This window comes from Amycolatopsis sp. NPDC057786, from assembly GCF_042797905.1.
In the GTDB taxonomy this organism is placed as follows: domain Bacteria; phylum Actinomycetota; class Actinomycetes; order Mycobacteriales; family Pseudonocardiaceae; genus Amycolatopsis.
On record NZ_JBHVKW010000065.1, the window covers coordinates 1 to 50,930 of the forward strand.

General features: G+C 68.9%; 51 protein-coding genes. 30 read left to right on the forward strand and 21 right to left on the reverse strand.

The window, feature by feature from the left end; all coding sequences use genetic code 11:
- Nucleotides 1-237: 237 nt before the first annotated feature.
- Nucleotides 238-1,248, reverse strand: coding sequence for a helix-turn-helix domain-containing protein (locus ACFVM3_RS27595; protein WP_378442887.1), 1,011 nt, complete (start codon nucleotides 1,246-1,248; stop codon nucleotides 238-240).
- Nucleotides 1,249-1,815: 567 nt separating this feature from the next.
- Between ACFVM3_RS27595 and ACFVM3_RS27600 the strand changes: the two genes are divergently transcribed.
- The 8 genes from ACFVM3_RS27600 (at nucleotide 1,816) to ACFVM3_RS27635 (ending at nucleotide 11,378) form a co-directional block, all read left to right on the forward strand.
- The gene (locus tag ACFVM3_RS27600) at nucleotides 1,816-3,240 is read left to right on the forward strand and encodes an FAD-dependent oxidoreductase (RefSeq protein WP_378442888.1); all 1,425 of its coding nucleotides are present in this window, start codon (nucleotides 1,816-1,818) and stop codon (nucleotides 3,238-3,240) included.
- Nucleotides 3,227-4,318, forward strand: a complete 1,092-nt coding sequence (locus ACFVM3_RS27605) for a Gfo/Idh/MocA family oxidoreductase (protein ID WP_378442889.1) — start codon at nucleotides 3,227-3,229, stop codon at nucleotides 4,316-4,318. Before ACFVM3_RS27600 ends, ACFVM3_RS27605 begins: the two co-directional genes overlap by 14 nt.
- Entirely contained in the window at nucleotides 4,315-5,505 is a 1,191-nt protein-coding gene (locus ACFVM3_RS27610; RefSeq protein WP_378442890.1) for a hypothetical protein, read from the forward strand. The genes ACFVM3_RS27605 and ACFVM3_RS27610 overlap by 4 nt, the downstream gene beginning before the upstream one ends.
- 108 nt (nucleotides 5,506-5,613) lie before the next feature.
- Nucleotides 5,614-6,960, forward strand: coding sequence for a UDP-glucose dehydrogenase family protein (locus ACFVM3_RS27615; RefSeq protein ID WP_378442891.1), 1,347 nt, complete (start codon nucleotides 5,614-5,616; stop codon nucleotides 6,958-6,960).
- A gap of 64 nt (nucleotides 6,961-7,024) precedes the next feature.
- The gene (locus ACFVM3_RS27620; protein WP_378442892.1) at nucleotides 7,025-8,614 is read left to right on the forward strand and encodes a DHA2 family efflux MFS transporter permease subunit; all 1,590 of its coding nucleotides are present in this window, start codon (nucleotides 7,025-7,027) and stop codon (nucleotides 8,612-8,614) included.
- Nucleotides 8,615-8,645: 31 nt separating this feature from the next.
- Nucleotides 8,646-9,638: an isopenicillin N synthase family dioxygenase gene (locus ACFVM3_RS27625; protein ID WP_378442893.1), complete on the forward strand. Its 993-nt coding sequence runs from the start codon at nucleotides 8,646-8,648 to the stop codon at nucleotides 9,636-9,638.
- A 105-nt stretch (nucleotides 9,639-9,743) separates the two neighbouring features.
- Complete coding sequence (locus ACFVM3_RS27630) at nucleotides 9,744-10,151, forward strand: YciI family protein (RefSeq protein WP_378442932.1); 408 nt, start codon at nucleotides 9,744-9,746, stop codon at nucleotides 10,149-10,151.
- Complete coding sequence (locus ACFVM3_RS27635; protein WP_378442894.1) at nucleotides 10,152-11,378, forward strand: RNA polymerase sigma factor; 1,227 nt, start codon at nucleotides 10,152-10,154, stop codon at nucleotides 11,376-11,378.
- A gap of 227 nt (nucleotides 11,379-11,605) precedes the next feature.
- On the opposite strand, the gene ACFVM3_RS27640 is transcribed toward ACFVM3_RS27635, so the two are convergent.
- Nucleotides 11,606-12,463: a DUF11 domain-containing protein gene (locus ACFVM3_RS27640; protein WP_378442895.1), complete on the reverse strand. Its 858-nt coding sequence runs from the start codon at nucleotides 12,461-12,463 to the stop codon at nucleotides 11,606-11,608.
- A 132-nt stretch (nucleotides 12,464-12,595) separates the two neighbouring features.
- Nucleotides 12,596-13,261 (reverse strand): nitroreductase/quinone reductase family protein, encoded by a 666-nt coding sequence (locus ACFVM3_RS27645; RefSeq protein ID WP_378442933.1) that lies wholly within the window; start codon nucleotides 13,259-13,261, stop codon nucleotides 12,596-12,598.
- 110 nt (nucleotides 13,262-13,371) lie between these two features.
- Here ACFVM3_RS27645 and ACFVM3_RS27650 point away from each other — a divergent pair, with 110 nt between their 5' ends.
- Entirely contained in the window at nucleotides 13,372-13,806 is a 435-nt protein-coding gene (locus ACFVM3_RS27650) for a MarR family transcriptional regulator (protein WP_378442934.1), read from the forward strand.
- Between the two features lie 8 nt (nucleotides 13,807-13,814).
- Nucleotides 13,815-14,141, forward strand: a complete 327-nt coding sequence (locus tag ACFVM3_RS27655; protein WP_378442896.1) for a YciI family protein — start codon at nucleotides 13,815-13,817, stop codon at nucleotides 14,139-14,141.
- Between the two features lie 412 nt (nucleotides 14,142-14,553).
- On the opposite strand, the gene ACFVM3_RS27660 is transcribed toward ACFVM3_RS27655, so the two are convergent.
- The gene (locus tag ACFVM3_RS27660) at nucleotides 14,554-15,378 is read right to left on the reverse strand and encodes a class I SAM-dependent methyltransferase (protein ID WP_378442897.1); all 825 of its coding nucleotides are present in this window, start codon (nucleotides 15,376-15,378) and stop codon (nucleotides 14,554-14,556) included.
- A gap of 140 nt (nucleotides 15,379-15,518) precedes the next feature.
- Between ACFVM3_RS27660 and ACFVM3_RS27665 the strand changes: the two genes are divergently transcribed.
- A complete protein-coding gene (locus ACFVM3_RS27665) occupies nucleotides 15,519-16,172 on the forward strand; it encodes an NAD(P)-dependent oxidoreductase (protein ID WP_378442898.1) in 654 nt (217 codons plus the stop codon).
- Between the two features lie 62 nt (nucleotides 16,173-16,234).
- Here ACFVM3_RS27665 and ACFVM3_RS27670 read toward each other — a convergent pair whose 3' ends face one another.
- The gene (locus tag ACFVM3_RS27670) at nucleotides 16,235-17,155 is read right to left on the reverse strand and encodes a proteasome assembly chaperone family protein (RefSeq protein ID WP_378442899.1); all 921 of its coding nucleotides are present in this window, start codon (nucleotides 17,153-17,155) and stop codon (nucleotides 16,235-16,237) included.
- Between the two features lie 147 nt (nucleotides 17,156-17,302).
- Here ACFVM3_RS27670 and ACFVM3_RS27675 point away from each other — a divergent pair, with 147 nt between their 5' ends.
- The 7 genes from ACFVM3_RS27675 (at nucleotide 17,303) to ACFVM3_RS27705 (ending at nucleotide 22,255) form a co-directional block, all read left to right on the forward strand.
- Nucleotides 17,303-17,800 (forward strand): PH domain-containing protein, encoded by a 498-nt coding sequence (locus ACFVM3_RS27675; protein WP_378442900.1) that lies wholly within the window; start codon nucleotides 17,303-17,305, stop codon nucleotides 17,798-17,800.
- A complete protein-coding gene (locus ACFVM3_RS27680) occupies nucleotides 17,797-19,314 on the forward strand; it encodes a PH domain-containing protein (RefSeq protein ID WP_378442901.1) in 1,518 nt (505 codons plus the stop codon). The genes ACFVM3_RS27675 and ACFVM3_RS27680 overlap by 4 nt, the downstream gene beginning before the upstream one ends.
- A 208-nt stretch (nucleotides 19,315-19,522) precedes the next feature.
- The gene (locus ACFVM3_RS27685) at nucleotides 19,523-20,302 is read left to right on the forward strand and encodes an IclR family transcriptional regulator (protein ID WP_378442935.1); all 780 of its coding nucleotides are present in this window, start codon (nucleotides 19,523-19,525) and stop codon (nucleotides 20,300-20,302) included.
- 122 nt (nucleotides 20,303-20,424) lie between these two features.
- A complete protein-coding gene (locus ACFVM3_RS27690) occupies nucleotides 20,425-20,919 on the forward strand; it encodes a GNAT family N-acetyltransferase (RefSeq protein WP_378442902.1) in 495 nt (164 codons plus the stop codon).
- A gap of 111 nt (nucleotides 20,920-21,030) precedes the next feature.
- Nucleotides 21,031-21,225 (forward strand): hypothetical protein, encoded by a 195-nt coding sequence (locus ACFVM3_RS27695; protein WP_378442903.1) that lies wholly within the window; start codon nucleotides 21,031-21,033, stop codon nucleotides 21,223-21,225.
- Nucleotides 21,204-21,626 carry a VOC family protein gene (locus ACFVM3_RS27700; protein ID WP_378442904.1) on the forward strand — a complete coding sequence of 141 codons (423 nt, stop codon included), beginning with the start codon at nucleotides 21,204-21,206 and terminating at the stop codon, nucleotides 21,624-21,626. The genes ACFVM3_RS27695 and ACFVM3_RS27700 overlap by 22 nt, the downstream gene beginning before the upstream one ends.
- Before the next feature lie 200 nt (nucleotides 21,627-21,826).
- Nucleotides 21,827-22,255: an MmcQ/YjbR family DNA-binding protein gene (locus tag ACFVM3_RS27705; protein ID WP_378442905.1), complete on the forward strand. Its 429-nt coding sequence runs from the start codon at nucleotides 21,827-21,829 to the stop codon at nucleotides 22,253-22,255.
- Nucleotides 22,256-22,307: 52 nt separating this feature from the next.
- Here the strand turns inward: ACFVM3_RS27705 and ACFVM3_RS27710 are convergent, their stop codons facing one another.
- Nucleotides 22,308-22,793 (reverse strand): pyridoxamine 5'-phosphate oxidase family protein, encoded by a 486-nt coding sequence (locus ACFVM3_RS27710; RefSeq protein WP_378442906.1) that lies wholly within the window; start codon nucleotides 22,791-22,793, stop codon nucleotides 22,308-22,310.
- On the reverse strand, nucleotides 22,790-23,665 hold the full coding sequence (locus tag ACFVM3_RS27715) for an NAD(P)-dependent oxidoreductase (RefSeq protein ID WP_378442907.1): 876 nt from the start codon (nucleotides 23,663-23,665) through the stop codon (nucleotides 22,790-22,792). Before ACFVM3_RS27715 ends, ACFVM3_RS27710 begins: the two co-directional genes overlap by 4 nt.
- An 83-nt stretch (nucleotides 23,666-23,748) precedes the next feature.
- Here ACFVM3_RS27715 and ACFVM3_RS27720 point away from each other — a divergent pair, with 83 nt between their 5' ends.
- Complete coding sequence (locus tag ACFVM3_RS27720; RefSeq protein WP_378442908.1) at nucleotides 23,749-24,753, forward strand: GlxA family transcriptional regulator; 1,005 nt, start codon at nucleotides 23,749-23,751, stop codon at nucleotides 24,751-24,753.
- A 7-nt stretch (nucleotides 24,754-24,760) separates the two neighbouring features.
- Here ACFVM3_RS27720 and ACFVM3_RS27725 read toward each other — a convergent pair whose 3' ends face one another.
- The 9 genes from ACFVM3_RS27725 to ACFVM3_RS27765 all read right to left on the reverse strand — a co-directional run bounded on the left by ACFVM3_RS27725 (nucleotide 24,761) and on the right by ACFVM3_RS27765 (nucleotide 36,339).
- Nucleotides 24,761-26,032, reverse strand: coding sequence for an aspartate aminotransferase family protein (locus tag ACFVM3_RS27725; protein ID WP_378442909.1), 1,272 nt, complete (start codon nucleotides 26,030-26,032; stop codon nucleotides 24,761-24,763).
- Between the two features lie 306 nt (nucleotides 26,033-26,338).
- Nucleotides 26,339-27,034 (reverse strand): GntR family transcriptional regulator, encoded by a 696-nt coding sequence (locus ACFVM3_RS27730; protein WP_378442910.1) that lies wholly within the window; start codon nucleotides 27,032-27,034, stop codon nucleotides 26,339-26,341.
- A gap of 4 nt (nucleotides 27,035-27,038) precedes the next feature.
- The gene (locus tag ACFVM3_RS27735) at nucleotides 27,039-27,824 is read right to left on the reverse strand and encodes an SDR family NAD(P)-dependent oxidoreductase (protein WP_378442911.1); all 786 of its coding nucleotides are present in this window, start codon (nucleotides 27,822-27,824) and stop codon (nucleotides 27,039-27,041) included.
- 2 nt (nucleotides 27,825-27,826) lie between these two features.
- Nucleotides 27,827-29,524 carry a hydantoinase B/oxoprolinase family protein gene (locus ACFVM3_RS27740; protein WP_378442912.1) on the reverse strand — a complete coding sequence of 566 codons (1,698 nt, stop codon included), beginning with the start codon at nucleotides 29,522-29,524 and terminating at the stop codon, nucleotides 27,827-27,829.
- Nucleotides 29,521-31,581 carry a hydantoinase/oxoprolinase family protein gene (locus ACFVM3_RS27745; RefSeq protein WP_378442913.1) on the reverse strand — a complete coding sequence of 687 codons (2,061 nt, stop codon included), beginning with the start codon at nucleotides 31,579-31,581 and terminating at the stop codon, nucleotides 29,521-29,523. Before ACFVM3_RS27745 ends, ACFVM3_RS27740 begins: the two co-directional genes overlap by 4 nt.
- Nucleotides 31,578-33,209 (reverse strand): thiamine pyrophosphate-binding protein, encoded by a 1,632-nt coding sequence (locus tag ACFVM3_RS27750; RefSeq protein ID WP_378442914.1) that lies wholly within the window; start codon nucleotides 33,207-33,209, stop codon nucleotides 31,578-31,580. Before ACFVM3_RS27750 ends, ACFVM3_RS27745 begins: the two co-directional genes overlap by 4 nt.
- A gap of 359 nt (nucleotides 33,210-33,568) precedes the next feature.
- Complete coding sequence (locus ACFVM3_RS27755) at nucleotides 33,569-34,192, reverse strand: MSMEG_1061 family FMN-dependent PPOX-type flavoprotein (protein ID WP_378442915.1); 624 nt, start codon at nucleotides 34,190-34,192, stop codon at nucleotides 33,569-33,571.
- A complete protein-coding gene (locus ACFVM3_RS27760) occupies nucleotides 34,185-35,342 on the reverse strand; it encodes an NAD(P)/FAD-dependent oxidoreductase (protein WP_378442916.1) in 1,158 nt (385 codons plus the stop codon). The genes ACFVM3_RS27755 and ACFVM3_RS27760 overlap by 8 nt, the downstream gene beginning before the upstream one ends.
- Nucleotides 35,326-36,339 (reverse strand): glutathione S-transferase family protein, encoded by a 1,014-nt coding sequence (locus ACFVM3_RS27765; protein ID WP_378442917.1) that lies wholly within the window; start codon nucleotides 36,337-36,339, stop codon nucleotides 35,326-35,328. The genes ACFVM3_RS27760 and ACFVM3_RS27765 overlap by 17 nt, the downstream gene beginning before the upstream one ends.
- Nucleotides 36,340-36,434: 95 nt before the next feature.
- Here ACFVM3_RS27765 and ACFVM3_RS27770 point away from each other — a divergent pair, with 95 nt between their 5' ends.
- Entirely contained in the window at nucleotides 36,435-37,811 is a 1,377-nt protein-coding gene (locus ACFVM3_RS27770) for a wax ester/triacylglycerol synthase family O-acyltransferase (protein ID WP_378442918.1), read from the forward strand.
- 49 nt (nucleotides 37,812-37,860) lie between these two features.
- On the opposite strand, the gene ACFVM3_RS27775 is transcribed toward ACFVM3_RS27770, so the two are convergent.
- A complete protein-coding gene (locus ACFVM3_RS27775; RefSeq protein WP_378442919.1) occupies nucleotides 37,861-38,847 on the reverse strand; it encodes a PQQ-dependent sugar dehydrogenase in 987 nt (328 codons plus the stop codon).
- Nucleotides 38,848-39,128: 281 nt separating this feature from the next.
- On the opposite strand from ACFVM3_RS27775, the gene pqqA reads away from it, so the two are divergent.
- The 5 genes from pqqA (at nucleotide 39,129) to pqqB (ending at nucleotide 42,183) form a co-directional block, all read left to right on the forward strand.
- Entirely contained in the window at nucleotides 39,129-39,215 is an 87-nt protein-coding gene (pqqA, locus tag ACFVM3_RS27780) for a pyrroloquinoline quinone precursor peptide PqqA (RefSeq protein ID WP_378442936.1), read from the forward strand.
- 85 nt (nucleotides 39,216-39,300) lie between these two features.
- Nucleotides 39,301-39,984, forward strand: a complete 684-nt coding sequence (gene pqqC / locus ACFVM3_RS27785) for a pyrroloquinoline-quinone synthase PqqC (RefSeq protein WP_378442920.1) — start codon at nucleotides 39,301-39,303, stop codon at nucleotides 39,982-39,984.
- Nucleotides 39,984-40,256, forward strand: a complete 273-nt coding sequence (gene pqqD, locus ACFVM3_RS27790; RefSeq protein ID WP_378442921.1) for a pyrroloquinoline quinone biosynthesis peptide chaperone PqqD — start codon at nucleotides 39,984-39,986, stop codon at nucleotides 40,254-40,256. Before pqqC ends, pqqD begins: the two co-directional genes overlap by 1 nt.
- On the forward strand, nucleotides 40,247-41,329 hold the full coding sequence (gene pqqE, locus ACFVM3_RS27795; protein ID WP_378442922.1) for a pyrroloquinoline quinone biosynthesis protein PqqE: 1,083 nt from the start codon (nucleotides 40,247-40,249) through the stop codon (nucleotides 41,327-41,329). The genes pqqD and pqqE overlap by 10 nt, the downstream gene beginning before the upstream one ends.
- Nucleotides 41,326-42,183, forward strand: coding sequence for a pyrroloquinoline quinone biosynthesis protein PqqB (gene pqqB, locus ACFVM3_RS27800; RefSeq protein WP_378442923.1), 858 nt, complete (start codon nucleotides 41,326-41,328; stop codon nucleotides 42,181-42,183). The genes pqqE and pqqB overlap by 4 nt, the downstream gene beginning before the upstream one ends.
- On the opposite strand, the gene ACFVM3_RS27805 is transcribed toward pqqB, so the two are convergent.
- Nucleotides 42,180-43,118, reverse strand: coding sequence for an aldo/keto reductase (locus ACFVM3_RS27805; protein WP_378442924.1), 939 nt, complete (start codon nucleotides 43,116-43,118; stop codon nucleotides 42,180-42,182). The two genes, pqqB and ACFVM3_RS27805, sit on opposite strands and share 4 nt — an antisense overlap.
- 144 nt (nucleotides 43,119-43,262) lie before the next feature.
- On the opposite strand from ACFVM3_RS27805, the gene ACFVM3_RS27810 reads away from it, so the two are divergent.
- Nucleotides 43,263-43,781: a helix-turn-helix domain-containing protein gene (locus ACFVM3_RS27810; protein WP_378442925.1), complete on the forward strand. Its 519-nt coding sequence runs from the start codon at nucleotides 43,263-43,265 to the stop codon at nucleotides 43,779-43,781.
- A complete protein-coding gene (locus ACFVM3_RS27815; RefSeq protein ID WP_378442926.1) occupies nucleotides 43,778-44,998 on the forward strand; it encodes an MFS transporter in 1,221 nt (406 codons plus the stop codon). Before ACFVM3_RS27810 ends, ACFVM3_RS27815 begins: the two co-directional genes overlap by 4 nt.
- Before the next feature lie 51 nt (nucleotides 44,999-45,049).
- Here ACFVM3_RS27815 and ACFVM3_RS27820 read toward each other — a convergent pair whose 3' ends face one another.
- Together ACFVM3_RS27820 and ACFVM3_RS27825 are read right to left on the reverse strand one after the other, a co-directional pair.
- Nucleotides 45,050-46,426 (reverse strand): amidase, encoded by a 1,377-nt coding sequence (locus tag ACFVM3_RS27820; RefSeq protein WP_378442927.1) that lies wholly within the window; start codon nucleotides 46,424-46,426, stop codon nucleotides 45,050-45,052.
- 8 nt (nucleotides 46,427-46,434) lie between these two features.
- On the reverse strand, nucleotides 46,435-47,424 hold the full coding sequence (locus tag ACFVM3_RS27825; protein WP_378442928.1) for a D-2-hydroxyacid dehydrogenase: 990 nt from the start codon (nucleotides 47,422-47,424) through the stop codon (nucleotides 46,435-46,437).
- 98 nt (nucleotides 47,425-47,522) lie between these two features.
- Between ACFVM3_RS27825 and ACFVM3_RS27830 the strand changes: the two genes are divergently transcribed.
- The 3 genes from ACFVM3_RS27830 to ACFVM3_RS27840 are packed head-to-tail and all read left to right on the forward strand — an operon-like array spanning nucleotide 47,523 to nucleotide 49,774.
- Complete coding sequence (locus ACFVM3_RS27830) at nucleotides 47,523-48,263, forward strand: Asp/Glu/hydantoin racemase (RefSeq protein ID WP_378442929.1); 741 nt, start codon at nucleotides 47,523-47,525, stop codon at nucleotides 48,261-48,263.
- A gap of 44 nt (nucleotides 48,264-48,307) precedes the next feature.
- A complete protein-coding gene (locus ACFVM3_RS27835) occupies nucleotides 48,308-49,078 on the forward strand; it encodes a maleate cis-trans isomerase (protein ID WP_378442930.1) in 771 nt (256 codons plus the stop codon).
- Between the two features lie 3 nt (nucleotides 49,079-49,081).
- Nucleotides 49,082-49,774, forward strand: coding sequence for a GntR family transcriptional regulator (locus ACFVM3_RS27840; RefSeq protein WP_034309152.1), 693 nt, complete (start codon nucleotides 49,082-49,084; stop codon nucleotides 49,772-49,774).
- A 4-nt stretch (nucleotides 49,775-49,778) separates the two neighbouring features.
- On the opposite strand, the gene ACFVM3_RS27845 is transcribed toward ACFVM3_RS27840, so the two are convergent.
- Nucleotides 49,779-50,255, reverse strand: a complete 477-nt coding sequence (locus ACFVM3_RS27845) for a DUF4262 domain-containing protein (protein WP_378442931.1) — start codon at nucleotides 50,253-50,255, stop codon at nucleotides 49,779-49,781.
- Nucleotides 50,256-50,930: the final 675 nt, after the last annotated feature.

Below are 50,930 nucleotides of genomic sequence, written 5' to 3' on the forward strand. Positions count from 1 at the left end.
TCCTTGCGCCTGGCGCAAGGAAGGGGGCCTTCATGTACTTCGGCGAGGTGTGAAGGTCGGGCTTCCGAGGGAAGGTCCTTCACGCGCGGCCGCTGTGCCTGCTGTGATCGCTGGTGTACCTGAGACAAAACGGCGACCCTGAGGGTAGTGAAGGCCTCCTTCACTACCCTCAGGGTAGGCAAGGAGGCCTTCACTACCTGACCCGAGACGCCACTCAAGATCCACCCGGCCCGGCGCTCACGGCGGCGGGATCAGATCGATGAGGAACGTCTGGTCGGGTGCTCCGGAACACCGCTCCCGGACCACCTCCGTACCCGCGACGGTGTCCAGGTCACGCAGGCCCAGACACTGGCTGGTGCCGACGGGCCGGATGACGAACCGTCCCGGCTCCGCCGGATCCGCCGGGGCGATGGTGAACAACTGGTCCATACCATCGTCGTCGCAGTCGTCGCGGGACTCGATCAGGTCGTGCCCGAGCCCTTCGTTCACGACCGTGAGGCAGCCGACGCCGGTCTCCGGATGGTGCCACTGGAACTGCACGGCGTTCTCTTCCCCGACGGGGTCGATGAACAGGCGCGGCGCCGCGTCACCACCGCAGATCTGCTGGGCGACGACGGCACCGGAATACAGCCTGGTCCGATCCCGCCCTTCGGCGAGACAGAACTCGGGCGACCGGGCGGGCCGGATCTGCGCCCAGCTGCCCACTTCCCGCACGTCCAGCCCCGGCACCACGGCCGCGGTTTCCCTGGCCTTCGAGGACGCGCCGAAGGACCGCGTCAGATACCCCAAGGTCCCGACGAGGACGAGGCTCACGATCGCGGCCACGAGCATCGGCGCGCGCCAGCGCCGACGGGGTCGCGGTTCCGGCTCCGGGTCGGGTTCCGGCGGCGGTGTGACGGCTTCCGCCTTCGTCTCGTCGGCGGGCCGCGGCGGAGTCCCCATCGCGATCCGGGTCCGGGCGTCGAGCCACCGCCGTACCTCTTCGTCGTTCAGTCCGCACGCGCGCGTGAACGTCTCGACGAACGATTCGCGGGGAAGGGTGGTGCGGCCGAGAGTGGTCGCGACCGTACTCGCCGGAAGTGTTCCCCCGAGTTCTTTCGCCCGTCCGGCCAACTGTCGGTAAGTCAATCCGGACCACGTTCTCAATACACGCAGTGCTGCTGTGAACTCAGCCGGTGAAGCCGTCGAGTCCGGCGGGTGAACCGTCGCCGGCGACTCCCCGTCGTCGCCCCCCTCATCAACGATCATCGCTCTAGATTGACTGAGCCGATCTCAGCCGCGATACCGCCATTCAGCGGCGCCGGAAACCGCTGTTCGGGCCACTCGAACGATTTCGAACAAGGCCGAACTAGCCGAAGGTTGCCCCTGCGCTGGTCAGGAAGTCAGGCTGGCCCCAGTCGGCCTCACCGCCGACCGAACCTGGGGAGGCCCGGGAAAGCCGGGCCGAAGAAAATGAGCAAACCAGAGACATCCGCACGATCATCGTCAAGGGCGACGGTGAACCCGGCGGAAACTCCTGGTTCATCTCGGAAGGCATCCACTGAAATCTCCGCACTGAAGACCGGATGACGCCGGCATCGCCCGTATGGGGCGGTCGATCCGCTGATTCCGAGGAAAGACCCTCGTGCGCCGCACATCTGAGCACACGCGAGGAATGAACGCTGCGTTTTCCGCAGCGGACCAGCGGTTCGCGGACCGGTTCACCGCGCCGTTCGAGGGCATATCCCTTCGCCATGCCCTCCGGCGGTTTGGCCCGGTCTCGTTCGAACTCGGTCGTCCCTGAATGGCGAACACCGGATTTGTGGAGCGTTGTTGATGGATAACGGGCAAAATGAGCGGCAAGTAGTCGTCGTCGGCGCCGGTAATGCGGGCCTCTGCGCGGGAATAGCCGCACTACAGGCGGGTGCGACGGCGGTCAGCGTCCTCGAAGCCGCGCCGGAACGCTTACGCGGCGGGAACAGTTCACTGACCAGGACCATGCGGTTCTCGTGGCCGGGAAGCCCCTTCATCGCCTCCCTGTTACGGGAGGCGGACAAGGGCCGGGTCGACGAAATCCTGGCCGGCCGGACCGGGTACGGCGACGAGCAGTACCTCGCCGATTGGCTGGCGGTGTCCGGCGACCAGGTGGACGTCGCCCTCATCGAATCGATCATCCGCCGTTCGACGGACACGATCACCTGGATGCGCGACTTCGGCCAGCGCTGGGCCCCGAGACCGACACCGCTGCCCGGTGACGTGCCGATCGTCCTCGACGGGGGCGGTCAGAGCCTGCAGGACCGCAACTTCGCCCGGTTCGAACAACTCGGCGGAACGGTCTTCTACGACAGCGCGGTCACCGGATTCGAGAAGACGGACGGCGGCCGGTATCTGCTCCACGGTTCCGGCCCCGCGTTCCCGATGCTCGCCGACGCGCTGGTGCTGGCATCGGCCGGCTTCGAGGCGAACACCCGGCTGCGTGAACGCCACCTCGGCGAGGAGTGGCGGGACGTGAAGCTTCGCGGTGTTCCGTTCAACGAAGGCGCCCCGCTGGCGGCGGCCGTCGACTTCGGCGCCGACACCGCGGGCAACTGGGAAAAGTGCCACACCACGCCGCAGGGCATCAACCTGCCCGACCACATGCTGCCCGGGCAGATGCACAAATCCCACGGCCTCACCCGCTACGCCTTTCCCCTGGGCGTCGTGGTCAACCGGGAAGGGCGCCGGTTCTTCGACGAATCCGGCGGCTACAGCAACCTCACCTACGTCACGCTGGGCCAGAAGATCCAGGAGCAGCCCGGCAGGGTCGCCTTCCAGATCTTCGACGACAAGGTCGTCTCGGCGGGCACGCTCCCGAAGGGCTACGTCGGCGACCCGACGTCGGTGTCCGTCTCCTCGCTCGAAGAAGGCGCCCGGCGGCTCGGCATCGACGCGGCGAACCTGACCGCCGAAATCCAGCGGCTGCACGACGGCCAGGCGGAGAAGCGTCTCGACACGCCTCCGTTCCTGTTCGTCCCGGTGGTCTGCGGACTGACCTTCACCTACGGCGGGCTGTCCGTGACCCCGGACGCCGAGGTGCGCGGAGGCGGCGAACCGATCAGCGGGCTCTACGCGGCGGGCGTGATCGTCGGCGGCCTTTACGACCAGGGCTATCCGGGCGGCACCGGCCTGATGGCGGGCGCCGTGCTGGGCCGGGCGGCGGGCACGTCCGCCGCCCGTCACGCCATCCGGTCACGGGGAGGGGAAGCCCGTGTCGCCGGCTGAGAAGACGATCGTGATCGTCGGGCTCGGCAAGATCGGCTCGCAGTACGCCGCGTGTTACGGACGGGCGGGGCACCGGATCGGCACCGTGGACCTCGGCGGCGGCGCCGACTGGGCGCGAGTGGCGCAGGTTCCGGATCCCTCGGCGGTCGACGCCTGGGTGGTCGCCACCCCGACGGCGACCCATCTCGAGGTCGTCGACGAGATCCTGCGGCGGCAACCCGATGCCCGTGTCCTGCTCGAAAAACCGGCCTGCTACCCGGACGACCTCGCCGGTCTCGGCGGCGCGGTCCGGCGCCACCCCCGCGCCAGGATCATCGTCAACGACGTGTACTCGCACAGCGAAGCCGTGCAGCGCTTCGCGGCGTCGGTGCGGGACCTCGCCATCTCCGATCCGATCAGGAAGATCACCGTCGAATTCACCAAGAACCGGGAACTCGACGTCGCGAACGGCAGGTTCGTCGACACCCAGTACGGCGAAGCCGGCTACGAGGGCTTCCACATGCTGAGCATCCTGCGCGCGATCCTCCCCGCCGCGGCGTACCGGACGTATCTGCGCACGGTGCCGTCGTCGGTGACGCCGGAGATGCGCGTGCGGACCACGGCGCCCGGTATTCCGGAGGTCGAGCTCTACACGTCGTCGACCGGCGCCATCGCCTTCCCCGAACTGGCCGGGTTCGCTTTCCCGGAAAAGGTTTCGAGGGATTTCATCGCCCCAGCGGTGATCCCGTACGGGTCCGAGTTCCGGTACCGGTACGCGGACGCCGAACTCCGCTCCGGGAAGCACGTCACCCTGGTTTTCGAGCCGTTCTTCGGCGCGGATCCCGACCACAAGAACGTCCACGCCGTCCACCTCCGGAACACCGCCGCTCCGGCGCGCCATTTCCTGATCGCCGTCAACCATTTCAAGGAGGCGCTTCTGACCCAGCTCGACCTTTTGCAGCACCTCGACGAGGGCACCACCGTGGTCCGCCCCGCCGAGCACCGGTTCCTCGCCGCGCTGGGTTCGGCGATGTTCACCGGAACCTTCCCGCAGACAACGGAAAACGAGAAGTTCGCACGAATTAGGAGCGAAGCATGACGCGAAGCATCGAGGATCTTTCGACACTGTTGCGGCCCGCCAAGGACATGCTGCCCGAGGTCTCGGACCGCGACGTGGCGCTGGCCGAGGTCACCGGCCAGATCAAGAACGACGACGCCGCCCGCGCGTTGTTCGCGAAGGCGTGCCGGTTCGAGGCACCCTTCACCGCGAGCTGGATCCACGGCCCCGGTGACGAATCCCCTTACCTGTCCTTGGAGCTGGCCGCGTCGTCGCTGGACGACGACCGGTATCGCGCCCTGCTCGCCGACGTCGTGCTGTCGACGTCGACCTCGATCCCCTACGACTACCGGGCTCTGGCCGCGGAAAAGCTCGTACAGATCGGAACGGGTGAGTACGCCGGCGCCATCCAGGAGGTCGTCGACGCCTACGAACCGCTGCCCGCCAGGGGACTGCAGGCGAAGATCGCCGTCCCCACCGACGGCATCGACCACCTCTTCGACATCCCCGAAACGGTGACCGGCAGGCTCAACCTCCTGATCGCGGCCAGCCGGGCGAAAACGCTGGAGAGCAGGCATATGCTCGCCGTGCGGATCCTCGCGAACGGCGTCCTGCCCGCGGAATCGGCCGGCGAGCCGGAGCGGCTCATCCTCGAAGACGTCGGGACGAGCATGGTGGCGGCGTCGGACTACCTCGTGCCGTGGGACCAGGAATTCCCCGGGGAGCACGGCTCCGGACTCACGCTCGCCGAACTGGTGCGCATCACCTTGATGTGCGGGGAATTCTCGCTTCCGGACACGACCGTGCGGCCGATCCTGGTCGACTTCTACCGGTCGGTGCTGCGCACCTGCGGCCGCTCGATCATCGGCCTGTCGGCGGGGGTGTTCCATGTGGAGCACGGCACGCTCGCCACGCCTTCGTACTACTACCAGGGCCGCGACGCGATCCTCGGCAAGGGCTGCGTGATCGACTGCGTCGGCGGGGCGGTGCTGCAGTCCGGTTCGTTCCTCGGCGGCGGCTACATGCCGATCCTGATCCACACCCACAAGCACATCCGCAAGGGCGGTCAGGCCGCCGCCTCGGAGCGGAAGCAGATCCTTCCGTGCGTCTTCGCGGCGGAGGCGGGCGCCCGCTACCCGATGGACGCCATCGGCCTGTTCGAAACGGTGGACTACCTCGGCAAGGAGACCCCGTACGAGGGGATCAGGGCCATCCCCCACGCCGAGTGACTCACGGCTCGTCCTGCTGAAAATCCGTATCTCGCGAGGTCATCGGGCAGCGCGGCTCGTGCTGCCCGATGACCTCGAAAACTGGAGGGTAAGGGAATGGGTGCAACTATGGGGGCTGCGATCGCCGTCATCGGCGCGGGCTACGTCGGGCTGACCACGGCCGCGTGCCTTTCGTCCTTGGGACACCGCGTCGTCTGCGCGGACGTCGACCAGGAGAAGGTCGACGCGCTGCGGCGCGGTGAGGCGACCATCAGGGAACCGGGGATCTGCGAACTCGTGGTGGACGGGCTGGCGTCCGGGCACCTGCGGTTCGTCCTCGGCGCGAGCGCGGCGGCGGCCGGGGCGGATATCGTGATCCTCTGCGTGCCGACGCCGATGGGCGCGAGCGGCGCGGCGGATCTGTCCACTTTGGAATCCGTCGTGGCCGAGGTGCGGGAGCTGCTGCCGCCCGGCTGCGTCGTGGTGAACAAGTCGACGGTCCCCGTCGGCACGGCGGCCCGCGTCGCGGACCTGATCGATCGCCCCGACGTGGCGGTCGTGTCCAATCCCGAGTTCCTTCGCGAAGGGTTCGCGGTCCACGACTTCCTGAACCCCGACCGGATCGTGGTCGGTTCGGCCGATCGTGACCCGGTCCCCGCCCGCCGGGTCGCCGAGTTGTACGACAAGCTCGACACCTCCGTGCTGGTGACCGATTCCGCGAGCGCGGAGATGATCAAGTACGCGTCCAACTGCTACCTCGCGACGCGTCTGTCCTTTGTGAACACCGTCGCGGAGCTGTGCGAGTACCTCGACGCGAGTATCGACGACGTGACGACCGGGATGGGTTACGACGAGCGGATCGGCAAGTCGTTCCTGCGCCCGGGCCCTGGCTGGGGCGGTTCCTGCTTCCCGAAGGACACTTTCGCGCTGCTGCGCACCGCGGAATCGGCGGGCAGCGATTTCGCCCTGCTGCGAGCGGCGATCGAGACCAACGTGAAGCAGCAGGAGCTCGTGGTCGACAAGGTGCGCAAAGCCGTCGGCGGCGACCTCGCCGGCGTCCGGATCGGCCTGCTCGGCTTGACCTTCAAGGCCGGGACGGACGATCTGCGGGATTCCCCGTCGCTGGCGATCGCGGCACTGCTGGCCGCCGAGGGCGCCGTCCTGACCGGTTACGACCCCAGCGTCCACGCTCCGGTGGCGGGCGTGACGGACGACGTGCGGATCGCCGGGACCGCGTACCACGCGGCGAACGGGGCGGCGGCGGTCGTGCTGCTGACCGAGTGGCCGGAGTTCCGCGCCCTCGACTGGGGACGGATCGCCGACCGGCTCCACGGCCGGTCCGTCATCGACACCCGGAACCTGCTCGACCCGCACACCGTGGCGCGGACCGGGCTTTCCTACCAGGGCATCGGCCGTCCGGAAAGCGTCTGGGCCCCCGTGGCGCCGGTCGCCGAGATGGTCACGCAAGCAGGATGACCCCGGGGTGGACGGCGAGCGGCCCGCCCGCCGTCCACCTCCCGGTGCCGGAACAGGAGGACGGATGCCGAAACGAACGCGGCCCTGGCCCGCGCTTTTCGCACTGTGCCTGGGTTTCTTCATGGTCATGCTCGATATCAGCATCGTGAACATCGCGGTGCCGTCGATGGTGCGCGAACTCGGCACCGAGCTGACCGCGGTGATCTGGGTGACCAGCGTGTACCTGCTCGCCTACGCCGTCCCGATCCTGCCCGCCAGCAGGCTGGGCGACCGGTACGGGCCGAAGCGCGTCTTCGTCGCCGGGCTGCTGGTGTTCACCGCGGCGTCGCTCTGGTGCGGGCTTTCCGGTGACGTGGAGACGCTGATCGCCGCCCGCGCGGTGCAGGGTTTCGGTGCCGCGTTGATGACCCCGCAGACCACGGCCTTCATCACGTATCTGTTCCCGCCGGACGAACGCGGTCCGGCGATGGGCGCCTGGGGCAGTGTCGCGGGCCTCGCCATGATCGCCGGTCCGGTGCTGGGCGGGGTGCTCGTCGACCAGCTCGGCTGGGAATGGATCTTCTTCGCGAACGTCCCGGTGGGGTTGATCGCGCTGGCGCTCACCGTCGTCCTCGTCCCCGACTGGCGGCCGGGGAATTCGCACCGCTTCGACGTTCCCGGGATCCTGCTGTTCGGCGCCGGTCTCGTCTGCGTCGTCTTCGGTATCCAAAATGGACAGACCTACGGCTGGGGAAAGGCCTTCGAGGTCATCGGGGCGGGGGTGCTGCTGTTGGCCGGTTTCGTCCTATGGCAACGGGCCAACCGCCGCGAACCGCTGCTGCCGTTGCGGATCTTCCGTCACCGCGACTTCTCGCTGGGCGCCGCGTCCGCGGTGACGGTCGGGTTCACGATGACCAGCATGCTCCTGCTGTTCGTCATCTACGTCCAGTCGGTACTCGGCCTGTCCCCGGCCGACGCCGGGCTGCTCATCGCGCCGCTCGCCGTGGTGTCCGGCGGCGTCGCGCCGTTCGCGGGCAGGCTCTCGGACCGGGTGAATCCCAAGTACCTGCTGGCGTTCGGGATGCTCTCGCTGGGCGGTGGCCTGTGCCTCGTCTCGCTGGTGATCATCCCGGCGAGTTCGCCGCAGGCCCTGCTCCCCGGGTTGCTGCTCTGCGGCCTCGGGGTCGGGTTCACCTTCTCCCCGATGAACAACGTGACCCTCAACTCCGTCGAACGTCCGCTGGTCGGCAGCGCGTCGGGCATCTTCAACACCGCGCGCCAGGTCGGCGGCGTGCTCGGCGGCGCGGCCGTCGGGGTCCTGGTGCAGGCGCGAGCCGGCGCCTCGATGACGGCGCGCGCGAACGAAGCGGCGGTGGCGTTGCCCGCCGAATTCCGGCAGCGTTTCGTCGACGGTTTCACCGGGGAGGCCGGAGCGGCGGCCGCCGCCAGCGAGTTCGGCGGCGTTCCCGAGGTCCCCGCGGGGCTGCCGTCCGAGATCGCCGCCCAGGCACGGGAACTCGCCGCGCAGGTCACCGGCGCCGCGCTCACGGACGCGGTCAAGGCCGCTTTCCTGCTTCCCGTCGGCGCGCTGGTCCTCGGGCTGGTGTGCTCGGCGAACCTGCGCGGGCCGATCGGGCAGCGCAGATCGCCCGAACGGATGACCGCGACCCGGTGATCACCGGCGCGGACCTGGTTACCGTCGCTCCATGACTCTCGTACCGACGGTCGACCTGAGCACCTGGGGCGACGGCGACCGCACTCTGCTCGCGCACGCCGTCGATGAGGCATTGAGGAGCGTCGGATTCCTGCAGGTCGTCGGGCACGGCATCCCGCGGGCGACGATCGACGACATGTGCGAAGCGACCGCTGCCTTCTTCGCGCTCCCTGTCGAGGAGAAGCTCCGATCCGCGCCCGCAGACCGCGCCTCGGATCGCGGGTACGCGGCCGAAGGCACCGAAGGGCTGGCGTACAGCCTCGGCGAGACGACGCCTCCCGACCTGTCGGAATCGTTCGTCATCGGCGCGGAGCACATCGACGGCGAGGACCCCTATGGCTTCTTCGCCCCCAACATCTGGCCCGAGTTGCCGGAGAACCTGCGTCCCGCGCTCACCGCGTACGCCGACGAAGCGCACCGGGTCGCGCGAGTGCTGCTGGAGATCTTCGAGAAGGCGCTCGAGCTGCCCGACGGCTACCTCGGCGCGTACACCCGGCATCCGACACGCACCTTGCGGGTGAATCACTTCGAGCGCCGCGCCGGAGCGCCCGAGCCCCTTCCCGGCCAGATGCGGCTCGGCGCGCACACCGACTACGGCATCGTCACCGTTCTCTACGCCGACCCCGTCCCCGGCCTGCAGATCCACGGCCCCGACGGCGACTGGCACGACGTCGTCCCCGCCGAAGACGCGCTGGTGGTGAACCTCGGCGACCTCACCGCGCAGTGGACAAACGACCGCTGGCGCTCCACCCTGCATCGCGTCGTGCCGCCGTCCGGGCCGGGGCCGTCACGGCGGCGGAGCGTGGCGTTCTTCTTCGACGGCGACCACGACGCGCGGTTCGAATGCCTTCCGACCTGCCATTCCGCCGACAACCCGCCGAAGTATCCGCCGGTACTGGGCGGCGAGCACCTCTACGCCAAGATCACCGGCGGGCGGACCCTCGAACCGGCCGACGCGATGAACACCGCGGCCGACCGCGGCTGAGGGAGAATTCCCGGCGAACCATGTCCGGTCCGGTCCGGCGGCTCCGACGTCCCCGGCGGAAGGCACCGGAGCGGTGCCCGTCGAGAGGAGAGAACCGTGAAGTACATGATCATGATGATGGGCTCGCAGCAGGATCTCGACACGCTGGGCGGCAAGGGCGAGAACGGCTGGAGCGCCGACGAGGTCGCGGCGCTGCACGAGTTCATGACCAAGTGGAACAACGACCTGGTCGAATCCGGCGAGTTCGTCGACGCGCGGGGCCTCACTCCCCCGGCGCACGCGCGCCGGATCTCGCTGCGTGACGGCGCTCCCGTGGTGACCGACGGACCCTACGCCGAGACCCAGGAGGTCCTGGTCGGCTACACGATCGTCGACACCGCGAGCTACGACCGGGCCGTCGAGATCGCGGCGAAACTGGCGGACACCCCGTATCCGAAGGACAAGCCGCTCGACCGCGAGTGGTACGTCGACATCCGCCCGTGTGTCGACAGCGTCGAAGAGCTGGAGCTGTAAGTGCCGGACAGCGGCGTCGAGGATCTGCTGCGCGAGCTTTCGCCGCAGGTCCTCGGCGCCGTCGTCCGCCGCTACGGTCACTTCGACCTGGCGGAGGACGCGACGCAGGAGGCGCTGCTCGCGGCCGCGACGCAATGGCCCGCCGAAGGGCGGCCGGACGATCCGCGCGCATGGCTCATCACGGTCGCCTCACGGCGCCTGACCGACCTTCTCCGTGCCGAGCAGGCGCGACGCCGTCGCGAGGACACCGTCGTCCACCGGACCTTGCCGGAGGAACACCTCGCCCCCGCCGCCGACCGGCGTGCCGCCGACCCCGACGACACGCTCGTCCTGCTCTTCCTGTGCTGCCACCCGTCCCTGTCGCCCGCGTCGCAGATCGCGCTGACCCTCCGCGCGGTCGGCGGTCTCACCACGGCGGAGATCGCCCGCGCGTTCCTGGTCCCCGAAGCGACGATGACCCGGCGGATCAGCCGCGCGAAGGCCATCATCAAGGCGAGCGGCGTCCCGTTCGGCACGCCGCCGGAAGCGGGACGGCTCGACGCGGTGCTCCACGTGCTGTATCTGATCTTCACCGAGGGATACGCCAGCACGTCCGGCCCCGATCTGGTGCGGAGCGACCTGTCCGCCGAAGCCATCCGGCTGACCAGGATCGTCCACCGGCTGCTGCCGGCCGACGGCGAGGTCACCGGGCTGCTCGCGCTGATGCTGCTCACCGACGCGCGCCGTCCGGCGAGGACGGGGCCGGACGGCGCGCCGATCCCGATGTCCGAACAGGACCGGGGCCGGTGGAACACCGAGTACGTCGGCGAGGGCATCGCTCTGCTGTCCGAAGCGCTGCCGCACGGGCCGACCGGGCAGTACCAGATCCAGGCGGCCATCGCCGCGCTCCACGACGAGGCGCCGAGCGCCGAGGAGACCGACTGGCCGCAGATCGAAGCGCTGTACGAACTTCTCCTGCGGCTCTCCGACAATCCGGTGGTGGCGCTGAACCACGCCGTCGTCGTCGGCATGGCCCGTGGACCGCGAGAAGGCTTGGCGGCGTTGGAAGAGCTCGGTGACCGGATCCCCGGCGACCACCGATTCCACGCCGCCCGCGCGCATCTGCTGGAGATGGCCGAAGACACCGCCGGAGCGATCGAGTCCTATGTGGACGCCGCGGGGCGTGCCACGACCCTGCCGCACCGGCGCTATCTCCACGCCCGCGCCGAACGCCTGCGCGGGTCGTGAGTGTCGTTCCAACGACCCGAAACACTCACGCCCCCGGCGCGAACCAGCCGCGCCTTGGCGAAGGGAACCTTCCCCACATCCAATGCAGCGAAAGCCCCCTTCACAACAGAACCCGAAACACCACGACCAGCACGAGCGCCGTCTCCACGCCCGCGCCGAACGCCTGCGCGGGTCGTGAGTGTCGTTCCAACGACCCGAATCACTCACGACCCACCGCTACCGAAGTGTCAGCAGCTGACGAGGAGCCCGGTGATCGCCGTGCAGGTCGCCGACGCGGTGTCGTTGGCCGCGTTCGGGTCGGCGACGGAACTCTGCGTGATCTTCGCGGTCGTCTTGACCGGCCCGAGACTCAGCAGCCCGGTCGCCACCGAGAACTTGGCCGTGGCGCTGGCTCCGGACGCGAGCGACGAGAAGTCGCAGTTGACGACCTTCGTGCCGCCCGGGTTCGAGCAGGACGGGGAGCCGGTGAAACGCAGCCCGTTGCCGAGGGTCGACGCCACCCGGATCCCGGACGCCGCGGCCGGTCCCGCGTTCGTGACCTTGAGCGTGTAGTCGATCGACGACGTCAGGAGCCCGCGCGGGGACGCGGTCAGCGTGACCCCGAGATCGGCGGCGGTGGTGCCGCCGGTGATGGTCAGGACGGGACCGTCGAACGTCTCGAAACTGTAGTTCTCACCGAGGAACTGGTGCCGCAGAGTCACCGGGCCGAGCGGGGCGTCGTCCTTGATCCGCAGGGTGAACGTCACCTTGCGGCTGTCGCCGGGAGCCACGTCCCCGACCCCGCCGCGGATGCTCACGACGTGCGAGCCGCAGCTGAGCGCACCAGGGCACGAGACGACCTCGGCGATCCCCGTGAGCGGGGTCTCGGCGGTGTAGAGCGTCGCCGCCCCGCCCTCGATGGCCGCGTCCGTGAGCGCGTTGTACAGCGAGTGCTCGACGGTGAACGTCTGTCCACGCTGGACAGTGGTCGGGCCGACCACCACCGAACTGGTGGGAGTCTCGGCGAAGGCGGGGGCGGGCGACACGAGCGTGATCGCGGCGGCCGCGGCCACAAGCGACAGAAGTGTGGCTCTTCGGAACTTCATCGGTTCTCACAATCCCGGTCGGGGACGTCGCGCCGATCGGTGCGGACAACGATCAGTCGCCGGGTGACGGGTATTCGTTACCGGTGTTCCACCGGCGAACCCGGCACTCTCACCCGCTCGGAGCAACGCCGGCTAGCTCACGCCCTCGCCGCGGAGCGCGGGAAGCAGATTCGCCTCCTCATAGGCGAAATGCTCTTCGAGACCCGTCACGACGCGCTCGAACTCCTCTCGCAGTGCGGAGCGTTCGATCTCCCCCTTGCCCTGCAGCAGTTCATCGAGATCGCGCAGTGCGCGGGACACGGTTTCGTGCTCCTGACGCAGCCGCTTCAGCGCCGGCGCGAGTCCGGGATGGGCCTTCTCGATCGCGGTGAACGCGCCGTCCTCGCGGAGATGGTGCATGCGCAGGTCGTTGCAGAAGGTCACGCAATGGCCGAGCAGTTCGCGCCGTGGATTCCGCCGGTCCGCGACCGGCGCGCCGTCGAGTTCGGCCCGCGCGGCCGCCAGCGTCTTGCGGAGCTCCCCGTGGTGGACGAGCAGCTGATCGGCGATCGCGCGGCCGCGGGCCGCATCGACCTCCAGGAGATGCAGCGTGAACCCCCGTTCGCCGCCTTCGAGGGGCACGGCACGTGCGGCATGCGGCACGCCGTCGATCTCCAGTGTCGCTTGTGGACTGACCAGAAGGTCGCGATACCAAGGCGCATCGCCGTCGGTTGCGAACACCAGATACCGGCTCCCGAACGGGCGGCAGTCGACACGAGTGGTACGGGGACGCCCCGTTTCGGCGTCCGCGGTGGTCATCAGCACCGGTACTCCCCAGGTAGCATCATCGTGAAAGCTATTTTGCTTTGCATGCAAAGCCTCTTTGCATGCAAAGGTATCCAGGAGGGTGGCCGGTGTCAACCGAGGACATGGAAGTCGACGACGCCGTGCGGGCTTTGCTGCTGCTCATGCCACGGATGGTCGGGCGCGCGAAGCGGATCAAGATCCCGGACGAGCTCCAGTCACTGTCCCTGGCGCCGCGTCATCTTTCGCTGTTGTCGTACCTGCTCTTCGACGGGCCCATGACGGTGAACGAGCTGGCCGAACGACTGGAGGTCGCCCCGACCACGGTGAGCCTGATGGTCGGCGAACTGACCAAGAAGGACGTACTCGACCGGCGCGAGGACGAGACGGACCGGCGGCGGCGGATCGTCGCCATCGCCGAGCCGATGCGGCCCGCGATCGACGACTGGCTCGCGCGGGGCGCCCGCGCCTGGCAGAAGGCGCTCACGCCGCTGACCCCGGCCGAACGGCGCATGTTCATCGATACCCTGCGCGCCTACGAAGACGGACTGACCGATTAGGAGGAACGGTGCGTTACCTGCTCATGCTCTGCGGGACCGACGGCGATCCGGCGGTCACCACCGATATCACCGAGCCCTGCCGCGCCTGGGGCGAAGAGATGACGCGACGCGGCCTGCGCGTCAACGGGATGGGGCTCCACCCGCCGGCGTCGGCGACGACCGTCCGCGTCCGCGACGGCGAAGCGCTGCTCACGGACGGTCCGTTCGCGGAGACGAAGGAACAGATCGGCGGCATCAACATCCTCGAATGCGACAGCCGCGAACAAGCCGTCGAGGCGGCGAAGACCCACCCGTGGGCCGCGATCGGCACGATCGAGGTCCGCGAACTGCTTTAGGCGCCGTCCTGCCAGTGGCCATGTGCGGCCGAGGTGAAGGCTCCTTTCCCTGCATCAGACGCGGTGAAGGGAGCCTTCAGCCCACCGCCGGCCCCACCCTCGGCCCCGAACAGGCCTTGCACGACAGCGCCCACGCCGTCCTGCAAACCCGCACTCCTCCGAGTGTTCACAAGGGACACTTTCAGGCGGTGGAATATCTGATTTATGACTAAATGCGCTGTTTTCGTTGAGGGTCACGAGTGGCAATGGCGGCTAGAACGCTCATTACCACTCACAAACCCGCGCAAAGTGCTCAAAATGGATACTATTACTCGACCGGCACCCCTTTGCAGACAGGAGTCGGCGCCGTCCGGCCAGTGGTCATGTGCGGCCGAAGCGTGTCGCGAAAGCCGCTAGGACCACCGGACACCGCCTAGGCGATCCGGACGGTGACCTGGTTGTCCGCGTAGGTGTAGGCCACGTATTCGAATTCGACACCGGTGCGTTCGACGTACTCCAGCCACGCCTTGTGCTCGTGGCGCTGCCAGCCGGGGTAGTTGAAGAATTCGTCGAAATGCACGATGCTGCCGGACCGCAGACGCGGGCCCACCAGATCGAGCACGGTTTTCGCGGAGCTGTACAGATCGCCGTCCACGTGCAGGAAATCGACGACGCCTTCGTGCCGCTCGAGAAAGCCGGGAAGCGTGTCGGCGAAAAGACCGACGACGAGTTCGGCGCCGGGGACGTCCGGCAGGTCGTCGCGCGCGAACGAGCCGGCGGGCATCCCGTTGAGCCAGTTCTCCGGGAGCCCCTGGAACCAATCGAATCCGTAGGTCTCGACACCACCGCGTGCCTTGGCGATCGCCCGTAGCGTGTTGCCGCTCGCGACACCGAATTCGAGGGCCATTCCCCCGGACGGGGCAAGGGAAAGCGCGTACGCGAGAGTCTCTTGTGGACGCGCGAAATGTTTGGTCCCGGTCAGATGCTCACGGGCGAAACGATTGCTGTCCCTCGCCGCGTCCTGGTCGCCCGCGTAGATGATGTCGCGACGGCTCCGGATTTCGAACTCGACGATCCGGTCGAAACAGCGATCCCCCTGCCGGACGATCTCCGCGCGCAGTTCCGCGGCCACCCGTTCCAGTTCCTCCGTATAAGGATCATGGAATCGGCGGGCGAGCCGGTGCAGGCCCCGGCCGAGCGTGCCGCGAGCCGACCGGCTCAGGGTTTTCAGGGCTGAATGGGGTACCAGGTGACGCATCCCGGGACGATACACCAGCACCATCCGGGTGAACGGGAGCAGAACGCGGGGGCCGGTTTCGTTGCGGTAACCGAGGGGGCCGCTCCTAGCATCGCGATCGCCGCCGGTACTCGGGTGCCGGCACCGGAAAAGGGAGCACGATGAGCAGGATCGTCATCTTCGGGGCGGGCGGACGCGGCGGGCGCCGTGCCGTCGCCGAAGCCGTGAGCCGCGGGCACCAGGTCACCGCCGCCGTACGGGATCCCGGCCGCCACCCGGATCTCGCCGGGGACAACGTCACCGTGATCGCCGCCGACGTCACCATCGCGGATGACGTCGCGAGGGCCGCCGCCGGGCACGACGCCGCGATCAGTTCCATCTACCGCGCGGACCTCCCGTCGCGCGAGTACTACCCGGCCGCCGCGCACGCGCTGATCGACGGCCTCGGCCGGGCCGGTGTCGCGAGGCTGGTCGTCGTCGGCGTCGGGTCGGCGTTGGAGATCGCTCCGGGCGTCGCCGTCCACGACCAGCCGGACTGGCCTGCCGAGCACCGCGAGTTCTCGCTCGGGCACACGGCGGAGCTGGAGGTCTTCCGTGCGTCCGGCGGCGGGCTCGACTGGGTGGTCGTCGCGCCGCCACCGGTGATGCTCGACGAACACGCCGAGCGCACGGGCGAATACCGCAGCGGGGACCACCGGGTGCTGCCGCGTGCGGCGGACGCGGGACCGTTCTCCTACGCGGATCTCGCGGTCGCGCTGGTCGACGAGATCGAGCGGCCGAAGCATTCACGGGTGATGGTCGCCATCGACCACTGAAGTCCACAGCAGTACATGAAGGCCCCCTTCCGGTGAAGGGGGCCTTCATGTACTTGGGACGTCTAGCGCTCCGGGGTCTCCCCGCCGTTCTGCTCGGCCAGGAACCGCTCGAACTGGTTGCCCAGCTCCTCGGCGGTCGGCATGTGCTCGACCGACTCCGCGAGCAGGCTCTCCTTGCCGGACGCCTCCATGAACGTGTCGTACTGCTGCTCCAGCGCGCGCACGACGTCGGCGACCTTCTCCGACCCGGCGACCTGGCGGGCGATCTCGGCCTCCGCCTCGTGCGAGGCCTCCCGCAGGTCCCCGTCCGGCAGGTTCAGCCCGGTCGCCGCGGCGACGGCGCCGAGCAGGTTCAGCGCGGCGCTCGGGTACGTCGAGTCCGCCAGGTAGTGCGGCACGTGCGCCGCGAACCCGGACGCGTCGTGCCCCCACTCGCCGAAACGGAACTCCAGCAGCCCGGCGATACTGCCCGGCACCTGCATCCGGTTGGGCAGCGGACGGTGTTCGCCGACGAGTTCGTTCCGCGTCGCGTGCGCGGTCACGCCGAGCGGCCGGGTATGCGGCGCGCCCATCGGGATGCCGTGGAAACCGGTGGTGAGCCGGACGTCCCAACGTTCGACCAGCCCGCGCACCGCCGCGCAGAACCGCTCCCAGTCGTGGTCCGGTTCCGGCCCGGTGAGCAGCAGGAACGGCACGCCGTCGGCGTCGTGCAGCAGGTGGACGACCAGTTCGGGGGCGTCGTAGGCCTCCCAGTGGTCGATGGCGTAGGTCATCGCCGGGCGGCGCGAGCGGTAGTCGATGAGGCGGTCGACGTCGAACCGCGCGATCACGCGGTGCTCGGACGAGTTCAGCAGCTGCTCGGCGACGAGCTTGCCCGCCGAACCCGCGTCCATGAAGCCGTCGAAGTAGTGCAGGAGCACGGCCCCGCCGAGGTCAGGGACGTCCGAGTCCACCTCGTACAGGTCTTCCGGGTCCAGCGCCACCAGATCCTCCAGGTTTCGTGGGTACGACCGTCTACAGGTGGCAACGCCCCGATAGGGGGTATCCATTCCGCCGACGGTGGCTTGGATCCTATCGGTCCGTGACAGCCGTCGTGGGCGATCCACACGGAGGTGGTGCAGGGTGGAGGGGTGACAGAAGAGACGCTCGGCCTGCGCCCGCCCGCCAATCGGGTGAGCAGGCGCGCCATCGGCTACTGGACGGTGTGGGCCGCGGTCGGCTGGGCGATCCTCATCGGCGCGCAGACGGTGTTCGTGCTCACGAGCGACGACGCGCCGACGTGGCTCACGGTGACCTTGACGATCTCCTGCGTGGTCGCGCCGCTGCATCTGCTGGTCATGCCGCAGTGGCGCTACCGGATCCACCGCTGGGAGGTCACCGGCGAGGCCGTGTACACCCAGGAAGGCTGGCTCAGCCAGGAGTGGCGGATCGCGCCGATCTCGCGGATCCAGACCGTCGACATCGAACGCGACCCGGTCGAGCAGCTGTTCCGGCTGGCGAAGATCACCGTGACGACGGCGTCGGCCGCGGGCCCGGTCAAGATCGCCGGTCTCGACCACGCCGAAGCGCTGAAGCTGGCCGCGGAACTCACGAAGACCACGCAGGCCACTCCCGGTGACGCGACATGAGCACCGAGGCACCACCGGACGCCGCCGGCCAGTGGCGCCGGCTCGACCGCCGGATGCTGCTGGTCCGCCCCGTGCTCGACGTCGTGAAATCGCTGCCCGTGCTGATCGGGACGGTGATCCTCGGGCGGGGCAACGGCTGGGAGTGGTTCGGGCTCGGCGTCACCGCGCTGACCGTGCTCGTCGGTGTGTCGCACGTGCTCACTTCCCGGTACCGCATCGCCGACGGCCAGGTGGAATGGACCACGGGCCTGTTGCTGCGCAAGCATCGCGCGATCCCGCTGGACCGGGTGCGCACGGTCGACGTCACCTCGGAACCCAAGCACCGGTTGTTCTCCCTCAGCGCCGTGCGCATCGGCACCGGACGGCATTCGGCCGCCCAGGGCGCGAACGGCGATCAGCTGGTGCTCGACGCCGTCAGCCAGGCGGAGGCCCACCGGCTGCGCACGGTTCTCTTGCACCGCAAGGAGATCACCACCGAAGCCGAGGCCCCGCCGCCCGAGCAGGTCGTGGCGGAGGTCGACCGCAAGTGGGTGCGGTACGCGCCGTTCACCCTTTCCGGGCTCGCCGTGGTGGGCGCGATCTTCGCCGCGGTCTGGCATTTCGCGCACCAGCTGAACATCGCCCCGGAGAACGTCGGCCCGCTACGGGATCTCATGGACGATCTGGCGAACACGGCGGTGTGGCTGATCGTGGTCGTCGCGGCGGTCACCCTGCTCGTGGCCGTCTCCTTGCTCTCCGTCGGCGGCTACGTGCTGTCGTTCTGGAATTTCAAGCTCACCCGGGAGACGGAAGGCACCCTGCACGTCCGGCGCGGGCTGATCACGACGCGTTCGGTGTCCATCGAAGAAGAACGGCTTCGCGGCGTCGAGGTGAAGGAGCCGCTGCCGCTGCGGATCGCGGGCGGGGCGCGGCTCACCGCGATCGTGGGCGGGCTTCGTGAGGGCAAAGGCGGGGACAAGGGCGGTGGGCTTCTCCTGCCACCCGCGCCCGTCGGCCGGGTCCACGAGGTCGCGGCCGAGGTGCTGCGGGAGAACTTCGACCCGGCCACCGTCCCGTTGAACCGGCATCCGCGGCGGGCGCTGACCAGGCGGCTCACCCGTGCGGTGGGCGGCGTGCTGTTCCTGGCGGCCGCCCTGTTCGGCTTGGCGTGGATCGATTTCCTGCCCTCGTGGATGTGGCAGGTCGCGCTCGCCCTGGTCCCGCTCGCCGCGCTGGTGGGCTGGGACCGCTACCGCAACCTCGGCCACGCGATCGTCGGGCGGTACCTGGTCAGCCGGTCGGGTTCCCTGGCACGGGCGACGGTGGCGATCCGGCGCGAAGGGGTCACCGGCGTCGTCGTCAGCCGTTCGTTCTTCCAGCGCCGGGCCGGATTGATCACCGTGACGGCCCCGATCGCGGCGGGCAAGGGCGGCTATCGGGTGGTCGACGTCGGCGAATCGGCCGGGCTGGCGATGGCGGAACAGGCCGCGCCCGGTCTGCTCACACCTTTCCTGCGCCGGGAGGTTCAGCGGTAGCCGTCGAGGCCGGTGATTCCGAATTCCTTGGCCGATTCGCCACTGGACACCGATTTCCCCGTTCCGGCGGGCGGCTTCCAGGAATGGCGAAAAGCGGCCGCGCCCTGCCGAAGAAAGTCCGCTTGCTCGTGGACCAAAGACCCTGGTCCGCAATTCACACAATGTGCTAGTTTCTTGACTCTTCGTGATTCTCCGGCGAGAGGTCGAGATGACGCCTGCCGCACGATCCCTGGACACCCCCGCCCCGCCGAAACGCACCCCCGGCGCCAGCAGTTCGCGCAAAGTACTGCAGCTGCTGCTCTCCTTTTCCGAACGCCGCTGGGACGCGAGCGTCGCCGAACTCGCGGCGAGGATCGGCACCCCGGTAGCCACGACCTATCGCTATGTCGCACTACTGAAGGAACTTCAGCTCTTGGAGGAGGGAAGGACGGGGCGCTACCACGTGACGAGCCAGGTGATGCCGCTCGCGCGGGCCGCGCAACTGGCCAACGACCTCGCCCGGCTGGCTCGTCCGGCGATGGAGGAGGCGGCCCGCGACCTCGGCGAGACGGTGCTGCTGTTCCAGCATTTCGGCGAATCCGCGGTCTGCGCGGACCGGGTCGAATGCGAACGCGCGATGCGCTTCACCTTCCAGCCGGGGCATTCCGTCCCGCTCGGCACCGGCGCGTCGGGCAAGATGCTGCTCGCCATGCTGCCGGAGGGCGAACGCGAAAGGCGCCTTTCGTCGATCGTCCAGCGCCGCGGCCCGAGCGTGCGGGAAGAGGTCAAACGCGCCGGGGCGAATCGATTCGCGGTCAGCTGGGGCGAACTGGACGACGGCGTCTGGTCGTGTTCCGTGCCGATCCCGAACGCCGGACACCGGCCCGCGGTGCTGACACTGGCCGCCCCCGCCACCCGGATCGGCGACGACGCGAAACGAGCCGCCATCGTCGCGCTCCAGTCCTACGCGAGCAGGATCCACCGCGCCGTCTCGTCGTTCGCCCTCTGATCACGCGTGTTCGCCCCCCAATCACGCGTGTTCGCCCCCTGATCACGCGAGTTCGCCCTCCAATCACGCGTGTCCCCTAATTCACGAGCCTCCACGCGCCGCCGCGGGGTAGAACTCGATCCGTGATCCGACTCGCCACCCTCGAAGACCTTCCCGTACTCCAGGACATCGAACGCGCCGCCGGCGAACCGTTCCGCGCGCTCGGCATGGCCGCGATCGCCGACGACGACCCGCCGTCGATCGCGGACCTCACGGCCTTCCAGCGCGCGGGCCGGGCCTGGGTGTGGGAGACGGGCGACGGGCCGGTGGCGTACCTGCTCGCCGAGATCGTCGACGGCCACGGCCATATCGAGCAGGTGTCCGTCCATCCGGATCACGCGCGCCGAGGTCTCGGGCGGCGGCTGATCGAGCACGCCGCGGAGTGGGCTTCGCGCGAAGGGCTCGCCGGACTGACGCTGACGACGTACGCCGAGGTTCCGTGGAACGCGCCGTACTATGCCCGGCTCGGCTTCGCGACGCTCGACGAGGAGAGCCTCACAGACGGCCTGCGAACCGTCCGGGACCACGAAATCGCCCGCGGCCTGGACGCGTGGCCACGGGTGACCATGCGTCGATGACCCGCCCGGGGGGTTGGGTTGGCGACCGGCGTCGAACATGTGTTCTACTGTCGGCGCCGGCCCCGGAGGGGGAAGCTCCGCGGGCCGGCACCGGACTTCAGGGAGGCACGGATGGCGGTCAAGATCACCCATCTCACCAACGGGCAGCAGGTGCGCTTCGCCAACGCGGACGGCGCCCGGCGCTACGCCGAGATCATCGGCGGCGGGGTCGACAAATGGCGGTTCACCGTGGTCAGCGGGTATGACCGCCCGGAATTGTCGGGGCGGGTCGTTAATGTGCCGGTATGGCGTATGACTTCCAGGTGACCGTGGACTCAGCCCATCCACACGCCCTCGCGGGCTGGTGGGCGGAGATGCTCGGGTGGCGGGTCGAGGAGAGCAACGAGGAGTTCATCCGCGAGATGATCGCCAAGGGGTATGCCTCCGAGGAAGCGACGACCACACACAACGGGGTCCTGGTGTGGAAGGACGGCGCGGCGATCGTCCACCCGGAGACCGGGCAGCGGTTCCTCTTCCAGCTGGTGCCCGAAGGGAAAACGGTGAAGAACCGGCTGCACCTCGACATCCGGATGGGGGCGGGCAAGATCGAGGCCGAGCTCGAGCGGCTGATCGCGCGCGGTGCGACGTTCCTGCACCGCGGCAAGCAAGGGCCCGCGGAGTGGATCACCATCGCGGACCCTGAGGGCAACGAACTCTGCCTCTCCTGAGGCGGGCCTGCGAGGGCCCGCCACTGGGGGTGTCATGAAGGGACCTGGTCCCGTCGGCTGTGCCCTTCATGACCGAGCGCGCGGCCCTCGTGCGCGTGAAGGCCCCTTCCCTCGGCTGAGCCGAGGGAAGGGGGCCTTCACGCGCTTCAAGTGGCGTCAGCTCGGCTGATTCTCACGCGAACCCCAGATAAGCTGAATCCGTGTCGGACGAAGGTCGGCGACCAGCCAAGGTCGAAGACGTGCACGCCCTCGCGCTTGGCATGCCGCACGTGACGGTGGAGCGAGGGACCGCGGGAAACCCGGTCTACCAGGTGGGCCGGAAGTCGTTCGTCTTCTTCCGTACCCCGCGGCCCGACGCCTTCGACCCCGAGACCGGTGAACGCTACGACGACGTGATCGTGTTCTGGACCCCGTCGGAAGCGGACAAGCAGGCGATGGTGCAGGACGAAGCATCACCGTTCTTCACCACTTCCCACTTCGACGGACATCCATCGGTGCTGGTGCGCGCCTGCCGCATCGGCGAGCTGACCCACGACGAGCTGTCCGAGGTCGTCCAGGACGCCTGGCTCGCCCAAGCCTCCGCCCGGCGCGCGTCCACGTGGCTCCGAAACCACGAAGGGCGTCAGTAGAGCAAGCCTCGTGAGTGGTAAGGACGGTTAGGGCCAAGGGTGTCTTAGGTACCTACGTGGGTTCCGGCTTCCGCCAGATCCGGCTGCGCAGGTCGGCGCCGCGGATCACCTGGATCCGCCACGGCGTCAGGCGCAGCACATGCAGCCGCGGGTCGGACGGTGCCTGCCAGAAGTTGCCGAGTGGGTAGCCGGCACCGCGCGGGCTGGTCTTGCGGTACAGGTCCCACACATGCTCCTTGACCGAGAGCTCGTTGTCCCAGACGGCCACCGCGTCGACCGCCACCGAGTTGTTCCCCGGTGCCCAGTAAGAGAAATTGGTGTGCGGGTTGCCCTCGAGGTGGGCCGCCTTCACCGGCGTCCGATAGGTGGCCAGCCAGCCGAGCGGAAGACCGTCGACCTTCTCCCACACCGGGATGAGCACCCGGGTTCGCGGGCGGTTCCGGGCGTCGACGGTCACCATCGTGGCGTAGTTGATGGCTCCGACGTAGCTGTTGAACTCGGCTTCCAGCTCACCGAAGTCCCGGGTCGTCGTGCTCATGCGGCGCTCCGGAAGGACTCGACGGCACGCGAGAGGCTGGCCGCGCCGTGTCCGGCCTCGATCTGCCGGTCGATCAGGTCCTTGATCGGGAGCAGGGTGTCCGCCGGAACGTCCAGCGCCCGGCTGGCCCGGATGATCGTGCTCAGCCCCGCCTGGTTCATGACCAGGCTCGACTCGCCGTCGGTGTATCCGCCGCGGTCGATCTCCTCGGCGAAGGTGGTCAGCGCCGGGAACGAATCCGCCAGCCAAGACAGCAGCATCGGCGTCAGTTCGGTGGCGCGCACCCCTGCCGCCGACGCCATCGCCGTGGCGTGCAGGAAGCCGCCGATCATGCCGTACATCCCGGCCAGGATGGCGACGTCGTAGCCCGACGCGAGACCGGCGTCGGCGCCGAGGAAAGCGCCTTTCCCCAACAAATCCAGCTTCGGCTGCCAACGCCGGTGAACGGCCTGGGCACCGCTGTAGCTGATCGACGATCCGGCGGTGCCGATCGTCTGCGGCACCGCGTAGACGGCTCCGTGCAGGTACTGCGCCCCGCGTTCGGCCGCCCAGGTCGCCAGCTCCCGCGCGTCCTCCGGCCCGCCGGAGGTGACGTTGACCAGCGCGCGCCCGGCGACGGCATCGCCTGCCGTCGTCAGGACCTGCCGGGCGACGGTGGCATCGAGCAGCGCGACGAGCACGAGGTCGCTCGCCGCGATCGCCTCCGCGGCGGTCGGCGCCGCCGTCGCGCCCGCCGCGACGAGCGCGTCCGCCTTGGTGGTGTCGCGGTTCCAAACGGTCGTGGGAATCCCTTGGCGCAAAAAGGTTTCAGCCAGCGCGTGGCCCAGATTGCCGAGGCCGATGACGGCGACTCGCTCAGGTGTCGTACTCATGTGACCAGCCTCGTGGCCCGCGCTTCCCGCTGCCAGTGACACTGATGACCGGAACCACCAAATTCGTGCCATAGGATGTGGCCATGAGCGCTGGTTCGGTCGCCCTGGTCGTCCCCGAGGAGATCGGGATCGCCTTCTGGGACCTGTACGAGGTGAGCATCCCCGCCACCGTTTTCGGGATGCCCCAGCCCGATCTCGCCGACCCCTGGTACGACCTGCGGCTGTGCGGAACCGGTGACCGCGCCGCGGAAGCGGCCCCCGGGTTCGCGCTGCGCACCCCGTACCGGCTCGACGACATCGTCGGCGCCGAGACGGTCATCGTGTCGTCGGTGCCGGACGAGGTCCTCAGCGACGGCGCGCCGGTCTCGCCAGAGCTGATCAGCGCGTTACGGCGCGCCCACGACGCGGGTGCGCGGATGGTCTCGCTGTGCTCCGGCGCCTTCGCGCTCGCCGAGGCCGGGCTGCTCGACGGCCGTCGAGCGACCTCGCACTGGATGCACACCGCGCAGCTGGCCGAGCGGTTCCCCGAGGTCGAGGTCGACGACTCCGTGCTCTATGTGGACGACGGCGACGTACTCACCAGCGCCGGGATGACCGCCGGCCTCGACCTGTGCCTGCATCTGGTCCGGCGCGACCTCGGGGCGCACGTGGCCAACCAGCTGGCCCGCCGGATGGTCGTACCCGCGCACCGGCCGGGCGGACAGGCCCAGTTCATCGATCTCTCCGTTCCCGCCACCGACGATCAGGGGCTGGCACCGGTGCTCGACTGGGCGAGGGCGCATCTCGACCGGCCGTTGACGATCGAAGATCTCGCCCGGCGCGCCATGATGAGCCGCCGGACGTTCTACCGGCGTCTCCAGCAGGCGACCGGCACGACACCGCTCCAGTGGCTGCTGACCCAGCGGCTCTCCCGGGCGCAGAGCCTGCTGGAATCGACCGCCCTGCCGGTGGAGAGGATCGCGGAGCTCAGCGGTCTCGGCACCGCGAACAACCTGCGCCACCATTTCCTCAAACAGGTCGGTGTCTCGCCCGCCGCCTACCGGAACGCGTTCCCGCGGCAGCCACCGGTGATCGCCGCCGCGGGATGACAGCGGCCTAGGCGAGCTTGTCCAGCGCACGCGGCAAAGCCGTCGCGAGCAGGTCGAGTTCCGTCTCCCCGGCGATCAACGGCGGCGACACCGCGATCCCCTTGGCCAGGTTCCGCACGAGGACGCCTTCGTCCCGCGCCAGCCGTTGCAGCCGGTTCGCCGCACCGGGGTTCGCCTCGATGACTTCGGCCTTCAGCTCGACCGCGCCGAGGAAGCCCAGCCCGGCCCGGACCTCCGCCACCAACGGATGCGAAGCGAGCCCGGAAAGCGCGTCGGCCAGTGGCTTCTCCAGTTCCCGCCCACGCGGGATGAGCCCGTCGCGCTCGTAGATGTCCAGCGTCGCGTTCCCCGCGGCACACGCGACCGGATGCCCGGCGTACGTCGCGCCGTGCCGCAATACCGGCGCACCCGGCGCGCCGGTGAAGAACGGCTCGGCCACCCTCGGCGCGACGATCAGCGCGCCGAGCGGGATCGTGCCGCCGGTGATGCCCTTCGCGGTCGTGATCATGTCCGGTTTCACGGCCCACCGGTCGATTCCGAACCAGGTACCCAGCCGTCCGAACGCGGCGATCACGCAGTCCGCGACGAACAGCACGTCGTGTTTGCGGCAGATCTCCGCGACCGTCTCGATGTACCCGTCCGGGGGAAGGAGGACGCCGCCCGCGCCGATCACCGGTTCGCAGAAGAACGCCGCGACCCGCTCCGGCCCGACCCGCACGATCTCGGCTTCGAGCGCTTCGGCGCTGTCGTACGGCACGTGCGAGAAGTCGCCCGGCAGCGGCCCGAAGCCCACCGCGTTGGCCGCGATGCCGCCGACGGCCGTACCGAAACCGTGGGTGCCGTGGTAACCCTGCACCCGGCCGATGACGTGCACCTTCTCCGGGCGCCCGGTGTGGGCGAAGTACGAACGGGCGACCTTGACCGCGGTGTCGATGGCGTCACCGCCGCCCGAACCGAAGAACACCTTCGAGCCCGGTTCGGGTGCCAGCGCGGAGACGCGTTCGGCGAGCTTCAGCGCGGGCTCGTTGGCGTGGTAGCCGAACAGGTTGTACGAATCGAGCGTCCGCAACTGGTCCGCGACGGCCCGCGCGATCTCCTCGCGCCCGTGCCCGAAGTTCGCGTACCAGAGCGACGCGGTCGCGTCGAAGTACCGCTTCCCCTCGTCGTCCCAGACGTAGGAACCCTCACCGCGGGTGATGACGAGCCGGTCGCCGTCGACCGCTCCCATGTCCGCGAACGGGTGCCACAGCGGATTGCGCGCGGACGCCGACGAAACCATGATCTTCCTCCTCGTGCTCGTGCCCCCATCCTCACCCGGATCGAGCCGGGGCGCGAACACTCCATCGTGCACAGTTCGCGCTTCGGACCTGTCCGGACTGTAGCCGCGCCCGGGGGACTCGACAGATGTCGTGAAAGCCACTTTCGGGACATCAGGTGTCCCGAAAGTGGCTTTCGCGACACCCCAGGATCGGCGGCGGACACCTACCCGCGGCCCTTCTGGCAGTTGTTGCGAAAGCCACTTTCGCAACCTCCAGCGTTGGGAAAGTGGCTTTCGCAACGCGCTGGAAGCGCCACCCGCCTCCGCTCAAGACTCCCGTCGGTCGTAAGCGGCCAGCAGCTGCTTCTCCGCGTCCCGCAGGTACTTCTCCAGCGCCGTCTCGGCCGGCCCGAACCGCCCCCGCTCCAGATCCCGCAGGATCCGCTCGTGCCGCTCCAGGAACGGTTCGAAGAACGCCCGCGTGTTCTCCGCCAGCACGAAGAAGAGCCGCGTCTCCGCGAGCACCTGGCGCATCGTCGTGCTGACCCGCTCGCTGCCCGCCAGGTCGCCCACCGCCTGGTGGAACGCGATACTCGCGGTCCCGACGCCCTGCCAGTCACCTTCGTCGGCCGCCGCACGGCCCTCCCGGACCGCGGTCGCGACGGCCGAGAGGTCCACAGTGGACAATTCGGCCGCGCGCCGCAGCGCACCGCATTCGGTGACCCGCCTCATCACGTACAGATCCGAGATGTCCTGCGCGGTCAGCTCCCGCACGAACACGCCGCGGTTGAGTTCGTGCACCGCGAGCCGTTCGTGCGCCAGTAGCTGGAAGGATTCGCGCAGCGTGTTGCGCGAGACGCCCAGCGCGGCGCTGATCGACGGTTCCGAAAGCCTCGACCCGGGCGGGAACACACCTTCGGTGATGCGCTGGCGCAGGATCTCGGCGACCCGTTCCGCCGTTCCGCTCCGTTCGAGCAAAGGTCTGTCGCTGGCCAGCGTCTCCTCGGCGGCAGATGTGGACATCGCGCTACCTGACACCGAGTTCGAAGTCCAGGCTGTACCGGTTGCCCGGCATGGCGCCGGCGGCCTTGGCGCCGTCGATCGGGAGGGCGACCCCGTTGACGAACCGGGATTCGTCACTGGCCAGGAAGACCACCGCTTTCGCGACCTCCCACGCCTCGCCGACCCGTGCCGCCGGTGTGCTCGCGGTCAACTGGTGTTGCTTGGCTTCGAAATCCTCCGGAGAGGCGAGTGTGCCGCGCAGCATGTCCGTGTCGATCGCGCCCGGGTTGACCGTGTTCGCGCGGATGCCCTGGTGCGCGTGCGCGACGGCGATCGACTTCGTCAGGCCGACCAACGCGTGCTTGGTGGCGTTGTACACCGGGTCGCCGGGGCGGCCCATCACCCCGCCGTTGGACGACGTCGTGACGATGCTGCCCGCCTTGTTCGCGATCATATGCGGCAGTACCGCACGCGTGCCGAGGAAGGCCGCGCGCACGTTCAGCGCGAAGATGTTGTCGAACTCCGCCAGCGTGGTGTCCACCAGCGGCTTCCCGAGGTGGATGCCGACGTTGTTGAACAGCACGTCGATCCGGCCGGTCTCGGCGACCACACCGCGCACGAATGCGTCGACCTGTCCTTCGTCGGTGGCGTCCACAAGGGACTGACGGGCGCCTTCGACGGCTTCGGCGGGTTCGCGGATGTCACTGGAGAACACGGTCGCGCCCTCGGCGACGAACTCCTTCACGGTGGCGAGACCGATGCCCCTCGCGCCCCCGAAGACCACCGCGACCTTGCCGGCCAGCCGACCCATGCTCATTTCCTCCCTCTCGACGAAACCGCTGTGTAGTCCTCCGGAAGGCGCACCAGCGCCTCGGGATCTCCGTGATAGGTGACCTCGACGCCGTACAGTTCGCGCGCCGCATCCACCGAGACGTACCCGTCGACGACGTCGGCGAGCACGGCCTCCGGATCGCGCTCGTGTGGGTCGCCGTAACCGCCGCCGCCTGGGAGGATCACGTTCACCACGTCGTCCGTACGCAGATTCACCCGGCTCTTCGACGGCAAGGGACCGCGGGTCAGCTCGAAGCGGCCCACCGCGCCGTCGTGTCCCGAGTCCACACCGGACGCCGGCCGGAGCACGCGATCGACGTTCCCGTTGACGCTCCACGAGATTTGACCGCGGGCGGACATGGTGGTGCACTGGCCGAGGCCGCCGCGCCATCGCCCGGCGCCGCCGGAATCCGTGCGCAGTACACGTTCGCGCTGGATCAACGGCGCCATCGTCTCGATGACCTCCGTCGGCGTGGACCGCAGCCCGCTCGGGAACCCCGTGGTGTTCAGTCCGTCCTTTGTGGACCTCGCGCCGACCCCGCCGGTCTGGAAGACGTTGAGCATGAACTCGCGGCCCTCGTCGTCGGCCCCGCGCCAGATCGTCATCCACAACGCGTCAGCGCTGTGCGCCATGGCATCGCAGGGCAGGGCGGTGATCAGCAGCGACGGCAGGAAGTGCCCGATCAGATGCCGGGACGCGACCGGCGCGGGCGGCGTGCAGTTGAGCACCGAACCCTCCGGCGCGGTGACGTGCACCGGCCGGAACGAGCCCGCGTTGTGCGGCACCTCCGGCGAGATCGCCGCCTTGACCGCGAACGACGCGTACGCCCTGGTGTAGTTCAGGACGACGTTGATGCCACGGCGGCTCTGTGGCGACGAGCCGGCGAAATCGAGGTGGATGTCCTCGCCGTCGATGGTCACGGCGACCTTGAGGACGACGTCCTCGTCGTCGAACCCGTCGGTCACCAGCTCGCTCGTGTAGGTGCCGTCCGGCAGTTTCGCCAGCGCGTCCCGCAGTGCCCGCTCGGAGCGGTTCATGATCTCGGCCGCGACGTCGTCCAGCGAATCGAGCCCGAACTCCTCCAGCAGCCGCACCAGGCCGGCGGCACCGACCTCGTTCCCGGTGACCTGCGCGTACAAGTCTCCGATGGTCTCCTCCGGCGTACGGACGTTCGCGCGGATCAGCAGTTCGAGATCCGCGTTGACCTCGCCCGCGCGGAGGAACTTCATGATCGGGAGACGCAGGCCCTCTTCGAAGACCTCGCTGGCCTCGGCGGAGACCAGGCGCCCGCCGATGTCCGGGGCGTGGCAACAGGAAGCGAACCACGCGACCAGCCGTCCCCGCAGGAACACCGGCGTCGCGACGGTGATGTCGTTGATCTGCCCGGCCGTCTGCCACGGATCGTTGGTGAGCAGGACGTCGCCGGGTTCCAGCGTCTCCGGCGGGTACGCGGCGACGAAATGGTGCATCCCGGTCGCCATCGCGTTGATGTGGCCCGGCGTCCCGCCGACGGACTGGCCGATCATCTCGCCGCGGGAGTCGAACACCGCGCAGGCGAGATCCAGCGATTCCCGCACCACGGACGAGAACGCCGTGTTGACAAGCGCGTTCTGTTGTTCGGCCAGGATCGAGTGCAGCCGGTTTCCCAGCACTCCGACCAGAATCGGGTCGACGCTCATACCGTCACCACCAGACCGGCGTCCTCGCCGACGACACAGCGCGCACCCGGCGGAACGACCACAGTGGACTCTCGTTCCTCCACAATGGCCGGACCTTCGACCCGATCGCCCGGGTTGAGCCGGTACCTGTCAAACACCGCAGTGTCGACAAAGCCACCCTCGGCGGGGAAATATGCTGGACGGCTCCCCTTGCGCGCGTCGCCTTCGGCCTCGGCACCCGCGAGTTTCAGCGTGACCTCCGGCGCCGGGCCGCTGGAGACGACGCGCCAGTTCAGCACCTCGATCGCGACGTCCGGCCCGGTCCGCCGGTACAACGTCCGGTAGGTCTCGGTGAACGCGTCGATCAGCGACACCGGCCACTCCCCGCCCTCGACCGGCACCCGGATCTCGTAGCCCTGCCCGGAGTAGCGCATCTCGGCGATCCGGCGGTGCGTCACGTCCGCACCCTCCACACCGGACTTCTCCAGCAGTTCCGTGCCTTCGGCCTCCATCTCGGCGAACAGCGCGTCGACCTGGTCCCAGGAAAGGTCGAGCACCGCGGAGCGCGCCGAACGCACGAAGTCGAAAGCCAGCGGCGCGGTGAGGAATCCCGCCGCGCTGAGCACTCCGGCGGCGGGCGGCGCGACCACCTCGGGCGCGCCGAGCGCCCGTGCCACCCCGACGCCGTGCACCGGACCGGCGCCTCCGAACGTGAACATCGGCAGCTTCGCCGGATCCTTGCCCCGCTCGACGGCGTGGACGCGGGCGGCGTTCGCCATGTCCTCGTTGACGCTGGTGTGGATGCCCCAGGCGGCCTCTTCGACACTGACGCCGAGCGGCCCGGCGATCTTCGAACGGATCGCCTCGCGCGCGCCCGCGAGGTCCAAAGTCATTCCGCCGCCGAGGAAATACCCCGGATCCAGGTAGCCGAGCACGAGGTCGGCGTCGGTCACGGTCGGCTCGGTGCCGCCTCGTCCGTAACAGACCGGGCCGGGCTCGGACCCCGCCGAATCCGGGCCGACGGTCAGCAGGCCGAGCGCGTCGATCCGCGCGATCGAGCCGCCGCCGACCCCGATCTCGATCATATCCGTGACCGGCACCTTGACCGGCAGCCCGGAACCCGGCAGCAGCCGGTACTTCCGGTCCACTTCGAACTCGTGTGTCACCAGCGGCGCGCCGCCGGAGATCATGCACAGTTTCGCCGTCGTGCCACCCATGTCGAAGGCCAGCAGATCCCCGATCCCCGCCGCGGACCCGATCGCGGACGCGGCCAGCGCCCCGCCCGCCGGCCCGGATTCGAGGATGCGGATCGGGTGGCGCACGGCGGTGTCCACCGTCGCGATCCCGCCGTTGGACAGCATGATATGCGGCGACGGCCGCACCCCGACGTCGTGCAGGCGCCTTTCCAGGTCACGCAGATAGCGTTCGGTGAGGTCCTGGACGTAGACGCATCCGACCGTGGTCGACATCCGTTCGAACTCGCGGATCTCGGGGACGACCTCGCTGGAGAGCGCGACCCGCAGCCGGGGCGCGACCTCCCGCAGCACCTCGGCCGCCCGCCTTTCGTGCGCGGGATTCGTGAAGGCGTGCAGGAAACAGATCGCCACCGCGCCGATCCCCCTGGCGTCGAGCTCCCGGCCGAGCCGCGCGACGTACTCCTCGTCCAGTCCTGTGTGGACAGACCCGTCGGCGAGGATCCGCTCGGGGACGTCGAACCGCAGATGACGTGGCACCAGCGGCGTCGGCAGTTCGATGAGCAGGTCGTACAGTTCGTACCGGTGCTCGCGCCGCATCTCCAGTACGTCGCGGAAACCGGCCGTCGCCAGGAGAGCGGTGCGCGCCCCCTTGCGTTCGATCAGCGCGTTCGTCACCAGGGTCGTGCCGTGCACGAACCGCTCGACGTCACCCGCGTCCAGCCCCGCGTCGGCGAGTGTCCTCTTGAGACCTTCCTCGACCGCGCGGGCGGGTTCGTCGTGCGTCGTCAGCACCTTGCCGACGGCCACGACCCCGGTCTCGTCGAGCACGCAGAGATCGGTGAACGTGCCGCCGATGTCCACGCCGACGCGGAGCCCGGTCACGGGGATTCCTTGCGGTACCAGCGCGGCGAGGTGTTGAGCGGGGGCGCCATCTTCGCGCGCACGACCAGCACGTTGGGCTCGTCGGACTCGACGAATTCGCCGAGCAGCCGCCGGAACGCCCGCCCGAACCCGGAGACGCGGTCCGCGTGCACCCCGAAAGCCCTTGCCAGGCCGACGAAATCGGGACTGTCCCAGTCGACACCCCGGCGGGGCAACCCCGCGCGATCCTGGTCGTATCGGAGCATTCCGTAGCCGCCGTCGTCGACGACGATCACCGTGACCGGGAGCTGTTCCTGCGCCAGCGTGTGCAGATCGCCGCAGCCGAACAGGAAACCGCCGTCACCGCTGACGCAGATCGCGCGGCCGACGCCCGCGGCACCCGCGCCGAGCGCGGCGGGGAAGCCATAGCCGAGGGTGCCCCAGCCCATCGGGTACGCGAGCTTGCGCGGCGCGCGGACGCGATGGAACCCGCCGATCCAGTACCCGGCCACGCACATGTCCGCGACCACGACCGCGTCCTGCGGCAACACCTCGTCCAAAGTGGACAGTAGGTCCGCGGCCTGCGGCTCCTCCTCCTTGATCCGCCGCCGGACACGGGCGGAGACCTTGGCGAGCCTGCCGACGAGTGCCGCGATACCGGGCCGTTCCTCGACTTTCAGCGCCTCGACGAGCACCCTGGCGTCCCCGACCAGCGTGATGTCCGGCCGGTAGTTCTTGGCCGCGTCGTCCGGGTCGACGTTGATCGCGATGAGCTTCTTCGGCTGCGGCATCAGCCAGTTCTGCGTCATCAGCCCGTCGAAGTCGGTGCCGATCGCGAGGACGACGTCGGCCTCGTCCCACAGCGCGCCGACCTCGGGCGCGTGCACCGGATTCGGGGCGAGGCAGGGATGATCGACCGGCAGGAGCCCACGGGCGCCGAACGTGGTGAGCACCGGCGCGGCCAGCCGTTCGGCGAGTTTCCCGATCGCCTCACCCGCCTCGGCGCGCAGGGCGCCGCCGCCCGCCCAGATCAGCGGCCGGTCCGCGGTGGCCAGGAGCGCCTCGGCCTCGGTGAGATCCGGGATCTCGGACGGCCGGGCGTGCGACCGCGGCGGGCGGCGCGCCGGCGTCCGCTCCGACAGGAAGTCGGCGGGGATGCCGAGGTAGACCGGACCGCTCTGCGGCTGGAGCGCGAGCCGGGCCGCGCGATGGAGGGTGGCGGCGACCTGGTCGGCACTCGTGACGGTGAACCCCGCCTTGGTGACCGGCGCGAACATCGCCTGCTGGTCCGACGTTTCGTGCAGCACTCCACGGACCACGCCCGGCCGCCGCAGCGTGGACGGGATGTCGGTCGCGATGATCAGCACCGGCGCGGCGGAGGCCATGGCCTCGCCGACGGCCGCGAGCGTGTTCGCCGCGCCGGGTCCCGTGGTCACCAGCGCGACGCCGAGCTTCCCCGTCGCGCGGGCGTAACCGTCGGCCGCGTACCCCGCCGTCTGCTCGTGCCGGACGCCGACGAGCCGGATGTCCGTATCGGCCAGCGCCTCCCATAACGGCAGGTTGTGCACCCCGGGGAGACCGAAGACGACTTCGGTCCCCAGAGCGGTCAGCGCGTCGGCGAGATGCTGGGCTCCGGTGGGTGCAGGCACCTCGCCGATAGTGCCAGATCGTTCAACGATCCAGCAACCGCCGCGGTCGGTCTCGTGAGTGGTAAGGACGGTTGTCCACGGGTGACGCAAAGGTGCCGGGTCGCGGGGGGTCGCTCGCGGCCGTGAGGCGACCGTGTCGCGAAAGCCACTTTCGGGACGTCAGGCGTCGCGAAAGTGGCTTTCGCGACGCATCTCGGCCGTGGGTTCAGCAAGGGCCACGTCCCGGGTGCAGCGAAGCGCCCCCTTCGCTAGCGCACCCTCCCCCTTCGTTGCGAAAGCCACTTTCGCAACGTTGAAGGTTGTGAAAGTGGCTTTCGCAACCTGCCAACCTTGCTTACCCCTCAAGACCACTCACGAGGTCAGTACAACCCGGCCGAGTAGGCGGCCGGGGCGTAATAAGCCTCGAGGTCGTCGATGCTGTCGTCCGGCCGCTCGAAGGTCTTCGAGATCACCGCCCGCGACGGCAGCGAGCCGGGCGCCCAGCTCTCCGGCGACCAGAGGTTCGACCGCATGAACGCCTTCTGGCAGTGGTGGAAGATCTCGTCGATGTCGACTACCAGCGCGAGCTTCGGCCGGTTGCCCTTCACGATCATGTCGTCGAAGAACGGCGCCTCCCGCACGAGCCGCGCGCGGCCGTTGATCCGCAGCGTGTCGCCGCGGCCCGGGATCAGGTAGATGAGCCCGACGTGCGGATTCGACAGGACGTTGCGGAACCCGTCGGCGCGCCGGTTGCCGGGGCGCTCAGGGATGGCGATCCGCGTGTCGTCCAGCACCAGCGTGAACCCGGCCGGGTCGCCCTTCGGCGAGACGTCGCAGGTGCCGTCGGCCGCCGACGTCGCGATCAACACGAACGGCGACTCCGCGAGCCACTGGCGGTCCATCTCGTGCAGCTTCGGTCGCGCCTTGTTCGCGGTCCGCTCCAGCGGCGGCGGCAGGATCTCGCGCAGCTCGGCCTCGGTGGTGACCTCGACGAACTCAGACAATGTTGTGCTCCCTCGTCACGGCCCGGTCGCCGGCGAACCGGCGGACGTCGAGCCCGGTGATGTCGATGGCCGGGACCCTCCCCAGGTAGAGGTCCCGCACGAGCTCCCCCACCGCGGGGCCCATCTGGAACCCGTGTCCCGAAAAGCCGGTCGCGTAGAAGAACCGCGTCAGGTGGACGCTTTCCCCCACGATCTGGTTGCGGTCGGGGGTGACCTCGTACAGTCCGGCCCAGCCGCCGCGGATCCCCGCGTCGAGCACCGCGGGCACCCGGCGCGCGGCGATCTCGGCGAGTTTCGGCAGCCAGTCGCCCGGCCGATAGCGGGTGTCGAAACCGGGGTCGCCGTCACCTTCGCAGAAGGACATCGCCAGGCCGGGGCCTTCGCGGTGGAAGTAGAAGGCGGACGGCATCTCGATGGTCAGCGGCACGGACGCGGGCAGATCCGCGACCGGGCCGGTGAAGACGACCTGCCGCCGGAACGGCCGCACCGGCAGGTCGACGCCGGCGAGTTCGCCGATCCGGCCCGACCACGCGCCCGCCGCGCAGACCACCGCGTCCGTCCGCACGAAACCGGCACCGGTCCGGACGCCGGTGATCTCGTCACCGTCGCGTTCGATCCCGACGACCTCGATGCCGGTCCGGAGCACCGCGCCGTGCCCGCGAGCCGCCCGCGCGTAGCCCTGGACGGCGGAGTCCGGGGTCGCCTTGGCGTCGTCCGGCGACCACAGCGCCGCGACCACGCCCTCGGTGTCGATCAGCGGGGAGAGCCGCCGCGCTTCGGCGGGCTCGACGAGACGGCTGCGGACGCCGTAGGAGTTCTGCAGTTCGGCGCAGCGTTCGAATTCGGGCAGGTCCGCGGGGTCGGTGACCAGGTACAGGTAGCCGTCGCGGCGGAAGTCGATCTCGGTCCCGTACGTCTCGGCGAAGGAGGCGTACTCGGCGAGCCCGCGCAGCCCGATCTCGATGTTGACCCGGGTAGTGAACGACGACCGGATCCCGCCCGCCGCCTTCGCCGTCGAGCCCGCGCCCAGGATGTCGCGTTCGAGCAGCAGCACCGAGACCCCGGCGGCGGCGAGCCGGTACGCGCAGCTGACCCCGATGATGCCGCCGCCGATCACGACGACGTCGGCGCGTTCAGGAAGTGGCTCCATCCGTGTCCCCGATCCGTTCGTCCTCGGGCGGCGGTCCCGGCGGCGTGCCGTCGCCGAACGGGCGCCCGCCCAGCTGCTCCCGGTGGTGCGGCGTCGTCCAGCCGGAGAGGTCCGGTCCCAAAGGGACGATCCGCGTCGGGTTCACCTGCTCGTGCACCGCGTAGTAATGCCGCTTGATGTGGTCGAAGTCGACGGTGTCACCGAAGCCCGGCGTTTGGAAGAGGTCGCGGGCGTAGGCCCACAGCACCGGCATTTCGGTCAGTTTGTTCCGGTTGCACTTGAAGTGCCCGTGGTAGACGGCGTCGAAGCGGACGAGCGTGGTGAACAACCGGATGTCCGCTTCGGTGATCGTGTCACCGACGAGGTAGCGCTGCTTTTCCAGCCGCTCGGAAAGCGCGTCCAGCATGGCGAAGAGCCGGGTGTAGGCGTCCTCGTACGCGGCCTGCTTGGTCGCGAAACCGGCTTGGTACACGGCGGCGTTGACGTCGGCGTAGACCCCCGCGTTGACGGCGTCGATCTCGTCGCGAAGTCGCTCTGGGTAGAGGTCGGGCGCGCCGGGCCGGTGGAGGCTGGTCCATTCGGTGGACAGATCGAGGGTGATCCGCGGATAGTCGTTACTCACCAGCCGTTTGCTCGGAATGTCCACAATGGCCGGAACGCTGATCCCGCCCATGTAGTGCGGATCGGCCGCGTGATAGGCCTCGGCCAGGTACTTGATACCGAGTACGGGATCCCGGTCGCCGGGATCGAGGGTGAACCGCCAGCTCTTCTCGTCCTGGATCGGATCGGCGACGGCCACGCTCAGCGCGGACTCGAGGCCGAGCAGCCGCCGGACCACCAGGCCGCGGCTGGCCCAGGGACAGGCCCGGCTGACCACCAGCCGGTATCTCCCCGCCTCCACCGGCCAGCCGTCGCGGCCGTCGGCGGTGACACGCGCGTCGAAATGGTTGGCGGACCGACGGAACTCACCCGTCTGCGGATCGGTCGGGATCGTCATGTGACCCACCCTAAAGCGTGAGAAGGTGGTTTCGGTGTGCGTAGACTCTGGCACCCGGCGTGCTCGCACGCCGCCGCGCGGAAGGTGGTCCGACGATGCCGTTCATGCCCGTGACCGACTCGATGTTCCTTCTCGTGGAAACGCGCGAACATCCGATGCACGTCGGCGGACTGCAACTGTTCAAGAAACCCGAGGGCGCGGGGCCCGACTATCTGCGTGACGTCCGCAAGAGCCTGCTCGAGTCCGACAACATGCGCTCGGTGTTCCGGCGCCGTCCCGCCCGGCCGGTCAACACCGCCGGGCATATCGCCTGGGCGACCGACACCGATCTCGAACTCGACTACCACTTCCGCCATTCGGCGCTGCCCCAGCCCGGCCGGATCCGCGAACTGCTGGAGCTGACCGGCCGCTGGCACAGCACCCTGCTCGACCGGCACCGTCCCCTGTGGGAGATCCACCTGGTCGAGGGTCTCCAGGACGGCCGGTTCGCGATCTACAGCAAGATCCACCACGCGCTGATGGACGGCGTCTCGGCGCTGCGGCATCTGCAGGGCACGCTGTCGGACGACCCGGCCGACCTCGACTGTCCGCCGCCGTGGGGGCGCCGCGCCGAACCGGACGGCGGCCGCAACGGCAAGGTGTCGCCGTCGGTGTTCAGCACCTTCGGCAAGACGGTCAACCAGCTCGCCGGTATCGCGCCCGCCGCGATGAAGGTGGCGCGGGAGGCGTTCCAGGAGCACACGCTCACGCTGCCGGCGCAGGCGCCGAAGACGATGCTGAACGTGCCGATCGGCGGGGCCCGCCGGTTCGCCGCGCAGTCGTGGTCGCTGGACCGGGTGCGCAAGGTGGCGACCGCCGCCGGGGTGTCGCGCAACGACGTCGTCCTCGCGATGTGCTCGGGCGCGCTGCGGGACTACCTGATGGAGCAGAACGCGCTCCCCGACGCGCCGCTGACCGCGATGGTCCCGGTTTCCTTGCGGCGCAAGGACAGCGGTGACGCGGCGGGGAACAACATCGGCGCGCTGCTGTGCAACCTCGCCACCCATCTGACCGATCCCGCCGCCCGGCTGGCGACGATCAACGCGTCCATGCGGAACGGGAAGAAGCTCTTCTCGGAGCTGACCCCGCTGCAGACGCTGCTGCTGTCGGGTATCAACGTCGCCCAGCTCGGCGTGTCCCCGATCCCCGGCTTCGTGAACAACACGAAACCACCGTTCAACCTGGTGATCTCCAACGTGCCGGGGCCGCGCAAGCAGATGTACTGGAACGGCGCGGCGCTCGACGGCATCTACCCGGCGTCGGTGCTGCTGGACGGGCAGGCGCTGAACATCACGCTGACCAGCAACGGGGACAACCTGGACTTCGGCGTCACCGGTTGCCGCCGGAGCGTGCCGCATCTGCAGCGCATCCTGACCCATCTGGACACCGCGCTCGCCGAACTCGAACACGCCGTGGCCCTCCCCCGCGTTTAGTCCTCTGAACGCGGTGGTCCCCCGCATTCAGAGGACTGAACGCGCTGGGCTAGCTGCCGTCGGAGACGTAGAGGGCGCCCGGGGTGATCGTGTACAGCTGACCGTCCGGGCCGGCGGTCGCGTCACGCGTGCGGCCGAGGTTGGTCCAGAGCTTGCCGCCGTTGCCGTTCAGGTCGAGTTTGTACGTGCCACCCTTCAGCGACGCCATGTACAGCGAGCCCTTGTAGGCCGCGAGCCCGCTCGGCGTCGCCGAGGACGTCGGCCAGGACTTGACCGGGTTGGTCATCCCGGCGGTGTTGCACGGGCCTTCGCAGGTCGGCCAGCCGTAGTTCTTGCCCGGCTCGATCTTGTTCAGCTCGTCGAGCCTGTTCGCACCGATGTCGGAGACGTACAGCTGCCCGTTCGCCCAGGTCAGGCCCTGGACGTTGCGGTGGCCGTAGGAGTAGACGCGGCTGTTGAACGGGTTGCCGGGAGCGGCCGCGCCGTCGGTGGTGACCCGCAGGACCTTGCCGCCGAGGGAGTTCTTGTTCTGCGCGTTGGCGCCGTTCTGTCCGTCGCCGGTACCCGCGTAGAGGTAGCCGTCCGGGCCGAACCGGATCCGTCCGCCATGGTGATACTGCGACCCACGCGGGATGCCGGTGACGATCGGCGTCGGCGTCTGGCCCAGCTTCAGCTTGGCGATCCGGTTGTCGGAGCTGGTCGTGTAGTAGATGAAGACCGTCTGGTCGGTGGCGTAGTTCGGCGAGACGGCGATGCCGAGCAGGCCGGCCTCCGCGGTGACGCTCACCCCGGGAATGGTCTGGACCGTGGTGACCTTGCCCGCCTTGTCGATCTTGCTGATCGTCCTGGCGTCCTTCTGCGTGAAGACGCCGGTGCCGTCGGGCAGGAAGTCGATCGACCAGGCCTGGTTGAGGCCGCTCGCGAGCTGTCTGATCGCCTGGATCGACGGCGGCGCCTCGGCGGCGGCCGGGACGGCCGCGATCGACACGGCCGTCACCGCGGCGAACGTGGCGGCGAGAGTACGACGTAAGGACATGGGACGCCTCCTTCAGTGACAACCCTGGAGCACCCGTCGAGTGGGATAGAAACACACAACATAACGAAACGGACACCACTGGACGGGCTAGCGGACGCGCGGGCTGTTAACCGTTGTGTGCGCCGAGCGTGACGAATCGGGCGCCGCGATCGGCCATAGGTAGGAAACTTTACAAAACGCCGCCGGAAGTCGGACCTTACGTCTGGTCAGAATCGGCGACCCGCTTCTAGGGTGACGGTGGCCCGGCCCTGTTCGATCCGATGTGGACGTTAGGAGCAGAAATGATCGAGGAATGGACCACCCCCGACTTCGTCGAGTACGAAACCCCCATGGAGGTCACCGCTTACGCGGCCCGCATGGAGGACTGAAACCTCCTCCGGTGGTGGGGGCCCGTCCCCCGCCACCGCCGCCGTCCCGATCAGCGAGCACCCGGAGGCCAGCACGGTGTCCCTCATGTCGTCGTCGGAGTTCATCGCGGCGTTGCGCGGGCTTTCGCACCGCTATTGGGGCACCCACCCGTTCCACGTGCGGATGCACGACGGCGGCCTGTCCCGGCACGAGCTGAAGATCTGGGCCGCGAACCGCTGGTACTACCAGTACGTTCTCCCGCAGAAGGACGCGGCGATCATCAGCAACTGCCCGCTGCCGGAGATCCGCCGGGAATGGCTCGACCGCATCGTCTACCACGATGGGACGAAGGCGGGCGACGGCGGAACCGAGCGATGGCTCCGGTTGTGCACCGCGGTCGGGCTCGACCGCGAAGAGGTTCTCGATCAGCGGCACGTCGCCCCCGGCGTGCGGTTCGCCGTCGACGCCTACGTGAATTTCGCCCGCACGAAACCTTGGCTCGAAGCGGTCGCCTCCGGGCTGACCGAGATGTTCGCCGGCCATCTCATGCAGCGGCGGGTCGCCGACATGCTGGCGAACTATTCATGGATCGCGCCGGAGGACCTCGCGTATTTCACCAATCGCATCGACAAGGTCTCCGGCGAGGGCAAGGGGACGCTCGACATCGTCGTGCGGCACGCCGTCACCCGCGAGCAGCAGGACAAGGCGATCGCCGCGTTGTCATTCAAAACCGACGTGCTCTGGTCGATGCTCGACGCCATCGAGCGCGCGGCGGCCGAGGAGCGGTGATGACCACCCTTGAACCGGGCTCGGTGCCGCGTCTGCGGCGCGGGGTCCGGCTGAGCTATGACCAGACCAGGGAAACGCACGTCCTCCTGTTCCCCGAAGGCGTGCTCGTCCCGAATCCGACCGCCGCCGCCGTGCTTTCCCTCTGCGACGGCGTCGCGGATGTCGCTGGAATTGCTTCGTCGTTGCGCGAGCGCTACACCGGTGTGCGCGAGGAAGAGATCTTGGACGTCCTGTCCCGGCTGGGAGAACGGCGGATCGTCGAATGGACCTGACCACCGCGGCGCCACCGCTGGGCATGCTCGCCGAGCTGACCCACCGCTGCCCGCTGCACTGCCCGTATTGCTCGAATCCGGTCGAGCTGATCGCCCGCGACGGCGAGCTGTCCACAGAGGAATGGCTCTCCGTGCTCACCCAGGCGCGCGAACTCGGCGTGCTCCAGGTGCACATGTCCGGCGGCGAACCGCTCGCCAGACCGGATCTGCCCATCCTGGTCGAGCACGCCACGAAACTGGGGTGCTACGTCAACCTGGTGACGTCCGGTCTCGGGCTGACGGAGTCCAGAGTGGACGATCTCGCCGAACGCGGCATCGCGCATGTCCAGCTGTCCGTCCAGGGCGCGACAGCCGAACGCGCGGACCGGCTCGCCGGAGCACGGGCGCACGACCGGAAGCTGGTCGCCGCCGAACTGATCAGGAAGGCCGGGCTGCCGCTTTCGGTGAACGTCGTCCTGCACCGGCAGAACCACGATCAGCTCGCCGGGATCATCGACCTGGCCGAGGAAATGGGCGCGGACCGGCTCGAACTGGCCAACACGCAGTACTACGGCTGGGCCCTGCGCAACCGCGACGCCCTGATGCCGACCCGGCGTCAGCTCGACGAGGCCGAGCCGATCGTGCGCGCGGCCACCAAACGGCTGCGTGGCCGCATGGAGATCATCTACGTCGTCGCCGACTACTACGAGAAGTACCCGAAGCCGTGCATGTACGGCTGGGGCGCACGGCAATTGACCGTGGCGCCCGACGGGAACGTGCTGCCGTGCCCCGCGTCGACGGCGATCGAGACACTGGAATTCGACAACGTGCGCGACAAGACGCTGGCGTGGATCTGGTACGAATCCGGCTCCTTCAACGCCTTCCGCGGCGCGGACTGGATGCCGGACACCTGTGGCACTTGCGATCGGCGTGGGATCGACTTCGGCGGCTGCCGGTGCCAGGCGTTCCAGCTCACCGGCGACGCCTCTGCGACGGACCCGGTGTGCTCGCGTTCCCCGCAGCGGGAGGTCGTCGACCTCATCCTCGCCACGCAGGCGAAAACGGACGAACTCGTGATGCGGTCGGCGCGATGAGGGTGATCCTGCTCGGCACCGCGGCGGGCGGCGGATTCCCGCAGTGGAACTGCGCCTGCGCGCTGTGCGTTTCGGACGCGCCGCCGCGGACGCAGGACTGCGTGGCGGTGAGCGCGGACGGCGAGGGCTGGTACCTGCTCAACGTGTCGCCGGACATCCGCGCGCAGATCCTCGCCACCCCACCGCTGCGCGCCGGGCCAGGACCGAGGGAGATCCCGCTGCGCGGAGTGCTGCTGACCGACGCCGAACTCGACCATTCACTCGGCCTGCTTCTCCTGCGGGAAGCGGGTGGCCTTCCCGTGTGGGCACCCGACGCCGTGTTGAGCGCCTTGTCCGAGCACTTCCCCGCACGTTCGATCATCGACGGGTACGGCGGCTGGGAGTGGCTGCCGTCGTCAAAGGTCGCCATCGACGGACTGCGGGTGAGCATGCTTCCCGTGAGCGACAAGCGTCCCAAGTACGCACGTACGTCCACTGAGGACGGTCCGTGGGTGGTGGCGTATCGGCTCGAAGACGTCGAGACCGGTGGCGTTTTCGTGTACGCGCCTTGTTTGAAGAGCTGGCCGGAAGGATTCGACGACTTCACCCGCGACGCCGATCTGGTACTGCTGGACGGGACCTTCTACGCGCCGGACGAGATGTCGGGCGCCACCGCGGCCGAGGTCGGCGCTCAACTGGCGATGGGTCATTTGCCGATCACCGGCAGCCTCGCGAAGCTCCGGCCCGGCCCGCGGTGGGCGTACACCCACCTGAACAACACGAACCCGGTGATCGATCCCAGGTCGCCCGAACACGCCGCCGTGCTGGACGGCGGCGCCTCGCTTCCCTTGGACGGTACCGAATTCAAGCTTTAGGCGATACCTTCCGGGCTCGCGCCCGACACGGGAACGGCGTCGGCGGTGAGCCGATCGATCTCCGCGAGATCGTCGGCGGTCAGGTCGATGTCCGCGGCGGCGAGACTGGCTTCGATATTGGCCGCCTTGCGCGCGCCCACGATCGCGACGTGCACGCCCGGCTGGGCAAGCGTCCACGCGATCGCCAGCTGGCCGACGGAGATTCCTTTGCCCGCCGCGAAGTCCTTGAGCCGGTCGACGACGGCGAGATTGCGCCGGAAGGTCTCGCCGGTGAACGCCGACGACCGTGAACGCCAGTCGGTCTTCTCGAACGTCGTCTCCGGCGTGAAGGCTCCGGTCAGCAGCCCGCTGCCCAGCGGGCTGTACACGAGCACGCCGATGTCGTTCACACGGGCGTACGGAAGAGGATCGATCTCGATGCCGCGGCGGAACAGGTGATACGGCGGCTGCAGGGTTTCCACGGGCCGTGTCTCGTCGAAGGCGGCCAGCCCGGCGGCGTCGTAGTTCGAGACACCGACGTGCCGGATCTTCCCGGCGTCGACGAACTCCTGGAGGATCCCCGCCGTCTCCTCGGCGGGAGCGCCGGGATCGGGCCAGTGGATCTGGTAAAGGTCGATATGGTCGACGTCGAGAAACCGGAGGCTGTCCTCGATGCCCCGCGTCAGCCACTCGCGCCGCGAGTCGCGCGGCCGTTCGGACCGCGGTTTGATGCCGCCCTTCGTGGCGATGACGAGGTTGTCGCGGTCGCGCTTGAGTTCCTCACGCAGCGCCTTCCCCAGCAGCACTTCGGACTTCCCGAACCCGTAGGCCTGTGCGGTGTCGAAGAAGTTCACCCCGAGCTCGCGGGCGTGGTGGATCGTTGCGATCGCCGCGTCCTCGTCGAACGAACCCCAGTCCCCGCCGAGTTGCCAGGTACCGAAAGCGATCCTCGACACCTCGAGGCCGCTCCTGCCCAATGTCGTCATACGCATATCTCCCAGCAGAGCACAGACCTCGGGTCACCGCACCGGAACTCCCGACCAACGAAACCCCCAAATAACTGTTTGACGGTTCGCGTCCCGGCGGCCGATACTCGTCCCATGTCCGAGTCCCCCGGCCTCGACGGGCTGCGTGTCCTCGCCCATCCCGTACGGCTGCGCATTCTGTCGCTTTTGACCGGTGTCGCGATGAGCGCGGCCGAAGCCGCGCGCGAACTCGGTGAGACACAAGCGAATGTCAGCTATCACCTGCGGCGGCTGCACGAGGCAGGCCTGCTGGACGTCGCCGAGGAGGTCCGGATCCGGGGCGGCCTGGCGAAACGCTACCGGCACGATCCGGAGTCCGGATCGCGGTTCACATCGGCGAATCCGCGGGAGGAACAGCTTCTCCTCGCGACGATGGCCGAAGAACTCAAGCGCCGCAGCGAATTCCGCGTTCCCGGCAAGCAGGGGTCGACGAGCGACGCGGAGATGTGGGTCGACCGCGAGACCTGGGAGAAGGCGCTCGAACACGCTCGCGAACTGAGCGACCTTCTGCACTCGGCCGCCAAGCCGCCCCGCACGCGGGGCACGATCCCGGTCAGCGCGACGGTCTCGTTGTTCGAGATGAGGCGACGGTGACGTCCCTGCGCGAACCATTGCGCCAGCACAACTTCCGCTGGCTGATCGGCGGCCGCACATTCGGGGAGTTCGGCAACGCCGTCGCCCCGCTCGCACTGGCGTTCGCGGTGATCGACCTGACCGGTTCGGCCGTCGACATCGGCATCGTCGTCGGCGCGCGGTCCGTGGCGAGCGTGGTCCTGCTGCTGTTCGGCGGGGTGCTGGCGGACCGGCTACCGCGGTCGGTGATCCTGCAAGGCACCGAAGTCGCCGCCACCGTGACCCAGGCGGTCATCGCCGCGAGTGTCCTTTGTGGATTCGCGTCGATCCCGCTGCTGGTCGGCCTGAGCGTGGTCAACGGCGCGGTGGCCGCGATCTCCGCCCCCGCTTCGGCGTCGCTCACCCCGCTGACGGTGCCCGCCACCCTCCTCGCGCAGGCCAACGCGCTGGCCAGGCTGTTGTCGAACTCCGGCCGGATCGCCGGCGCCGGGCTCGGCGGCATCCTGGTCACCGCGGTCGGCCCCGGCTGGGCGCTCGCCGGGAACGCGTTGCTGTTCCTGGGCTCCGCCCTGTCCTACCGGTGCATCCGCCTCAGCCGCCGGGAACGGATCCCCGGCAGCCGCCCGCTGGCGGAACTCGTCGAAGGCTGGCACGAATTCCGGTCGCGCACCTGGGTGTGGGTCGTGGTCGTGCAATTCATGGTGGTGAACGCCGTCATCGCCGGCGGGATCGCGGTACTCGGCCCCGTCGTCGCCGACAGCACCTTCGGGCGCTCCGGCTGGGGATTCGCCCTCGCCGCGCAGACGATCGGCTCGCTCGTCGGCGGAATCCTCGTGGCCCGATGGCAGCCGCACCGCGCGCTGTTCGTCGGCGTCGCGGTGATCCTCTTCGAAGCGCCGCCGCTGATCCTGCTCGGCCACGCACCCTTGCTGCCGCTGCTGCTGGCGGCCATGTTCATCTCAGGACTGGCGATCGAGCAGTTCGTGGTCGCGTGGGACGTCTCGCTGCAGGAGAACGTGGCCGAGGACAAACTCGCGCGCGTCTACTCCTACGACATGCTCGGTTCCTTCATCGCCCTGCCCCTCGGGCAGATGGCGGCCGGGCCCGCCGCGCAGCACTTCGGGGTCAGCACGACCTTGCTCGCGTGCGCCGCGCTGGTCGTGGCCGCCACCGGTCTCGCGCTGTGCAGCGGCCAGGTACGCGGGCTCGTCCGGAAGTCCCACGTCGCGCAGCCCTGATCCCACCGCCCCGGAAGTGGTAGCAAAGGTCCCTTGCTCCCTTTCCGCAGGTCACGGCCAGGGACGGACCTCCTCCAGGAGCTTCGCGACCGCGAGCACCAGGTCGTCGGAGTGCCGTGGGCCGACGATCTGCAAGCCGACCGGGAGGCCGCTGGAGGTGCGGCCCGCCGGCACGCTGATCGCGGGCTGCTGGGTCATGTTGAACGGGTAGGTGAACGGCGTCCAGTCCGGCCAGCCGCTCAGCCCGCTGCCCGGCGGCACCTCGTGCCCGGCTTCGAAGGCGGGAATCGGGAGGGTCGGCGTGATCAGCACGTCGTAGCGCGTGTGGAACTCGCCCATCAGGATGCCCAGCGCGGCCCGCTCGGCATTGGCTCCGAGGTAGTCGCTCGCCGAGAAGGTCTTGCCGAGTTCCCACACCTTCCGCAGCCCGGGATCGACCTTCGTCTCCGAACCGGCGGGGAAGGTGTCCAGCCACTTGGCCGCCCCCGTCGACCACAGGATGTCGAAGGCCGGCTTGGGGTCGGTGAAACCGGGATCGGTCTCTTCGATGTGCAGTCCGGCGTCACCCAGCGACCGGACCGCCGACTTGACGATCTCCGCGACCTCCGGATCGACGTCGACGTAGCCGAGCGTCGGCGAGTAGGCGGCGATCAGCCCGCGCACGTCCCGGCGGACGGCCTCGCGATAGGTCGAGACCGGCGGCGCGAGCGCGGCCGGGTCTCGATGGTCCGGCAGGGCGAGGACGTCGAGGAGCAGCGCCGTGTCGTCGACCGAACGCGCCATCGGGCCGGCGTGTGAGAGCGGACCGAACGGGCTCGCCGGGAACAGCGGGATCCGCCCGTGTGTCGGTTTGAGCCCGACGATTCCGCAGAACGAAGCCGGGATCCGGATCGAGCCACCGCCATCGGTGCCGACGGAGAGTTCACCCATCCCCGCCGCGACGGCCGCGGCGCTGCCCCCGCTTGACCCACCCGCCGTCGTCGACGGGTCGATCGGGTTGCGGGTGATCCCGGTCAGCGTGTTGTCGGTGACGCCCTTCCACGCCAGTTCCGGCGTCGTGGTCTTTCCCAGCAGTACCAAGCCGTTCTCACGCAGCCGCGCGGTGACCGGGCTGTCGACGTCCCACGGCTGGTCGGGGTCGATGCACCGCGAACCGCGCAGCGTCGGCCAGCCCTGGGTCAGGAACATGTCCTTGATCGAGGCCGGGACGCCGTCGAGCCAGCCGATCGGATTGCCGTCCCGCCAGCGGATCTCGGACGCTTTCGCCTGTTCGAGCGCGCCGTCGGCGTCGACCAGGCAGAAAGCGTTGATCTCGCCGTCGCGTTCTTCGATGGCACGCAAGGCGTTCTGAGTGGCCTCGACCGGCGACAGCTCTCCGGTGGCGTACGCGGCGACGAGCTCGCTCGCGGTCAACTTGGTGTCGTTCAATCCGGCCCCTAACCTTGGCGAAGCGTCTCCGACGGCACGTACCCGAGCCGCTTGTCCACGACGTTGCGCAGTGGCTCCCCCGCGCACCAGCGACGGAAGTTGTCCGCGAACACCTCTACCAGAGTATTACGCCAGCCGACGAAGTCACCCGACATATGCGGCGAGATCAGCACGTTTTCCATAGTCCACAAAGCACTTTCGGGCGGCAGCGGCTCGGTGTCGAAGACGTCGAGTGCCGCGCCGCCGAGCGGCCCGTCCCGCAGTGCGCCGATCAGGTCCGAGGTGACGACCAGTTCGCCGCGACCGACGTTGACGAACCGCGCGCCGGGTTTCATCGCGGCGAAGGTCTCGGCGTCGAACATGCCCTTCGTCTGCTCGGTCAGTGGCGCGACCGCGACGACGTAGTCCGCCCAGGGAAGATGACGGACGAGGTCCGACGACGCGTACACGTCCCCGAAGTCGGGATCACCCTCACGAGGACGGCGTCCGACGCCCGCCACCGACATCCCGGCCGCCCGCAGCATCCGCGCGATCGACCGGCCGATCGGCCCCGTCCCGACCACGAGGACCCGGCGGCCGGAGATCCGTTCACTCTCCCGGTGCTTCCACTGCTTCTGCCGCTGCAGGTCCCACGAGCGGACGAAATCCTTGGCGAACGCGAGGACGACTCCGAGGACGTACTCGGCGATCGCCCCGTCGAACACCCCGCGTGAGTTGGTGAGCACGACGTCGCTCTCCTGCAGTCCCGGGAAGAGGACGGGGTCGACTCCCGCGCTGGCGATATGCAGCCAGCGCAGCTTGTCGGCCGCGTGCCAGGCGCCCGGGACGGCGGTCGAAAGGAAGTCGTAGACGAAGAACGCGTCGGCGCCGGACAACGCGTCGGCCAACCCGGCCTCGCCGGTGTAACGAACCACCGCTCGGTCTTCGATAGCGCGCATGTCCGGTGGGCGCGTGTCTCCGCAGAGCACCGCCAGCACAGGGGTCTCCGAGGCGATCACGTTGACACCGTAAAAGTGGCTCGTATGATTGTCAACAATCCGAGGAACGACCCCCGGAGCACCGGACTGTGACAGCAGACGTTTCCGGAGGCTGAGACTTGGATTTCGACTTACTGGAGTTCGAAGGCCCGTTGGCGCAGCGCGGTATAGGCGTGATCGCCCCCTTCGACCTGGCCCTGGAACGCGAGCTGTGGCGCTGGGTGCCCATGGAGGTCTCCCTTCACCTCGCGCGGACGCCGTACGAGCCCGTGCCCGTCAGCATGGAGATGGCCCAGCTCGTCAGCGACAGCAGGCATCTCGCCGCCGCCACGCGGGATGTACTCCACGTCGAGCCCGAAGTCGTCGCCTATCTGTGCACCTCCGGCAGTTTCGTCAACGGTGTGGACTACGAACGCTCGCTGACCAAGGCGATCTGCGACGCGGGCGCGACGGACGCCGTCACCACGTCCGGAGCACTGGCGGAGGTCCTGCACCAGCTCGACCTCCACCGGGTCTCGGTACTGACGCCCTATGACGGCGACCTGACCGGGAAGCTGCACGACTTCCTGTCCGAGCTCGGCGTCCGCACCGTCTCGAGCGACCATCTCGGCCTCGGTGGCGGCATCTGGAAGGTCAGCTACCGCACCATCGCCGAACGCATCCTCGCCGCCGACCACGCCGACGCCGAAGCCATCTTCGTCAGCTGCACCAACCTCCCCACCTACGATCTGATCGAGCCACTCGAAAGCGCGCTCGGCAAACCGGTCCTCACCGCGAATCAGCTCACCATGTGGGCCTGCCTCCGGCGGATGAACCTGCCGATCGTCGGGCCCGGCAAGTGGCTCCGGGAGGTCGACTGACCTCTTCGCCTACGATTGTCGACAATCTGCCCTCCGGAGGTTCCGTGCCCATCACGCCGTTCGCCCCGCCCGAGCCGCCGTCCGAGACGACCACCATCGGGTTCATCTACCCCGATCACGCGGCCGAAGACGACTACCCGCTCGCGGAACAGCTCCTCGGCGGGGACATGGCCGGGATCAAGCTGCCGGTCGAGCACATCTACGGCACCGATCTGCACGCCGTGGCGGAGCTCTTGGACCTCGGCAGCGCGAGCCGGCTCGCCGACGGCGCCGCGCTCCTGGCCAAACACGAACCCGACGCGGTGGTGTGGGCGTGCACCAGCGGCAGCTTCGTCTACGGCTGGGAGGGTGCCCGCGAACAGGCCGACCGGCTGGCCGCCGTCGCCGGTGTCCCGGCGTCGAGCACCTCCTTCGCCTTCGTCAACGCCGCGAAGGCACTCGGCGTCCGGCGGGTCGCGGTCGCCGCCAGCTACCCGGACGACGTCGCCCGGTTGTTCGTCGAGTTCCTCGGCGCGGGCGGGGTCGAAGTGGTCTCGATGGGCAGCGCGGACATCGACACCGCGGCCGAGGTCGGCCAACTCGGCCCGGAAGCCGTCGTCGAGCTCGCGGTGAGCCGGGACCACCCCGCCGCCGACGCGCTGCTCGTCCCCGACACCGCCATGCGGACGCTCGGCGAGATCAACACGCTCGAAACCAGGCTCGGCAAACCGGTCCTGACCGCCAATCAGGTCACCGTCTGGGAAGGCCTGCGGCTCACCGGGAAGTCCCCGCTCGTCCGCACCTTGGGCGCGCTGTTCGGAAAGAGGGGCAACTGAACCATGTCCTTGCCGGATATCGAGCCGGTCAGCCGGGAGTCGACCGCCGGGATCATCGCGCGGCAGCTGCGGGACGCGATCATGACCGGCGCCCTCCCTCCCGGCACCCAGCTCGGTGAAACGGATCTGGCCTCCCGGTTCCAGGTTTCGCGGGGACCGCTGCGCGAGGCGATGCAGCACCTCGTTTCCGAAGGGCTCTTGCGCAGCGAACGTCACCGCGGCTTGTTCGTGATCGACCTCGAACCCGGCGACGTCTACGACATCTACTCGGCCCGCTCGGCCATCGAGCGCGCCGCGATGCTGCGGGCGCTGCGCGGGGACCGGGAACGGGTCGCCACCGAACTCGAAGAGGCCGTACGCGCCATGGCCACCGCCGCGGACGACGACGACCCGACCGCGCTCTCCTGGGCGGACCTCCGTTTCCACGAGGCGCTGATCGCCGCTTCCGGCAGCAAACGGCTCGTGCGTATGGCCCGGACCCTGCTGATCGAGACCCGGATGTGCCTCACCGCGCTGCAGGCGACCTATCAGCGGGTCGAAGAACGGGTCACCGAGCACACCCGGATCATCGAAGCCCTGCGGGCCGGCGACGAAGAGACCGCGCTGTCGCTGCTGGAAGCCCATATGGAGGACGCCGTCCAACGGCTCGCCCCGGGAACCAGCCTGCGGGAAGGCGAAGCTCCCGCAGTGCCTTAGGGATTCAGCCACGACCCCGCGCCCCCAGCACCGGCTGGCCGCCCGTCCCGCCGCGAAAATCCCTGTCCCACGGCCACCTGCCGTGCTCGTCCTCATAGACCAGTTGCAGCGCACGGAATTCTTCGCCGTACAGGAGAACGGCCGTGAGCAGATGGGCCGACGGCGAACTGAGCGGAACGACCTCGAACGACGGCCATCCCACCGCGGCGGGCAGCACCTCACCCGCCTCCGGCGGCCCCGACCGGACCACCAGCTGGGCGAAATAGTTCAGCAGCTGTCCGGATCTTCGTTCTCTCAAGCCGGTGACGACGAGTTCGGGCAGCCCTGCGTCGGTGAGCCCGACCGTGTACGCGAAGCCCGGGTGGGCACTTCCGCGCTCGACCGTCTGCACCATCCAGCCGTACTTCCGGATCAGCGGACGGACCTCCTCGACGAGGTAGTCGGCGCGGGTCTTCCCGGGGTTGTCGCAATGCCAGCACATCGGTTGGTCCTCCAGTCGTCGAATCCGATGACCGGCACTGTGCACCGGGGCACCGACAAAAAGCTCACGACCCCGGGTGCCGGCAGACGGCGAACGGTCCTTCGATGGCGAATTTCGTGCCCAGATTCCCTTACAGGGCACCATTTTGTCTTGTCTGAAAAAATTCGCCGGGGGTATGGCGCATCCATCGATCGACTCAGTGTCGCGAAAGCCTCTTTGAGGACGTCCGGTGTCCCGAAAGTGGCTTTCGCGACACGGCCGTCAAAAGATCGGAGTGTCTGACAAGGTTCCCAATGTCGCATTGGAGACGCTCAGCGACCCCAATACGACATCGGGGACACCGACCGCACTTATTGAGGAGTAGGTCGAACGTGTCGTGTTAGGGGGTGAGGTCGTTGGTGGAGTGAAGGCTCCCTTCGGGAGCCAAGGGTGTCTTGGGTACCTACTGCGGGTACACGGGTGGCGTTTTCGCGCGCTGGTAGGGATGGCACGCGTGATCGCGGGCGACTCGTGGCGGAGCCCCGGCCGTGGTCGTGTCGTCCGTCCAGTCACGCGTGTCGCCCGAACGGCCACGGTGCCACTTCCTGTCCTGCTGGTGAAGCGTCCCGCCGGACGTGGGGGCAACCACGGTGGGAAACATAAAAATTTGGGAAGATGGGTTTGGGAACTCCGGCC

What these genes read in the sequence shown, in the direction of transcription:
- ACFVM3_RS27595 (WP_378442887.1), bottom strand. Translation starts at nt 1,248, where the DNA reads ATGATCGTTGATGAGGGGGGCGACGACGGGGAGTCGCCGGCGACGGTT.
- ACFVM3_RS27600 (WP_378442888.1), top strand. Translation starts at nt 1,816, where the DNA reads ATGGATAACGGGCAAAATGAGCGGCAAGTAGTCGTCGTCGGCGCCGGT.
- ACFVM3_RS27610 (WP_378442890.1), top strand. Translation starts at nt 4,315, where the DNA reads ATGACGCGAAGCATCGAGGATCTTTCGACACTGTTGCGGCCCGCCAAG.
- ACFVM3_RS27615 (WP_378442891.1), top strand. Translation starts at nt 5,614, where the DNA reads ATGGGGGCTGCGATCGCCGTCATCGGCGCGGGCTACGTCGGGCTGACC.
- ACFVM3_RS27620 (WP_378442892.1), top strand. Translation starts at nt 7,025, where the DNA reads ATGCCGAAACGAACGCGGCCCTGGCCCGCGCTTTTCGCACTGTGCCTG.
- ACFVM3_RS27625 (WP_378442893.1), top strand. Translation starts at nt 8,646, where the DNA reads ATGACTCTCGTACCGACGGTCGACCTGAGCACCTGGGGCGACGGCGAC.
- ACFVM3_RS27630 (WP_378442932.1), top strand. Translation starts at nt 9,744, where the DNA reads ATGATCATGATGATGGGCTCGCAGCAGGATCTCGACACGCTGGGCGGC.
- ACFVM3_RS27640 (WP_378442895.1), bottom strand. Translation starts at nt 12,463, where the DNA reads ATGAAGTTCCGAAGAGCCACACTTCTGTCGCTTGTGGCCGCGGCCGCC.
- ACFVM3_RS27645 (WP_378442933.1), bottom strand. Translation starts at nt 13,261, where the DNA reads ATGACCACCGCGGACGCCGAAACGGGGCGTCCCCGTACCACTCGTGTC.
- ACFVM3_RS27650 (WP_378442934.1), top strand. Translation starts at nt 13,372, where the DNA reads ATGGAAGTCGACGACGCCGTGCGGGCTTTGCTGCTGCTCATGCCACGG.
- ACFVM3_RS27660 (WP_378442897.1), bottom strand. Translation starts at nt 15,378, where the DNA reads ATGCGTCACCTGGTACCCCATTCAGCCCTGAAAACCCTGAGCCGGTCG.
- ACFVM3_RS27665 (WP_378442898.1), top strand. Translation starts at nt 15,519, where the DNA reads ATGAGCAGGATCGTCATCTTCGGGGCGGGCGGACGCGGCGGGCGCCGT.
- ACFVM3_RS27680 (WP_378442901.1), top strand. Translation starts at nt 17,797, where the DNA reads ATGAGCACCGAGGCACCACCGGACGCCGCCGGCCAGTGGCGCCGGCTC.
- ACFVM3_RS27685 (WP_378442935.1), top strand. Translation starts at nt 19,523, where the DNA reads ATGACGCCTGCCGCACGATCCCTGGACACCCCCGCCCCGCCGAAACGC.
- ACFVM3_RS27695 (WP_378442903.1), top strand. Translation starts at nt 21,031, where the DNA reads ATGGCGGTCAAGATCACCCATCTCACCAACGGGCAGCAGGTGCGCTTC.
- ACFVM3_RS27700 (WP_378442904.1), top strand. Translation starts at nt 21,204, where the DNA reads ATGGCGTATGACTTCCAGGTGACCGTGGACTCAGCCCATCCACACGCC.
- ACFVM3_RS27710 (WP_378442906.1), bottom strand. Translation starts at nt 22,793, where the DNA reads ATGAGCACGACGACCCGGGACTTCGGTGAGCTGGAAGCCGAGTTCAAC.
- ACFVM3_RS27715 (WP_378442907.1), bottom strand. Translation starts at nt 23,665, where the DNA reads ATGAGTACGACACCTGAGCGAGTCGCCGTCATCGGCCTCGGCAATCTG.
- ACFVM3_RS27720 (WP_378442908.1), top strand. Translation starts at nt 23,749, where the DNA reads ATGAGCGCTGGTTCGGTCGCCCTGGTCGTCCCCGAGGAGATCGGGATC.
- ACFVM3_RS27725 (WP_378442909.1), bottom strand. Translation starts at nt 26,032, where the DNA reads ATGGTTTCGTCGGCGTCCGCGCGCAATCCGCTGTGGCACCCGTTCGCG.
- ACFVM3_RS27730 (WP_378442910.1), bottom strand. Translation starts at nt 27,034, where the DNA reads ATGTCCACATCTGCCGCCGAGGAGACGCTGGCCAGCGACAGACCTTTG.
- ACFVM3_RS27735 (WP_378442911.1), bottom strand. Translation starts at nt 27,824, where the DNA reads ATGGGTCGGCTGGCCGGCAAGGTCGCGGTGGTCTTCGGGGGCGCGAGG.
- ACFVM3_RS27740 (WP_378442912.1), bottom strand. Translation starts at nt 29,524, where the DNA reads ATGAGCGTCGACCCGATTCTGGTCGGAGTGCTGGGAAACCGGCTGCAC.
- ACFVM3_RS27760 (WP_378442916.1), bottom strand. Translation starts at nt 35,342, where the DNA reads ATGGAGCCACTTCCTGAACGCGCCGACGTCGTCGTGATCGGCGGCGGC.
- ACFVM3_RS27765 (WP_378442917.1), bottom strand. Translation starts at nt 36,339, where the DNA reads ATGACGATCCCGACCGATCCGCAGACGGGTGAGTTCCGTCGGTCCGCC.
- ACFVM3_RS27770 (WP_378442918.1), top strand. Translation starts at nt 36,435, where the DNA reads ATGCCGTTCATGCCCGTGACCGACTCGATGTTCCTTCTCGTGGAAACG.
- ACFVM3_RS27775 (WP_378442919.1), bottom strand. Translation starts at nt 38,847, where the DNA reads ATGTCCTTACGTCGTACTCTCGCCGCCACGTTCGCCGCGGTGACGGCC.
- pqqA (WP_378442936.1), top strand. Translation starts at nt 39,129, where the DNA reads ATGATCGAGGAATGGACCACCCCCGACTTCGTCGAGTACGAAACCCCC.
- pqqC (WP_378442920.1), top strand. Translation starts at nt 39,301, where the DNA reads ATGTCGTCGTCGGAGTTCATCGCGGCGTTGCGCGGGCTTTCGCACCGC.
- pqqD (WP_378442921.1), top strand. Translation starts at nt 39,984, where the DNA reads ATGACCACCCTTGAACCGGGCTCGGTGCCGCGTCTGCGGCGCGGGGTC.
- pqqE (WP_378442922.1), top strand. Translation starts at nt 40,247, where the DNA reads ATGGACCTGACCACCGCGGCGCCACCGCTGGGCATGCTCGCCGAGCTG.
- pqqB (WP_378442923.1), top strand. Translation starts at nt 41,326, where the DNA reads ATGAGGGTGATCCTGCTCGGCACCGCGGCGGGCGGCGGATTCCCGCAG.
- ACFVM3_RS27810 (WP_378442925.1), top strand. Translation starts at nt 43,263, where the DNA reads ATGTCCGAGTCCCCCGGCCTCGACGGGCTGCGTGTCCTCGCCCATCCC.
- ACFVM3_RS27840 (WP_034309152.1), top strand. Translation starts at nt 49,082, where the DNA reads ATGTCCTTGCCGGATATCGAGCCGGTCAGCCGGGAGTCGACCGCCGGG.
- ACFVM3_RS27845 (WP_378442931.1), bottom strand. Translation starts at nt 50,255, where the DNA reads ATGTGCTGGCATTGCGACAACCCCGGGAAGACCCGCGCCGACTACCTC.